The organism is Neorhizobium huautlense, assembly GCF_030811685.1.
GTDB lineage: Bacteria > Pseudomonadota > Alphaproteobacteria > Rhizobiales > Rhizobiaceae > Neorhizobium > Neorhizobium huautlense_A.
Window position 1 is genome coordinate 343,615 of the sequence record NZ_JAUSRF010000005.1, and the last position, 41,571, is coordinate 385,185.

Sequence of the window (41,571 nt, forward strand, 5' to 3'; positions counted from 1 at the left end):
TCACCGGACATTGGCGGAAAACATCGCTTATGGCCGTCCGGGTGCATCGCGGCGTGAGATCGAGCAGGCTGCCAAGCAGGCGAGCGCGCATGATTTCATCATGGCCCTGCCCAAGGGTTATGAAACCATGGTGGGCGAACGCGGTGTCAAACTGTCTGGCGGGGAACGCCAGCGTGTCGCCATCGCGCGCGCCTTTCTGGCCGATGCGCCGGTGCTGATCCTCGACGAGGCGACATCGAGCCTCGACAGCGAAAGCGAGGTTCAGATCCAGAAGGCGATGGAGCGGCTGATGGTGGGGCGCACGACGCTGATCATCGCGCACCGGCTTTCCACCGTTCGCGCTCTGGACCGCCTGCTGGTCTTCGACAAGGGCAAGATTGCCGAGGAGGGGGATCATCAGGCGTTGATCCGGCTTCATGACGGCATCTATCGCCGGCTGTTCGAAAGGCAGGCGCTGGAACTGACAAAGGGGCTCGTTGCCTGAAGCTGACGCCGGGGTGGATCGCCCCGGCGTTTGTGTGCCGCTGGTATTTGCCCGGCTGTCTCTGTAAGCAGGGCTTCAGTTGCGGTCGTTTGTCCGCGCGGCATTTTTGGTGATGGATACGAGGCTATGCGGAAAATTCGCGTCATCGGCATTGGTGCCGGCAACCCGGAACATGTCACGATCCAGGCGGTCAATGCACTGAAAACCTGTGACGTGCTGCTCGTGCCGACCAAGGGCGCGGAAAAGGAATTTCTCGCTAACCTGCGCCGCGAGATTTGCGATCGTTTCATCACCGAACGCCAGCCACGGTATGTGCATTTCGCCGTGCCGCCGCGCAAATCCGATGGGGAATATCAGCGCTCGGTGGCGGAATGGCACGCCGCCATCGCAAAGATTTATGAAGACCTGCTCCTGCAGCAAGTCGGAGAGGACGAGACGGTCGGCTTGCTGGTCTGGGGCGATCCCATGCTGTTCGACAGCACGTTGCGGATATTGGAGCATGTGCAGGCAAATGCCCGTGTCGCATTCGATTATGATGTCATTGCCGGCATAACCAGCCTGCAGGCGCTCTGCGCCAGCCATCGCATTCCGTTGAACCGCATCGGCAAGCCGGTTGAGATCACGACGGGGAGGCGCCTTTCGGAAGGCTGGCCGGCGCAGGTCGATGATATCGCCGTCATGCTGGACGGCATTCGTGCTTATGAGACCGTCGATACCACGGACGTGACCATCCATTGGGGCGCCTATCTGGGCACGCCGATGGAAATCGGCCTGTCCGGGCGGCTTGCGGACATAGGGCCGGAGATCAGCAAGGTCCGGGCCGAAGCCCGGGCCAAACATGGCTGGATCATGGATACCTATATCCTGCGTCGCCCGATCGATGAGGTGGATGAGGATCAGTGACGGCCTGAAACGACCGGCCGGCACTCCTGCAGCTTATGGTTTTTTGCTCCAAAACGGCCAAGGTCCTCGGTCAGTTCGGCAAGTGCCGTGGCATCAAACAGGTCCGGTGAGACGGTCGTGCGCAATTCGTAATCGACGTGGCTGGCAAGCAGCAGTTCGAGGCTTTGGCGTGCTTTCGATCCGCTTCCGGAAACACGGGTGATTCGCTCGTAGTCGGCGAAGGCGGACTTGATGTCCAGTCCCACCCAGTCGACCATCGGCAAAACCTCGGCCAGACGACGCGGATAGGCGCCGCCCGTATGCAGGCCGATCCGAAAACCCATGGCGCGGACTTGCGCCATCGCGTCAGCAAGACCGCGTTGCAGCGTCGGCTCACCGCCTGAAAACACCACGCCATCCAGAAGACCACGCCGTGTTTCGAGAAACGCCAAAATTTCCTGCCACGACAGTTCATGTTCACCCACCGCCGGCAACAGGCCGGGATTGTGGCAATAGGAACAATCCCATGGGCATCCTTGGCAGAATACCGTTGCCACGATTTCGCCGGGCCAATCGCAAAGCGACAGGCCCTCGAAACCTCCGACGCGAATGGTATTGTCCACCTCAGTCAACGTTGGTTCGCCGCTCCGTGAAATAGACGCGTTCTTTGAACTCGCTTTTCTTGCCGAGATTGAAGGAGGAGGTCGGGCGGTGATAACCCATCACCCGGGTCCAGACTTCGCAACGCTGGCGATCCTCATCCTTCAGCATGACAGCGGGGGTGGCAATGGCTTTGGCATCGGTTTCGATATTGCGTGAATGCAGCATTGGACTTCCTTTCAGTGTGCGGTTTTGTTGAGCGTCTGGCGGGCGATCAGGTCGGCGTCGCATTTCGGGCAGAACTCGTGTTCGCCTGCGAGATAACCGTGTTTGGGGCAGATCGAGAATGTCGGGGTGACGGTGATATAGGGGAGGCGGAAGTTTTCGAGTGACCGGCGCACCAGCTTGCGGCAGGCGTCGGCCGAGGACAGTTTCGTGCCCATATAGAGATGCAGCACGGTGCCGCCGGTATATTTGCGCTGCAGATCGTCCTGTCGCGTCAGCGCTTCGAAGGCATCCGAGGTGAAGCCGGCGGGAAGCTGGCTGGAATTGGTGTAATAGGGCGCATCCGCCGTGCCCGCCTGCAGGATGTCGTCGTAGCGTTTGGCATCCTCGCGGGCAAAACGATAGGTCGTGCCCTCCGCCGGTGTGGCTTCGAGATTGTAGAGGTGGCAGGTTTCTTCCTGAAATTGGACAATGCGCGCCCGGATATGATCGAGCAGCCGCAGGGCAAAGGCATGGCCCCATTCGCTGGTAATGTCATGCGCATCCGAGGTGAAATTGCGGATCATCTCGTTGATGCCGTTGACCCCGAGCGTGGAAAAATGGTTGTCGAGCGTGCCGAGATAACGCTTCGTATAGGGCAGGAGACCGTCGTCGATCAGTTTCTGCACGACAATGCGCTTGATCTCGAGGCTGTCGCGGCCGAGATCGAGAAGCCGGTCGAGCCGGTTCAGCAGCGCCGGCTCATCACCCTTGAAGAGATAACCGAGCCGGGCGCAGTTGATGGTGACCACACCGAGCGAGCCGGTCTGTTCGGCGCTGCCGAAAAGCCCGTTGCCGCGCTTCAGCAATTCGCTGAGATCGAGTTGCAGACGGCAGCACATGGAGCGCACCATGTTGGGCTGCAGTTCGGAATTGAGAAAGTTCTGGAAATAGGGAAGGCCGTATTTCGCCGTCAGTGCAAACAGGCGCTCGGCATTCTCGCTTTCCCATGGGAAATCCGGCGTGATGTTGTAGGTCGGGATCGGGAAGGTGAAAACCCGCCCCTTGCCGTCACCGGCCGCCATCACTTCCATATAGGCGCGGTTGATCATGTCCATTTCCACCTGCAAGTCGCCATAGGTGAAATCCATCGCCTTGTCGGCGATGACGGGCACCTGATCACGCAGGTCATCCGGGCAGACCCAGTCGAACGTCAGGTTGGTGAATGGCGTCTGCGTGCCCCAGCGGGAGGGAACGTTGAGATTGTAGATAAGCTCCTGCATGCATTGCAGCACCTGCGGATAGGTAAGCCGGTCCGCGCGCACATAGGGCGCCATATAGGTATCGAAGGAACTGAAGGCCTGCGCGCCGGCCCATTCATTCTGCAGAGTGCCGAGGAAATTGACGATCTGGCCGATCGCGCTCGACATATGCCGCGGCGGACCCGCCTCCACCTTGCCGGCAACGCCGTTCAAGCCTTCGGACAACAGCATGCGCAGCGACCAGCCGGCGCAATATCCGGCCAGCATGTCGAGATCGTGGATATGAAAATCACCATCGCGATGCGTCTGCCCGACCGCATCCGGATAGACATGCGACAGCCAGTAATTGGCGACGACCTTACCCGACACATTGAGAATCAGGCCGCCCAGAGAATAACCCTGATTGGCATTGGCGTTCACGCGCCAGTCGGCCCGCCCGAGATATTCGTCGATTGTCGAAATCGGATCGATGGAAATGCCGGGGGTATCTTCGGTCCGCGCGGGTCTGTAGTCCAGCGGCGCGGCAACCCGCGTTAAACGATCGTCATTGTTGTTTTCCGGCTCCACCGCTCGCCCTCTCGTGAATCAACATATAGTGTATGAATTCACCCAAAAGCGCGATTTATGGTGGTTTCGTCTTTGAGGCAGATCAAACCGCGCAGGGCGCAATCGTCGCACCCATGGACGGGTGAGGGCGGCAGGACGTCATCAAAAAACACCGCACACGTTTTGCTGCCCGCTAAGAGCTGCAGCCCCTGGAATGAAGAGAATGGATGGTGACGTGTGATGATTATCGGCGGTGATGTCGACCGCCTTGAACACTCCAATGCACCAGATGCGCCTCTCGGTTAAGCGGGGTGCAGAGTGTGATGTTTCAGGGCTCCACAATCCTTGTGGAGCCCTGAAATAGACGATCAGAGAACGGTTACGTTCTCAGCCTTCGACTTGCCGGTCTTGCGATCCTGGCCAACGTCGTAGCTGACCTTCTGGCCATCCTGCAGCGCGCCGCCGAAGCCGACAGCGGAAATGTGGACGAAAACGTCCGGGCCACCGTTGTCCGGAGTGATGAAGCCGAAGCCCTTGTCCTGAGCGAAGAATTTAACCGTACCTGTTGCCATAATGTCCTCGTTGAATGAATACGACTCCGCCGTGATAGCGTCCTACACCGATACTCACAAGTATCTTTGACCATGTCTGCATGTTCGCAGGCGAAAACTGGCCACAAAAAGCTACTCGCTGGAGCTTTCGCGATGAAACGGGCGCATCAGGTGGCCGGAGGAAACAGGCCTGCTGCTTCCGCGCGCCTTGATATCGACCGGATGATCTCCTGGATTTTCGGCTTAGTGCGTCCGTCGGGCAGAACGTAGAACCCCATCACCGCTTGGCGCCGCGGGCTCGGCGGATCGATCTTCACCTCTCGCAGGCCCTGCTTGATGAAATAGTCCCGCAGCACGTCGCTATGTATCAGCACGGCATCGGTGTTGAGCGCGAAGCTGATGCAGGCATCCATGGAATTGCAGGCAAAGGCATGACCGATGCCATCGAGATTTTGCGCTCCGGCGCCCGACGTCAGGCGTTTTTGCCGGGCATCCGTCGGATTGGCCATCGTTGTCGGAAAGACCCGCACCTCGTCGATCGAATGGGCGCGTTCGAGCAGCGGATGCCCCTCTCGAACGAAATAGCCGTCGGTTGCCAGTCCCAGCGGAATGAAATCCACGGCAAGCCCTGGCTTGAGATGGTCGATCCGGTGCCCCATGAAAAGGGCAATGTCACCAGCGATCAGCTGGTCCATGCAGCGCATCATGTTGCCGATGCTGACATTGATAGGTGCTGCCGGATGCGCCTTGAAATGCTCGATCACAAAGTCCTTGAGCAGCAGGATCCAGGTCGAATAACCGGTGCCGATGCTGATGCCTTCTTCGAGCTCGGCCTTCTGCCGGGCAATCGTGGCCAGTGCGTTGGAATGCAGCCGGCTCATGAACAGCGCGCTGTTGTAAAGCGTCTCGCCATAGGGTGTCAGCTGAACCCCGCGGACCGACCGGATGAACAGATCGACCCCCAGCGATTGTTCCAGCCGTTTGATGTTGTAGCTCAGCGCAGGCTGCGAAATATGCAGTATTTCGGCTGCCGCCATGAACGATCCCGCGTCTGCCACAGCCGCGAACTGTTCCAGTGCCTTGTCCATTCAGGTCCTCCCAAACCATAAAGGATCTTTATGATTGGGCTGAAATTTTATATTTGTCCATATGTCTCGTGATGGCTAGTCTTTCCCGTGCAAGCGCACTCGAGGAGGAGTCGGGCTGGCATAAACCGGCTCGTTTGCAAGGCGAACGGGGCTGATATCGTCTCGGGAGGATGACATGAATAAGATCCAGATTGGTCGGCGTCGGTTCCTCGGCGCCGGTTTGGCGGCCGCGAGCCTGCCATTGTTTTCCAGTGGCCGCGCTGCTGCTCAGGATGCCGCCAATGTGCGCATGATCTGGTGGGGTGGCGATGAACGGGCGCGGCGCACCAATGCTGCCATCGAGCTGTTCAAAAAGGCCAACCCGCAGACCGCGATCCAGGCCGAATTCATGGGCTGGGATGATTACTGGGCGCGCCTCGCCACGCAGGTTGCCGGTGGCAATGCGCCGGATTTCATCCAGATGGATTATCGTTACATGTTCGAATACGCCCGTCGTGGCGCGATCCGGCCGCTGGACGAATATCTCGGCAATCAGCTGAAGCTCGAGGATTTCGGCAAGGTCAATCTCGACAGCTGCTCCGTCGATGGCAAGCTTTACGGCGGCAATGTCGGCGTCAACGCTTTCGCGCTGGTTTTCGACGCCAAGGCATGGGGTGAAGCGGGCGCTACGCCGCCGGATCTGAAGACCACTTGGGAAGGTTTCGCCGAAAAATGCGCGGCCTTCGGCAAGGGCAACAAGAACAAGCGCCTCAGCGCCACGGCGGATGGCAGCGGTCAGGAAACGCTGTTCGAAATCTGGCTGCGCACGCAGGGCAAAGCGCTCTATAACCCCGACGGCACGCTCGCCTATGACGCTGCCGATGCCGGCCGCTGGTTCACCTATTGGGCAGAGATGCGCAGCGCCGGCAGTTGCGTCGCCGCAGACGTGCAGGCGCTCTATAAGCAGTCGCCGGAGACCTCGCCGATCGTCAATGGCCGCTCGGCCACCGATTTCGTGCATTCCAACCAGTTCGAAGGCTGCCAGAAGCTTGTGCCCTTCGAACTGACAGCCACCGGTAGCCCTGTTCAGGACGGCGGAAAGCCCGGCCAGTATCTGAAGCCATCGCAGTTGTTTGCGATTTCCTCAAGCTCCAAGAACGCTGAGGCAACGGCAAAACTGATCAACTTCCTGATTGCCGAACCGGAAGGTGCCAAGATCCTCGGTCTCGACCGCGGCGTTCCGGCGTCTCCCGCCATTCGTGATGCGATCATGGCGGATCTCAACCCGAATGCTCGCAAGGTTGTCGAACTCGTGTCGGCGATCACGCCCCTGGTTGGCCCCCTGCCGCCGGCACCGCCGCGCGGTGCGGGTGAAATCAACGACGTGCTCATCCGTATCAGTCAGGAAGCCTCGTTCGACGCCGTGACGCCCGAACAGGCCGGCGCCAATCTGGTCGATGAAGCATCCGCCATCCTGAAGCGTGGCTGATGATGGCTGTTGCTCATACACATGAAACGCAGAGCTTGAGGCGACCGGAAGGCCGCTTCATGACGGCGATCCGGCGCAACGGTGCGGGGTATCTGTTTCTCTCGCCCTGGCTGATCGGTTTCTTCTGCCTGACGCTGGGGCCGGCGCTCGCATCGCTCTATCTGTCCTTCACACGGTTCGACCTGCTGAATGCACCGGAATTTATCGGCGCCCAGAACTATGTGCGCATGGTGACCGCCGATCCGAAATTCGCGGCCTCGATGAAGGTGACGCTGATCTATGTCGTCTTCTCCGTGCCGCTGAAGCTGGCTTTTGCGCTGGCCGTGGCCATGGTGCTGAACCGCGGCATGCGTGGCCTGCCGGTCTACCGGGCGATCTTCTATCTGCCTTCGCTGCTCGGCACGTCGGTTGCTATAGCCGTCCTGTGGCGCCAGCTTTTTGCCGCCGATGGCATGGTCAACGGCATTCTGGCGCAGTTCGGCATCATCGGCCCGAGCTGGATCTCCAACCCGAATTACTCGATCTATACGCTGGTCGTCCTGTCCGTCTGGCAGTTCGGTTCGCCGATGATCATCTTTCTGGCTGGCCTGCGGCAGATCCCTACCGACATGTACGAGGCTGCAAGTCTCGACGGCGCATCGCCCGCACGGCAGTTCTGGCGCATTACGCTGCCACTTCTGTCGCCGGTGATCTTCTTCAATCTGGTGATCCAGGTGATCGAGGCCTTCAAGGCCTTCACGCCGGCCTTCGTCATCTCCGGCGGCTCGGGCGGACCGATCAATTCGACGCTGTTTTATACGCTTTATCTCTATCAGGAAGGTTTCAGCTATTTCCGCATGGGCTACGCCTCGGCGCTGGCCTGGGTGCTGGTGGCGATCATCGCCGTGTTCACTGCCTTTTCCTTCCTGACGACAAAATACTGGGTGCATTACGATGACTGATGCTGTGCAGCAAATGCCGGGGCACGGCTCCAGCCATCCGCGACTGACGGGCACCGTTCGACACGTCGTCCTGATCGCGATTTGCTTCGTGATGATCTATCCCATCCTGTGGATGTTGTCCGGTTCGCTACGTCCGGCCTCGGAACTGTTCGGCGGTGATGCGGGTCTCATACCCTCGCAGGTCACGGTCGAGGCCTATTCCAACGGCTGGTTCGGGCTGCAGATCAACTTTGGCCAGTTTTTCCTGAACTCGCTGATCATTGCCGTGCTGGCGACGATCGGCAACGTGCTCGCCGCGTCGCTTGTCGCCTATGCCTTTGCACGGCTTGAGTTCTGGGGGCGCGGTTTCTGGTTCGCGTTGATGCTCGGCACGTTGATGCTGCCCTATCACGTCACTCTCATCCCGCAATATGTGCTGTTTCGCAGTCTCGACTGGGTCAACACGTGGTGGCCTCTGATCCTGCCGAAATACTTTGCCGTGGATGCCTTCTTTATCTTCCTGATGGTGCAGTTTTTCCGGGGCATCCCGAAGGAACTGGATGAGGCGGCACGCATGGACGGCTGCAGCGCATGGCGCATCTACTGGAAAATCATCCTGCCGCTTTCCATGCCGGTTCTGGCAACGGCTGCGATCTTCTCGTTCATCTGGACCTGGGAGGATTTCTTCGGGCCGCTGATCTATATCAGCGAGATGCGCAACTACACGGTCCAGCTCGGCCTGCGCTCGTTCATCGACTCCAGCGGCACGTCCAGCTGGAACGAGCTGTTTGCCATGTCGGTCCTGTCGCTGGTGCCGATCTTCCTGATCTTCCTGTTTTTCCAGCGTCTGCTGATCGAAGGCATCGCCACGACCGGCATGAAACGCTGAAACCTTTTTGGTCAGCCCTTTGGCGGCTGAAGTTTGGATACGCGAATGGTAACGACAATCACACTCAACAAGGTCGAAAAACGTTTCGGCGCACTGGATGTCATCAGGGGCATCGATCTCGAGATCAAGCCGGGGGCATTCACGGTCTTCGTCGGCCCCTCCGGCTGCGGCAAATCCACGCTTTTGCGTATGATCGCCGGGCTGGAAACGATCTCGGGCGGCGATCTTCTGATCGATGGCGACCGCATGAACGATGTGGCGGCTTCGAAGCGCGGCATCGCCATGGTGTTCCAGTCCTATGCGCTTTATCCGCATATGAGCGTCTACAAGAACCTCGCCTTCGGGCTGGAAACAGCAGGCTACAAACGCGAGGAAATCGATCGGCGCGTGCGCGAGGCTGCCGCGACCCTGCAGATCACCGATTACCTCCAGCGCAAGCCGAAGGCCCTGTCCGGCGGCCAGCGGCAGCGTGTGGCGATCGGTCGCTCCATCGTCCGCGACCCAAAGATCTTCCTGTTCGATGAGCCGCTCTCCAATCTCGACGCCGAGCTTCGCGTGCAGATGCGTGTCGAAATCACCAAGCTGCACGAGCGGCTCGGCAACACGATGATCTATGTCACCCATGATCAGGTCGAGGCGATGACCATGGCGGACCAGATCGTCGTGCTGAAGGCCGGCAAGGTCATGCAGGCGGGTTCGCCGCTGGAACTCTATAATAACCCGGCCAACCAGTTCGTCGCCGGTTTCATCGGCTCACCCAAGATGAACTTTGTCGCGGTCGAGGCGGCAGACGGCACGGCCGTCACGCTGAATGGCGTGCGGATCGAAACCGGCCGGCAGCATGCAAGCGGCAAGCTGACGCTTGGCATCCGGCCGGAACATATCGATATCGGCGATGGTCCGGGGCAGGTTATCGGTGAGGCAAGGGTGGAACTGGTCGAACATCTTGGCGGCAGCACCGTGCTCCATGTTCTGCCACCCTTTCAGGAGGAAACGATGACGGTCATGCTGTCCGGCCAGCAGCCGTGCCGCTCGGGCGATCGTGTCGCATTGCGGATCGAGCGTAAGAATTGTCACCTGTTCGATACCGAGGGCCGCGCCTTGCTCCGCTGAGGTGCTGCGCCCTTCTCGTGAACTGATCAGAAACGTGTGGTTCCGCCGGATCGGCATCGTCGATCGGAACGGTTTGGCGTGAACGGAAGAGGAGATATTCGATGACCAAAAAGAAATACGTCCTTGTCGGGACCGGTGCGCGCGCCCGCATGTTCTACGAGGCCATTGCCCGCGATTACCGCGAGCATGGCGAACTGGTGGCGCTGTGCGATACCAACCAGACCCGTATGGATTACACCAACAAGGTGCTGGTCGACGAGTTCGGCCTCAAGCCGTTGCCGACCTACAAGGCCGAAGATTTTGGCCGCATGCTCGACGAGACCGGCGCCGATGTGGTGATCGTCACCTCGATCGACCGGACGCATCATATCTACATCATCGCAGCACTCGAAGCCGGGCGCGACGTCATCACCGAAAAGCCGATGACGACGGATGTCGTCAAATGCCAGCAGATCATCGATACCGCCAAGCGCACCGGCCGTTCGGTACGGGTGACCTTCAACTACCGTTACGCACCGCACAACGCCGCGGTTCACGACATCATCGCCTCGGGCGGTATCGGCGAGGTGTTTTCCGTGCATTTCGAGTGGCTGCTCGATACCAAGCATGGTGCCGATTATTTCCGGCGCTGGCATCGCGACAAGCGCAACAGCGGCGGCCTGATGGTGCACAAGTCCACCCACCATTTCGACCTCGTGAATTTCTGGCTGCAGAGCCAGCCGCAGACCGTGTTCGGCATGGGCGACCTGCGTTTCTACGGCCGCGCCAATGCCGAGGAACGTGGCCTGTTCACGCCTTATACCCGCACGACCGAAGTTCAGGCTGCCAAGGCCGATCCATTTGCCATCGATCTCACCGAAAGCCCGGTGCAGAAGGCGCTCTATTGGGATGCCGAGCATGAAGACGGTTACCAGCGCGACCAGAACGTTTTTGGCGACGGCATCAGCATCGAGGATACGATGCAGGTCATGGTGCGCTACAGGAACCGCGCGGTCATGACCTATTCGCTCAACACCTACGCGCCATGGGAAGGTTTCAACGTCGCCTTCAACGGCTCGAAGGGCCGTATCGAGCTGATGGTGCGCGAGACTTCCTACATCAATGCCGGCGGTTCCTCCGAAGAAGAGGGTGCTGCGAAGGGCATCCAGCTCTATCATTTCCCGCTGCATGGCGAGCCACGCGTCGTGCCGGTGGTGATGGGCGAGGGCGGTCATGGCGGCGGTGACAATCGCATGCTGGCGGATATCTTTGGCGGTGCGAATTCAGGCGCTGCCTTTGCTGCGGATTTCCGCGATGGCGCCATGTCGATCCTCACCGGCCTTGCCGCCAACCGCTCTTTCCAGACCGGCCTGCCGGTCGAAGTCGCTGATATGGTTGACCTCTGACCGGTGTTGACGAAACATTCGCCGCAAATCCAGGGAGAGAGTGGCCATGAAACTGCTTGATGAAGACCGTCTGTTGCCGACAGAGGAGCGTCCGCGACGGCTGGCGCGCGCGCTTTACGAACAGGTGCGCGACCTGCCGATCATCAGCCCGCACGGGCATACCGATCCGCGCTGGTATGCGGAGGATGCGGCGTTTCCGGATCCGGCGCAGCTGATCGTCACGCCGGACCATTACGTGTTCCGCATGCTGGTGTCGCAGGGGATCAGCATGACTGATCTCGGCGTGCCGCGCGCCGATGGCGGGCCTGTCGAAACAGACGGGCGAAAGATCTGGAAACTGTTCGCACAAAACTACCATCTCTTTCGCGGCACGCCATCGCGGCTCTGGCTGGACCACTCCTTCCAGGAGGTCTTTGGCATAGACCGGCGATTGAATGCGGAGACGGCCGACTGGTATTACGATCATATCGCCGATTGCCTGTCTAAGCCGGAATACCGCCCGCGCGCTCTGTTCAAGCGCTTCAACATCGAGGCGATCGCCACGACCGAAGCGGCAACCGACGATCTGCGCTGGCACAAAATGATCCGTGACAGCGGCTGGGACGGACGGGTCGTGACGGCCTACCGCCCGGACAATGTCGTCGATCCGGAAATGGCCGGTTTTGCTGAAAATATTATGCTTATGGGCGAGCAGACCGGCTTCGATACAGCGACATGGGGCGGATATCTCGACGCGCACCGTGCGCGTCGCGCCTTCTTCAAGGAATATGGCGCGACGTCTTCAGATCACGGCCACGCCTCCGCACGCACAGAAAATCTGCCGCAGGACGAGGCGGCCGCGCTGTTCCAGAAGGCGTTGCGCGGAGCCTGCACGCCCGCCGAAGCGGATGCTTTTCGCGGGCAGATGCTGACCGAGATGGCGCGGATGAGCATCGAGGACGGGCTTGTCCTGCAGATCCATCCGGGTTCGCGGCGCAACCATTCGGGCGAGGTGATGGCGAAGTTCGGGCGCGACAAGGGGTTCGATATTCCCGGCCGTACCGATTATGTCACCGCCCTCAAGCCGATGCTGGACGCGGTCGGCATGCGGCCAGACCTGACGGTCATCCTGTTCACGCTCGACGAGACCTCCTATTCGCGGGAACTCGCACCGCTGGCCGGCGCCTATCCGAGCCTGCGCATCGGACCGGCATGGTGGTTCTACGACAGTCCGGAGGGCATGCGGCGTTATCGCGAAGCGGTCACCGAAACGGCCGGTTTCTACAACACTGTCGGGTTCAACGACGATACCCGCGCCTTCTGCTCGATCCCGGCCCGGCATGATGTCGCAAGGCGTGTGGATTGCGCTTATCTCGCCAACCTTGTGGCCTCGGGCAGCCTTGCCGAAGATGAAGCCGGCGAGCTTGCCCATGATCTTGCCTATGGACTGGCGAAAAGTGCCTACAGGTTGTAGGGGCGCGGTTAAAGCCGGATTTCCATGATGGTTGTGTAATGAGTGTCGGCGGCGATGTGTCAGGTGCGTTCCAGAGCGATCGCAATACCCTGGCCGACGCCGATGCACATCGTGGACAATGAATATCGCCCGCCGGACAACTGCAATTCGAGTGCCGCGGTGCCGGTGATGCGAGCACCCGACATGCCTAGGGGATGTCCAAGTGCGATGGCGCCGCCATTGCGGTTCACGCGTTCATCGTTATCCGCAATGCCGAGGTCGCGCAGGCTTGCCAAGCCCTGGCTGGCAAAGGCTTCGTTCAACTCGATGATATCGAAATCGCTCTGTGTCATGCCCAGCCGGGCCAGCAGTTTTTTTGAGGCGGGGGCCGGCCCGAAACCCATGATCCGCGGCGGCACCCCGGCCGTTGCGCCACCGAGAATGCGCGCAATCGGGGTGAGGCCATGTTTCCTTGCTGCAGCTTCTGATGCGATGATCAGTGCGGCGGCGCCATCATTGACGCCAGAGGCATTGCCGGCCGTCACCGTGCCGCCCTCGATCTTGTTGACGGGCTTTAGCTTGGCAAGCGCTTCCATGCTTGTCGCGCGCGGATGCTCGTCGCGGGAGACGAGCACCGGATCGCCCTTGCGTTGCGGCACCACGACGGGCGTGATTTCGCGGGCAAGCCGGCCATTTTCCTGAGCCGCGGCTGCTTTTGCCTGAGAACGCATGGCAAAGGCGTCCTGATCTTCTCGCGAGATGTGATAGTCCAGCGCGACATTGTCGCCCGTTTCCGGCATGGAATCGATGCCGTATTGCTTCTTCATCAGCGGATTGACGAAACGCCAGCCGATCGTGGTGTCGTAAATCTCGGCACTGCGTGAAAACGCCGTCTCGGCCTTCGGCATGACGAAGGGCGCGCGGCTCATGCTTTCGACGCCGCCCGCGATCATGAGATCGGCTTCACCTGCCTTTATGGCCCGCGCGGCCGCGATCACGGCGTCCATGCCCGAGCCGCAAAGGCGGTTGATCGTCGTCCCCGTCACCGAAACCGGCAGGCCGGCGAGCAGAAGCGACATGCGGGCGACATTGCGGTTATCCTCACCCGCCTGATTGGCGCAGCCGAAGATGACGTCATCGACCGCTTGCCAGTCAACAGCGGCATTGCGTTCCATCAGGGCCTTGAGCGGAATGGCGCCGAGATCATCGGCGCGCACGGAAGACAGCGAGCCGCCGAAACGGCCGATCGGGGTGCGAATATAATCGCAAATAAAGGCTTCCGTCATATCGTGCCTCCTCAAAGCGTTGGAACAACGAGATCGGTGATCGTGCCGTTCACATGCAGTGGAGCTCCGGTCATCGCCTGCAATTCCTCGAGGCTCATCGCAGCGAGTTTTTCGCGCACGACAAAACGGCCATCGGCAATGTCGATCACGGCATGACTGGTATAAACCCGGGTGATGCAGCCGACACCGGTCAGCGGAAAAGTGCATGTGTCGACCAGTTTCGGTTTGCCGTCCTTCGTCACGTGCTCGGTGATGACAAACACCTGCTTTGCGCCATGAACCAGATCCATGGCGCCTCCAACGGCCGGCACGCCCTTTGAGCCGACCCGCCAATTGGCAAGGTCGCCATTCTCAGCCACTTGATAAGCGCCAAGGATCGCGACATCGAGATGACCGCCACGCACCATGGCAAAACTGTCGGCATGGTGGAAGAAGGCTGCGCCCGGCTTCAGCGTTACGGCTTTCTTGCCGGCGTTGATCAGGTCCCAATCTTCCTCACCGGCGGCCGGTGGCTCGCCGAAATCGAGAACGCCGTTCTCGGTGTGGAAAACAGCCTGACGGCCCGGCGGCTGATACCGGGCAACCATTTCCGGAAAGCCGATGCCGAGATTGACATAGGCGCCGTCGGCAATGTCCTGAGCTGCACGCCAGGCGATCTGCGCGTTGGAGAGCTTGATGTCATCGCGCGTGTTCAAGGCAAGCGTATCGGTGGTCATGCGTTTGCTCCCTCGGCGTAGATGCCGCCTTCATAGAACCTGCCTGCGCGGATCAATTCCTCCTCCTGGGCAGGGGCGGTGACTTCAACAACCCCGTTCACGAAGATGCCGGGCGTGATCACCTGTTCCGGATCGATCATGCCGGGCTCAACGATCCTCGAAACCTGGGCGAAGGTGCGGCGAGCGGCCATGCACATCAGCGGATTGAAGTTGCGGCCGGCCTTGCGATAGGTGAGATTGCCGTGGCTATCCCCGAGTTCAGCCTTCACCAGAGCGAAATCCGCCTTCAGCCAGCGTTCCTGAACATAATGACGGCCGTCGAATTCGGCGATCGGCTTGCCCTCGGCCAGTTCGGTGCCATAGGCGGTCGGCGTGTAGAAAGCCGGAATTCCGGCGCCGCCGGCGCGAATACGTTCGGCAAGCGTGCCCTGCGGAACAAGCTCCAGCTCGATCTTTCCGGCGAGATACCGATCGGTGAATGCGCGGGGATCGGAAGAGCGCGGAAATGAGCAGATCATCTTGGCAACCATGCCGGCGTCGATCATGGCAGCAATGCCGATCCTGCCATTGCCTGCATTGTTGTTGATGACGGTCAGCCCGGTCGGACGTTTGTCGATCAAGGCGTGGATCAGTTCGATCGGAGCACCGGATCCGCCGAAGCCGCCGATCATCACCACCGCGCCGTCATCGATCTCGCAGACGGCATCTGCCAAGCTCCTGACTGTCTTGTCCATGACTTCCTCCACCAAGGCCCTGCATTCCCGACCCACAGATAGAGCGCGACAAATTGGACAGCAATGAATATGTGCGATATTTATAATTTGTTCGAATATCGCACAAAGGATGAGGCGATGGATATCAAGGCTCGTGATACGATGGGGGGCTTAGCCAAAGGTTTACGCGTGATCGAGGCTTTCACCGCCGATCATCCACGTCTGAGCATTTCCGAAGCGGCGGATATCGCCGGGCTTGATCGAGCGACAACGAGGCGATGCCTGCTGACCTTGGCGGATCTCGGTTATTGCGCTTATGATGGAAAGTTCTTCACCGTCACTCCGAGGGTGTTGAGACTTGGTACAGCCTGCCTTGCGACCATGCCGTTGCCGCGGATCGTGCAGCCATGGCTTGACCGGCTTTCGGAGGAGATCTCACAGAGTTCTTCCGTATCCATTCTCGATGGCACTGAGATCGTTTATGTGGCGCGCGCCGCCCAGCGAAGGGTCATGTCGATTACACTGATGCCGGGGTCTCGTCTGCCCGCCTACTGCACATCCATGGGGCGCGTGATGCTGGCGGCACTGCCATCCGAAGATGCAAGACGTTTCCTCATGATGGACCGGTTGGTGCCTCGGACGAGCAAGACCATTACCGATGTCGAAGCGATTGAGAATGAGCTCAGCCGGGTTCGCGCTCTTGGTTATGCCGTGATTGATCAGGAGGTCGAATTGGGGCTTCGTTCGCTTGCCGTACCGCTGTTCGGAATGCGGGGACAAGTTGTTGCCGCCGTGAATGTCGGTTTGGCTGTCGCCGATGAAACGATCGACGCGGTCGTCGATCGTTATCTTCCGGCATTGCTCAACGTGCAGCGCGAGTTGAGCGGTCTTCCCGGGTAGGACCTGATGAAGGTATTATCGGCGGTCGGAGCATGCAAACGACGCAGGACGACCGCTGAAATGCCGGGTGGTTGCAAACCCGGATATCATGGCGTCACGCAGGTCATGATCTGGTGGCGGGACGCACTTTTGGCTTCAAGATCCAATGCGCGGCCAATGACGATACCGGCATCAACCGAGGGGGCTAGCCCCGCGCCCGGGTGCCAAGATTTTTCGAAACCAAATGTCCCACATAGGCTGCAATAGCAGCTTTGGCGAGGTCGCCGGGTACGAAAATCATGTTGCCAATCACCGCATCCGCTAACGACAAGCCAACAAAGTTCGCCAACCATGTGATCCCCAGCGCATGGTTAATCAACACGCCCACTACACCACCAAAAAACAAGCCGGCGTATAGTTTCCAGCCTGTGACGTTTTTCGCGACGACCTTGTCGGCTATCCAGCCGGAGACAAAAGCCTGAGGGAGGAATCCAATCAGGTAACCGGCGGTCGGGCCGACGAAGACTGCCAGGCCGCCACGGCCGCCTGAGAGCACCGGCAACCCGATTGCCACCAGGGTTAGCAGGAGCAAAACGGAGAACGCGCCGCCCCGGGCACCGAGCACGATACCTGCCAGAATGACGCCGAGGCTTTGCACGAGTATGGGCACCGGGAAAAATCCCAGCATGATCGGCGGGACGAGGCCGAGGACGACAATGATCGCGGTGAACAGAGCGATGAGCACGAGTGAGCGGGTGGACAAGGTTTTCAATCTCTTTTGGCGTTTTGCGCGCGAATGCTTCGGGCGTCTATGGCGTTGGCGATCTCATCGGCACTGAGAATGGTGCCAATGATAACTGGAACTACGACTGTCGCGATACGCATCTTCAGGCCCCTTGCCCGGTGCGCATCTGCTATGGCGGCGTAACGAGATTGCACTTCGGGGATGAACCGGACCACAAGGCCTATTGCAAGGCCAATGTCCCGAGCGTTGGCAAGGCCAATGCGCTCGAGAGGTCGTGCCAAGGCAGTGATCGTGTCAATGAACTGGCCGATGGTCGTCGTGGCGGTTACGATTGTGGCGAAGAGGCTCAACGCGCTGAGCCGCAGCAAAACCACGATTGCCGCCTCAAGGCCGCTTGAAACCCAAGTCCACGTCACGACCACCGCAATGGTGAATAGCAGGGTCCAAGCCATCAGCCACTGTGCGAGTGCCGCCCGGCTGCAAATCAGAGCGACCGCCAGTATGCATCCAGCCAGTGCCAACAGGAACAGCGCAGACGTGGTCGCGAAAAGCAGGACACTAAGGATAAGCAGCGACAGGAGTTTCGCCGTGGTTGGCACGCGATGGAGAGGCCCGCTACTGTTGTCGGTGATATGTATCATGACGCCATCGCCAGATTGGCGGCGGTGATGGCTTCGTCCGTCCCGTCGGCACGATTTCGGTTCTCCAGGCTCTGCTGATTGGTCGGCTCACCGGGGATGACTATGCGTTGGACCTTCAAGGGCTTCAGAGCCGCGCAGCCTGCATAGGCCGATTCAGCATGGTCAAATTGAGTATGCATGTTCAGCCCCTGACCACGAAACAATCCTGCTTCGATCTGAGAGATTGGCTAGGTTAAGGCTCAAGGCTAACTCTGCTCTTGCCCGAAAGATGGCCGGTCTTTCGCCGCTCTATTCCAATAAAGGGCCGCCATGTCAACGTTGGCGAGATCGATGCATGTCTGCAGTTGCCCAGGCACTCAGACAAACAGCGTCTGCTCAGTATCTTCGGCAGAAGTCACTGCGCGCTCTGATGCGAGAGCGTGCAACACACGATGTCGGCTGCTGCAAATGACGCAATAAATCGCCATGGCACTGCCGAAAACCTGATCGGGCAGAGCGTTTCGATTTGAGCCGGAAATGCTCTGGGTTTTGGTGCGCGGATTTCATATGCCCGCTCCACCCTATTCCTATGGCGTGTTTATCTTTTCATGCCGGCCTCCCAATCGAAAACCTAGAGGCCGATCAGTACCTTCCCGACTGCACACCACGCGAGAGCGGAGATGGTTGTGCGACATGGAGCACAGGATGCACGATAGAATGGCAGCAGGCCATCCGGCCTCTCATCAGTATGGATATCATCACGCGCGACGCCGGCATGCGCCGGTGATGCGTGATGCGGCGGCTGTGGCAGCGCCTGAAGGCACAGCGTCCGGTGTCGGGCAAGCAGATTGGCAGGCATTTTTTCGCCTTGCAGTCGTTCTGGTCCTGACCGGAATTGCGGTTGCTGCCCTGCGTACGCTGGCGCAGTGAGCGCCAGCCAATCAAGCCATTTCAAAGGAAGGATATGTCGATGGGCAAAGCCCTGAAGCATGATATTGCCGGTGCCGTCTCAGGCGTGCGTTTCACGGTCGGCCGTGATGAAAATGGCCGCTGGATCGTTGATGATCGTGACGGTCTCGTGGGAGGCATTTTTCGCGATCGTGCCTCCGCCGTGCATTTCGCGATATTCGAAAGTGATCATCAGCCCGGAGCCGTCTGCTGTGTGCCGGATGGCGTGATCGTGTCCGACCCTCTTAAGGCCGATCGGTCTCGGGCGTGCCCGGCACCTGATCGTTCGGCCCTCCGCCTGGTATAGGTGCAGGCTTGCGCGCATTGCTTCTGCTTGGCGGTGTAACGCTGGCTGCCGCTCTCCTTGCGGGGCTTTCCAACCTCTGGTGAATTTTGCCGAAGGGCGCCAATACGGAGCCCTTCTTTCCTTGGTCTCTCTTGTTCTGCGTTTCCGTTCAGGATAGGGTACCCCCCTATACTAATGGAGTTGGCATGTCGCACACCATTCGGGAACAGGCAAAACTTCTGGCGCGGGTGCGCCGGATGAAAGGACAGATGGAAGCTGTCGAGCGCGCGCTCGAGGCTGAAGCGCCATGCGGGCAAATTCTGCAGCAACTGGCCTCGATCCGCGGCGCCCTGTCCGGCCTGACCGGTGAGGTCATGGAAGATCATCTTCGTGAACACGTGTTGCATGCCGAAAACGACAAGGAGCGCGCTGCCGCGGTGGACGAACTGGCGGAAGCGCTCAGGACATACATTCGCTGACACGTGCAATGCGAGGGTCGCGCAGGATCGGCGACCAAACAGGCAAGAGGAAATCCAATGTCCCTTTCTATGGACACACAGGAACACGACCATGTCTTTCTGGGGCAGGATCACGATCGTAACGAGCGGCGTGTCTGGCTGGTCATCGCGCTCACGACAGTGATGATGATCGGCGAGATCGTCGCCGGCACGGTATTTGGCTCGATGGCGCTTCTGGCAGACGGATGGCACATGTCGACCCATGCCGGCGCCATGCTGATTGCGGCCGTCGCCTATCTTGTCGCGCGCAAGCAGGCGCGCAATCGCCAGTTCACCTTCGGCACCGGAAAGCTGGGGGATCTCGCCGGTTTCGCCAGCGCCATCGTGCTCGGCCTGATCGCGCTTCTGATCGCTTGGGAAAGCGTGATGCGCCTGGCCAATCCGGTCGCCATCGATTTCAGCCAGGCGATTCTCGTGGCGGTGCTCGGACTGGCGGTCAATCTTCTCAGCGCATGGCTGCTGAAGGATGATCATTCGCATCATGGCGGTGCTCACGATCACGGACACCACCATGGCCACGAAGCGCACGATCATCACGGCCATGGCACCCATGCGCATGCAAAGGACAACAATCTGCACGCCGCCTATCTGCATGTGCTCGCCGATGCGCTGACCTCGGTTCTGGCCATCGTGGCGCTGGTGCTGGGCAATCTTTACGGCTGGAACTGGCTCGATCCGATCATGGGTGTCGTCGGTGGCCTGGTGATTGCGCGCTGGTCCTGGGGCCTCGTCCGCGTGACGTCAGGCGTGCTCCTCGATGCCTTGCCGCAGGCCAAAGCGATGTCGAAGGAAATTCGCGAGCGTGTGGAGATGGATGGCGACCGCATCACCGATCTGCACATCTGGCAGGTTGGTCCGGGTCATCATGCCGCGATCATTGCGATCACGACACCGCAGCCGCATTCGCCCGCGTTCTACAAAGCGAAATTGCAGGCCATGGCCGGGCTTTCACACGTGACCGTGGAAGTGTCTCCGCAGGCCTGATCCGGACAGACAAAAGTGTGCCGCGATCCGCCAATCGCGACACACTTTCACCCTCGTGAGTGCTGTGTTTCCACCGACAATCAATTGAAGTCGGTAAATTCCTGATAGGCGCCTTCCACCCATTCTATGGATGGCGCAGCCACCGAGAACTGCGGCCCGTTGCCACCATCATCATAATCGCTGCTGCCTTCGACGGCCCAGAGAGCACTGGCAAGCGATTGGGAGAGAAGTGTGCTGCTGCCCGTGAGCGCAAAGGCAGAGCGCTGGCGCGCTTCCGTTTCTCGTTGCGGCACTTCCTCGGTCGTGCGGTCTATATCGTATGACCGGTGGGAGTAGCCATATCCGCTCAGTCCGCTATCGATCTTCATGCGGTCTGTTCCGTTTCTGGTTCCGTTAACCAATCGTTAATGTGGGAACCTTGCGCGGAGCTTGCGTTTTAGCGGATGCGAAATTGAAAAGTGCGGATTTCCGGCGTTTTTCGCGTTTTGGATCGCGAAAAACGTGCAATGCACAATTCAGCACACGTGCATAGATGCGGTTGCGGAGACACGCGAGCTCGCGCGCAAACAGAATCAGGCGGCCACGGTCATCGATCCAAATATGCGGGCGCCAGACACGACGCCCGCATGGCTTGGTTACATCTTAGCCGCGACCTTGATGGCAAAGGCGTATTCGAAGGCGATCTCTTCCAGTCGCTGGAAACGCCCCGACTTGCCGCCATGTCCGGCCGCCATGTTGGTCTTCAAAAGAATGGGCGCAGTGCCTGTCGTGTGCTCGCGCAGCTTCGCCACCCATTTGGTCGGTTCCCAATAGGTGACGCGAGGGTCGGTGAGGCCGGAGATGGCGAGGATCGGCGGATAGGCGCGTCCCGTGACATTGTCATAGGGGGAGTAGGCGGCGATCCAGCGATATTCCTCTTCCGACTCGATCGGGTTGCCCCATTCGGGCCATTCCGGCGGGGTCAGCGGCAGCGTGTCGTCCAGCATCGTGGTCAGCACGTCGACAAAAGGCACGGCGGCGATGATGCCGGCAAATTTTTCCGGTGCCATGTTTGTGATCGCACCCATCAGCATGCCGCCCGCAGATCCGCCTTCGGCGATGATCCGGTCATAGGACGTGAAGCCGGTCGAGACGAGATGATCGGCGGCCGAGATGAAATCCTTGAACGTGTTCTGCTTGAATTCCATCTTGCCGTTTTCGTACCAGGCAAAACCCTTGTCCTTGCCGCCACGGATATGGGCGATGGCGTAAACAATGCCGCGATCGGCCAGCGACAGCGCATTGGTCGAGAAAGAGGCGGGGATCGTGATGCCGTAAGCGCCATAAGCGTAAAGCAGGCAAGGCGACGTACCGTCCAGCGGCGTCCCCTTCTTGTAGAGAAGCGAGACGGGCACCAGTTCGCCATCATGCGCCGGCGCCATCACACGGCGGGTGACATAGTCGTCCGGGTTGTGACCGGACGGCACTTCCTGCGTTTTCAGCAGCGTGCGCTCGCGCGTCACCATGTTGTAATCGAAAAGCTGTGTCGGCGTGGTCATGGACGAATAGGAGAAGCGGATCGTGTCCGTTTCGTATTCGGCCGCACCCGAGAGGCCGAGCGAATAGGCTTCTTCATCAAAGGCGATCGCATGTTCCTCGCCGGACTGGCGATCGCGGATGACGATCTGCGGCAGGCCGTCCTTCCGCTGCAACCAGATGAGGTGGCGGGCATAGGCCATGTGCGAAATGATCAGCCGGCCCGGCTGATGCGGCACGATTTCCTTCCAGTTTTCCTTGGTCGGAGCCGAAGCAGGCGCCTCGACGATCTTGAAATCCTTGGCGTCGCCATCGTTGGTGAGGATGTAAAAGACATCGCCGCCTTCGGTCATCGCATATTCGATGCCTTCCTCGCGCTCGGCCACGAGTTTCGGCTCGGCCAGCAGGTCGGAAGTCGGGATCAGGCGGTATTCCGAGGTCTCGTGGTCATGGATGTCGATATAGATGAAATCATCCAGCAGCGAGCCGCCGACGCCCATGAAGAAGCCCGGATCCGTCTCCTCGAATACCAGCCGATCTTCCGATTGTTTCTGGCCGACGATGTGGTGGAAAACCTTGGACGGGCGATGGTTCTCGTCCTGCAGTGTGTAGAAAAAGCTCTTGCCATCCGGCGCCCAGACGCCGCCGCCGGCGGTGTTTTCGAGAATGTCCTCGAGATCCTCGCCGGTCGTCAGGTTGCGGATGCGCAGCGTGAAATATTCCGACCCCTTGTCGTCATAACCCCAGATGCCGTGGCTATGGTCGGTCGTATGGTCGATGCCGGCGAGACGAAAATAGTCCTTGCCTTCGGCTTCCCTGTCGCCGTTCAGCAGCGTCTGTTTTTCGCCGCCATCGCGCGGTGTGCGGAAATAATGCGGCTGTTCGCCACCGGTCACAAAAAGCGAGCCGTAGGCGAACGGGCCATCCTTCATCGGAATGGAACTGTCATCTTCCTTGATGCGCCCGCGCATTTCGGCAAACAGGGCCTTCTGCAGGTCCGCCGTGTCGCCGAGAGCAGCTTCCATATAGGCGTTTTCGGCTTCCAGATGTTTGCGGATCTCCGGATCGAGCAGGCTCGGATCCTTGAACATCGCCTGCCAGTTATCGGCGCGCAGCCAGGCATAATCGTCAGTCCGGGTGATGCCGTGATGCGTATCGGACACCGGCTTCCTGGCGGCGATCGGGGCTGCGGGAAGATTGGCGAAAAGCGAATTCGGGGAGGCGGCCAAGGAAACACTCCGTGTATGAATAGGGAGTGCCAGAGATAGGCGGAGGCTTGCTGTGGCGCAAGCCGGTGAGCTTACTTCTTCTTGTGCGTCGCGCGGGCCTTGCGAAGCGCGGCATCGCGTTCGTTTTGCCAGAAGACAAAAGCGGCAACGCAGGATACGCCGACGATCGGCGTCAGGAGAAGGATCAGGTTTTCCATCATGTCCTCAACCTTTCGAGTATCTTCATTGCACCCAAATGTAGGATCAGACTGAGAATAAAGCAAGCAATGGGTGAGCCGACCAGCCAGAACAGGCCATTGGATGTGCCCGTACCCTCATAGGCAATGCGGGCGATCGGCGTGAAAACGCCGATGAGCATCACGCCGATGCCGATATTGTTGAGAAAGGTTGCGCGCAGTTTGGTCTGCTCTTTTTCCGCATCCGACAGCGTGAACGCTTCGGTCTGTTCCATATCGCCTCGCTGATCATCCGTTGCCACGTCAGTCTATTCGGCTCGGCACAAGGAGACAAATAAATAACAAATTCATCGTGTTCGGTTGGCACTCATTCGATGCTTGCCTCATCCATTGTTCACATTGTCTCGTTTCGCGTTCTGATAGGTGGTCAATTTTCGACCCATCTTCTAGTTTCGCGCCACCTCGAGTCAGATCCGCGGAGCGACATGAAACCCATAACGTCCCTGTTGGCCGGGCTGGTGATAGCCGGTTCAGCCTCCGTCTTGCCGGCCCATGCCATAGACAGCAGTATACAGCGGCAGTTGAATGCCCTCGACCCGCAGGAAAGGCGTGAGCAGCGCTGCGACATGGAAGCCATGGCGCGTATTGCCAAGGAATCCGGTGTCTACCGTCCGGACAAGGTGATCGCCTACACGCGGGCGGACCTGATCGAGAAGGGCGATGACCTGAAAGCGCCGGGTGCGGTGTTTCGCAGTGCCGGAGATTGGTACAAGCTGAAATTCCGCTGCCGCACAGGCGACAAGGGATTGAGCATCGTTTCCTTCGATTACAAGATCGGTGACAAGATCCCACGCAGCGAATGGGATCGCCTGTATCTTTACGACTGATCTCGTGGGAGGCTGATAACAAGTGATATCGGCCGCCCCATTCTATGGGGCGATCCGATGTTGCAGGCGCGTCGCGATCCGTTCCCTCACGTCAACGAACCGGCCTCGACGTGGTGGCCGTCACATCAAACACCTCATCGACAGGAACGCCCAGACCCGTTGCGAGTGCATTCGTCTGGCTGGCGAGCGCAATGACCTGCAAAAGCTCGGCATGCATGGCAGGCGTCATGCCTTTCGCGCGGGCAGATGCGGTGTGGGAATGCACGCAATATCCGCAATTATTGGCCGTCGATACGGCGATATAGATCAGCTCCTTGACCAGCGGATCGAGTGCACCGGGCGCCATGACGATCTGAATCCTGTCCCAGACCGCTCTCAGCTGCTCGGGATCATGCGCAAGCGCCCGCCAGAAATTGTTGACATAGTCGGTGCCGCGGCGCTCCCGGATTTCGTTAAAGACCGCGCGCGCTTCCGCGCTTGCGTCTTCATCCGTCTGCAATGGGACGACCGCCATCAGACAAGCGCCAGAACACGGGCCGGACCACCTGTGCCGCCACGATGCGTGGGCGCGCCGACGATGATCGTTGCACCCTTGACCGGCAGCGCCTCGAGATTGTTCAGGCCCTCGATGCCGTAACGGCCAGCCGGCAGCCATGAATTGTGTACGGCAAAATCCGCCGAATTGCCGGGATCGAGCGACAGTGTGTCGACGCCTATGGCAACGGTGTCGAGCGTTTGCAGAAGATCGGTTGCCGATTTGCCGAAACCGGGAAAGGCGAATTTGCCCGCATCGTCATTACGGAAAGCTGGTGTCGTCACCTTTGCCGCCCAGCCGGAACGCAGTGCCACGAGGGCGCTTGCCGGGATCTCGCCATTGGTGCTGATCCAGCGTTCGATATCGGCGGCCTCAAGCGCAGTGTTTGCATCCTCTTTTGCACGGTCGGTGATGTCGATGATGACGAGGGGAGCAACAAGTTTTTGCGGCTCCAGCTGATCGACACTGGCGCCGTCGGCGCTGAAATGCAGGGGCGCATCGATATGTGTGCCGGTATGTTCGAAAATCGTCAGCTTGTGCAGCTGGTAGCCATCCTTGGCGATCTCAGCCGCCCATTCGAATTCGATGCCCGGCTTTCCGTCGAATGTCGGAAAATGCTGATCATAGGCATGGGTCAGGTCGACCACCTTTCTGGCCGTTTGTGCCAGAACCGGCGTCGATAATGTGCCGGCGGCGATTGCGGCACCCGCCAGTGCCGCGCCCTTGAACAGCAGGCGCCGCGACAGCATATTTTTCTTCACGTCCTCAATCACGCAATGATTGCACATTCCGTTCGACCCTCCGTTGAAAAATGCCTAACCGGCACGGTACTCCAAACCGGCAATCGAGCAAGGACAGATCGTTCCCGCATGGCGCCGTGGTGAGAAGAGACACCTGCCGATGTCCGGATATGTGAAATGAATTCCGGCGCTTCGATCGCGCGCCGGCATTGCTCATGTGTCCGCAGCCAGCGGCACGACCCTCTCGGCCCTCCACGGGCCGTCGAGATATCGCCAGAGTTCAAGCCCGGTGATTCGGATAGGGTGCGGAACGAAATTTTCTCTCAAGCGGCGATAAAGACTGTCCGCCTCGGTCTTGGAAACCCTGTTCTGAATGGTGATGTGGGGTTGCCACTTCTGGCGGTCCTGTGGTCCGAGCCATTGGCCGAAGCCGGTTTGCAGGTCTCCGCGCAAATGCTCCAGCGCGGGGCTGGTGATGGAGAAAGCAACGCCGGCACCCAGATGGCGGAGGCCGCTGACATCGGCGAAAAATGCACCTTGGCCTGCAGCCGTTGCGGTGAGGATCTGAACGACACGCTCGATATATTCGCCCGGCAGGCGATGAAACATCGTCAGATGCGCGCGCAGGAAATTTCGCTCACGAGGAAAATGTGCCTGCCGCAGATGGTCGAAGGGTTCGAGGTCTTCCTCTGGAATTCGGGCCGTGACAATCAGTGGCGAACGGGTTTTCAAGCGTTTTTCCTGTCTGGCGCATTCGTTTCCATTCGAAGTTAGGCCTGCGAATGTGAAGGGAAAGACTGGCGGATAAACGTCGACCGGGCATGACGCCCGATCCATCCTGTGTTAAGTCGCCGCCCATGATGCGACAGAATATGCCCAGCATGCATGCCCAGTTCGACATGTTCTCCGAGGATGATGCGGACGATCCAAAGCCGTCGGGCGGGCTTTCTCCCAAACGTCCTGCCGGACGCGGTCTGGATGAAGCGCAGATGGTGGCGCATCTCGTGGACACTGGCCGTTACCGCATTCTGCAGAAACTGGAGCCGCGCAGGATCGCCTCCGTCATTCGCCCGGAATTTCCGTTGAAGGGTGTGATCCTCGATACCGAAACCACCGGTCTCAGCCACCGCAAGGATGAGATCATCGAGATCGGCATGATCGCCTTCACCTTCGATGCGGATGGAAATATCGGCGATGTCACCGGCATCTATGGCGGCCTGCGGCAGCCGGGCGTGGCCATTCCGGCAGAAATCACCAGGCTCACCGGCATTACCGATGAAATGGTGGCGGGGCAGGACATCGACATGCGGGCCGTTGCGGCCCTGATCGAGCCGGCCGATCTGATCATTGCCCATAATGCCGGTTTCGATCGGCCGTTCTGCGAAGCGTTTTCGCCGATTTTTTCCAACAAGGCCTGGGCCTGCTCCAATGCCGAAGTCGATTGGTCGTCGCGCGGTTTCGAGGGCACTAAACTCGGCTATCTGATCGGTCAGGCCGGTTTCTTCCACGATGGCCATCGTGCGGTGGATGACTGTTTCGCTCTGCTGGAAGTGCTGGATCGCAAGACCGGACAGGATAGTTCACCGGCGTTTGCCGAACTTTACCGGTCGAGCCAGCGCGCTCGCGTGAGAATATTTGCCGAGCACAGCCCTTTCGACATGAAGGATCACCTGAAGGCGCGCGGTTACCGCTGGTCGGATGGCAGCGAAGGCCGCCCTAAATCCTGGTGGGTGGAAGTCGATGAGCCGGATCTGGAAAACGAGCTCACCTATCTGCGCTCAGAAATCTATCGTTACGACGCCGATCCGCCGACCAGGCACCTGACGGCTTTCGATCGTTTTCGGGCTTGAGCCTGTTTTTTCGGCAGCATAGCTTGACCTATGCGCTTGGTGCATGGGTGGGCTGCGGCGGACCATCTAACCGGTCGCGAAGAATCCTGTATAAGTCATCTCAACGAAGCGATGCACCTCCTCCCGCAGAGCTTCGGGTTTCAGGCGACCTACTCCTCCTCCCAAGGAAGCCTGAGTGAACAGCGGCACTCCTCCTCCCAGTCGCTGTTCGGTTCTTTTCGAAAAGCCTGCCGCACCTCCTCCCGCGGCAGGCTTTTTCGTTTTCAGCGACCATCAATCCTGCATATTTCTCAACCGCTACCACCTTCGATCAGGCTCATCGGCCATACTCGGTGATGCGGCGATGCATAGACATCCTGATAAGCGGGCATGGTCGACAAAAGTCCCTCCGCCAGTCCGACGCCGAGATCATGCAGCGAAAGGCTGAAGCCGGTCAGTGTCGGTGAAAGGAATTGCGTATGCGGGCTGTGTCGGCCGACAATGGCGATGTCTTTGCCGGGGCGGATGCCTGACTCTTCTAGCCCCTTGTAGAGCCCGGTCACCAATGTCTCGTTGACAAGAGCGATGGCAGACGGGCGCGAGGGCCGTGCCGCGATCTCCTTGGCAACCGCATAACCGCCGGATTCGCTGGGCTTTGCGCGAAAAATGTTCTCTTCGCGCAGTAGGATCCCATGCGCATCAAGAACGCTGCGGCAGCGTTCGACAAAAAGATATCCCAGATTGAGATCGCCATGCGGCCAGATCACGCTGATTTCCCTGTGTCCCGCGTGCGCAAGCCGTTCCATGGCCGCGTCCGCCATGCCCTCGAAATCGAGGTCGATCCACGGTTGGCCGACATCGGTCAGGCTGCGACCCAGCGAAATGAAGGGGATCTTATGCCGGTCCAGCAGTTCGAAGCGGGCATCATTGCGACGGGTGGCGGACAAGATGATCGCATCGGCAAAACCGCGCGCCACGGTGCGCTGCAGATAGGCGTCCGGGTCTTCGGATGAGGAGCAGAGCAGGGCGACCAGATCGAGATCGTGGCGGGCGAGCACCGTCTGGACGCCATCGAACACGCTCATGAAAAACGTGTCGCCCTGAGCCGTGATCTCCGGTCCGGTCTGCATCATGAAACCGATCACGCCGGTCGAACCCTTGCGCAGGGAGCGGCCCGACTGGTTTGCCACATAACCCAGCTTTTCAGCTGCTTCGAGAACGCGCTGTCGCGTCTGCGGATTGACGTCCGCCTTGCCGTTCAAAGCGCGTGACACGGTGCCGATCGATATGTCGAGATGGTCGGCGAGCTGCCGTATGCCCTTCATGCGAATATCCGTCTTTCATCATCCTCTTGAGAACCAGTATTGACAAAATATCAGACATGTCCATAGTTTCCGTAAACGTTTACGGTCGTCGCAGGAGGTGCAGCCCGCAAGCGTCTTTGGGAGGTTTATCGTGACATACAGCGTCGTTTTGTGTGGGTGCGGAGCTATGGCCAAGGGCTGGCTCCGGGCGGTCCAATCCACACCGGATTTGAGAGATGCGCTCCGCATCGTCGGCCTGGTCGACCTGAATGAAGATGTCGCGCAGGCGCTGGCAGCGGAGTTCGGCCTTGCCGATGTCGTCATCGGCACGGACCTGCAAACGGTGCTTGAGGCGACGAAGGCCGAGATCGTTTTCGATGTCGTCATTCCGGCAGCGCGCCACGTGGTTGTGACAACCGCCCTGGCACATGGCTGCCACGTGCTCAGCGAAAAACCCATGGCCAATTCGATGGAGGAAGCTGCGGATCTCCTGAAAGCCGCCGCGAAGGCCGGAAAAATCCATTCCGTCGTTCAGAACCGGCGTTTCATTTCCGGTGTTCGCCGTATGCATCGACTGGTCGAAAGCGGCGCGATTGGTGACATCACGGCGATCCATTGCGATTTCTTCATTGGCCCGCATTTCGGCGGGTTTCGCGAGAAGATGGACAATGTCCTCTTGCTTGACATGGCGATCCATACATTCGATGCCGCCCGTTATGTCTCGGGCAAAACACCGCTGTCCGTCTATTGCCTCGAAACCAATCCATCCGGCTCGTGGTATGCGCATGGCGCTTCCGCCAATGCCGTCTTCCGCTTTTCCGATGATGTCGTCTTCACCTATCGCGGCTCATGGTGCGCGGAAGGCGAGCGCACCAGCTGGGAAAGCGCGTGGCGCATCGTTGGCACGAAAGGCATGCTGACCTGGGATGGTGAGGATGGCTTCAAGGCTTCTGTCGCCGGCAGCGAAGATGGCCTGTTGCGAGGCTTCGCGCCGGTCGAGGTGCCGCCGCCATCTCGGGACGAAGAAACCCACGGCCACGCCAGCGTCATCGCCGATTTCCTCGATGCCATCCGCACGGGACGGGCACCGGAAACGGCCGGGGAGGACAATATCCGAAGCCTCGCCATGGTTTTTGGTGCCATCGAAAGCGCCCGGCTTGGGCGCAGTGTCGAGCTTGCAGCATAGGGAAGAGAGTGATGAGCGTAGATTTGAAAAATTCCATTCGCGTCGGCACCATGGTCAGCGCCACGAAGGGGCAGGCGGCCGAGCGTATCGCGCAGATCGCCGACATGGGCTTTGAGAGTTTCGAGCCGTTTTTCTGGCAGACGACCAATGGTCAGGATATCGCCGAACTCGGCAAACGCTGCGTCGAGGCGATCGGAGACAGGGATATCACCATCTCCACCATCGGCATGTTCGGCAATCCGCTGGAAGGCACCGATATCGATCTTCAGACCCTGCAGGGCTGGAAGGATTGCATCGACAATGCCCACCATTTCGGTGCGACCTGCGTGGCCGGTTTTACCGGCCGCATCCGCAACCGGCCGCTGCCGGAAAGCCTGCCGCGCTACAAGGAAATCTTTGGCGAGCTTGCCAAGCGCGCCGCCGACAAGGGGGTGAAGATCGCCTTCGAGAACTGCGCCATGGACGGCAACTGGCAGACCGGCGACTGGAATATCGCCCATAACCCGGATGCCTGGGAGCTGATCTTCAACGAGACGCCGGATGACAATATCGGGCTGGAATGGGAACCCTGCCACCAGATGGTCTATCTGATCGATCCGCTGCCGCAGATCCGCAAATGGGCGCACAAGATCTTTCACGTGCACGGCAAGGATGCCACCATCCGATGGGATGTGATCCGCGAACATGGCATCTTTGGCAAACACCCGTTCGTTTTCATGCGCACGCCCGGTTTCGGCGACAGCAACTGGACCGATATCATTTCGGAACTGCGGCTCGCCGGCTGGTCCGGCTCCATCGATATCGAAGGCTGGCATGACCCGGTCTATCGCGATGCGCTGGAAATGACCGGTCAGGTGCATGCGCTCAATCACCTGAAACAGGCGCGCGGCGGCAATTTCGTCGTTGATCCGTCCTGAAAGGAATGCACGCCGATCACATGAGGAGGTGTGACCGGCAACATGTCGTCAAGGATAACCTTAAAGGAGGAGAACCATGGGTATCCGCAAGCATTCGATTGCCATCGCATTGGCTCTGACATGTGCCTCGCTGGTCAGTTTTCAGGCGAAAGCCGAGGACGTGAAACTGACACTCTGGTCGCTGGACCGCGATATCCAGCCGGCGCCCAACCTGATCAAGGAATTCAACGCGCAGAAAAACGGTATCCAGATCGAATACCGGCAGATTCAGTTCGATGATGTGGTGAGCGAGGCAATGCGCGCCTATTCCACCGGCAAAGCGCCCGACATCATTGCCATCGACAACCCGAACCATGCAATGTTCGCGTCGCGTGATGCCTTCCTCGACCTCACCGACATGATCAAGACGTCGACGGTCATCAAGCCGGAAAACTATTTTCCGGGGCCGCTGAAATCGGCCACGTGGGATGAAAAATATTACGGCGTGCCGAAGGCAACCAACACGATCGCGCTTTATTACAACAAGGACCTGTTCAAGGCCGCTGGTCTTGATCCGAACAAGCCGCCGCAGACCTGGGACGAACTGGTCGAAACGGCGCGAAAACTCAACGATCCGTCGGAAAACGTCTATGGCATCGCATTCTGTGCCAAGGCCAATGAGGAGGGCACCTTTCAGTTCCTTCCATGGGCGCAGATGGGCGGCTCCACCTACAAGACCATCAATGGCGAAGGTGCGGTGCGCGCGCTCTCCATCTGGAAACAGCTGATGGACGAGAAACTGACCTCGCCGGATACGCTCACCCGCAGCCAGTGGGATTCGACCGCGACCTTCAACGCCGGCAATGCCGCCATGGTGATTTCCGGTCCATGGGAAATCGACCGCATGCTGACGGACGCCAAGTTCGAATGGGGCACGGCGCTTCTGCCGGTTCCGCAGGAAGGTGCGCAGCGTTCATCGGCCATGGGTGATTACAACTGGGCGATTTTCTCCAACTCGAAACATCCGGAAGAAGCGTTCAAGGCGCTTGAATTCTTCGCCTCCAAGGATGCGACGATGTACAAGGATTTTGGCCAGCTTCCGGCACGCGCCGATCTGCCTGTTCCGCCCACCGGCAATGCCATGAAGGATGCGGCTCTCGCAACCTTCCTCGAGCAGATGAAATATGCGCAGCCGCGCGGTCCGTCGCCCGAATGGCCAAAGATTTCCAAGGCCATTCAGGATGCCATCCAGGCGGCACTGACCGGCCAGATGGAACCGAAGGCAGCGCTCGATCAGGCGGCTGAAAAGATCAAGTCGATCGAAGGCTAAGGTACCCTTGGCCCGCGCCATCATGGTCGCGGGTCAAAACTCCCGTTTCCTCCCGGACGGTTCTGCCCGGCACGCCAATGTGCCGGGTGGTTCCGAGCGATGACATGAGGTTTTGATGAGACGGATTCTTTCGACCGTCAGGGATGGCCGTGGTTTCGACATCGTGCTTGTCGGCGTGCCCTTCGCGTTCCTGTTCGCGCTGGCCGGCCTGCCGTTGATCTACAATATCCTGATGAGCTTTCAGGAGGTGGACATGTTCAGCCTCGGCAGCTTCATCCGGCCTTTTGTCGGCATCGACAATTACGTGGCGCTGTTCAGGCAGCCGGAAACCTGGCCGATCCTGACCAACACGCTGATCTTCGTTGTCGGCTCCATCGCCGGGCAATTCGTCATCGGTTTTGGCCTCGCGCTGTTCTTCTGGACGAATTTTCCGGGTGCAAGCTGGTTGCGCGGGCTGTTTCTGGTCTCGTGGGTCATGCCCGGTCTCGTCGTCGGCGCGATCTGGAACTGGATACTCTCCGGCGATTTCGGTGTCCTGAACTTTTTCCTGCGTGAAAGCGGCTTGATTGAGGGCAACATCTTCTGGCGTTCGGACCCGATTTTTTCGCTCTGGGCGGTGGTCATCGCCAATATCTGGCTCGGCACATCCTTCAACATGATCCTGCTGTCGGTCGGTCTTTCCGCCATTCCCGGCGATCTTTACGAGGCCGCCGAAATGGACGGCGCCAATGGCTGGCAGCGCTTCTGGACGATCACGCTGCCGATGATGCGCTCGACCATCGGCGCGATCATCGCGCTCGGGCTGATTTTTACGCTGCAGCAATTCGATCTGTTCGCGGCCATCACCGATGGCGGGCCGAACAATTCCTCCAATGTCGCGCAATACTGGGCGTGGGATCTGTCCTTCCGCCAGTATGATTTCGGCCGGGGTGCCACGATCTCCGTCATCATGACCGTCTTCGTAATGTTTGCCGCCGCCGTTTATGTGCGCTCCACACGTCATGAGGTGCGCGGATGAGCGAGACCGCACGCAATCGCCTGATGCTCGCGATCGCGCTCATCATGGCAGCCATATACCTGTTTCCGCTCTACTGGATGTATGTCACGTCCCTGAAAAGCGGTTCGGAAATGTTCGCCAATCCCCCAAGCTTCTGGCCGTCATCGGCACAGTGGCAAACCTTTGCCTTTGTCTGGGAAAGCCGGAACATGGGTCGCTATCTGTGGAACTCGACGGTCATAGCCTTCGGTTCGGTGGCCCTGATCGCCGTGCTCGGCACCGGTTGCGCCTATGTTCTGGCGCGCTACAGGAATGTCTGGGTCGATGTCGGGCTTTTCCTTATCCTCATGCTGCAGGTCCTGCCGGCATCCTTGATGGTGACTCCGATCTTCGTCGGTTTCACCCAGGTCGGCCTGCTCGATTATCCGCGCCTCGCGGTCATTCTGGCGATCGCCGCCAAAAGCATGCCGTTCTTTGTGGTTCTGGTCCGTGCCACATTCATGGCCGTGCCGATGGAACTGGAAGAGGCAGCGCTGGTCGACGGCAATTCGCGTGTCGGCGCGTTTTTCAACATCGTCCTGCCGCTTGCCCGCAACGGCATTCTCGTCAGCGCCATCCTCATCTTCATGCAGGCTTTTGGCGAGTTCGTTTATTCGAAGTCGATGATCCAGGATGTCAGCCTGCAGCCGGCAAGCGTCGGCCTCAATTCCTTTATGGGGCCGAACACCAGCGAATGGAACAACATCATGGCCTACGCCACGATGTACGTGACACCCATCCTTGCGATCTTCGTGCTTCTGCAGCGGCGCATCGTCTCCGGCCTCACATCGGGAGCCCTCAAATGACCCAGCAAATCGAACTTTCCGGCGTCAACAAATATTACGGCGCCTATCACGCGCTGCGGGACATCAACCTCTCCATTCCGAAAGGGGCCTTCGTCGCGCTGGTCGGGCCGTCCGGCTGCGGAAAATCGACACTTCTGCGCTCGCTCGCAGGGCTCGAAACCATTTCGAGCGGTGATCTGGTGATTGCAGGCGAGCGCATGAACGACATGCCGCCACGCAAGCGGGATCTGGCGATGGTCTTCCAGTCCTATGCGCTTTATCCGCACATGACGGTGGAGCAGAACCTGACCTACAGCCTTCGCATCAAGGGCGTGAAAAAGGCGGAAGCGAAAAAGGCGGCGGAAGAAGTAGCGGCGATTACCGGCCTGTCGGACCTGCTCCACCGTTATCCGCGCGAGCTTTCCGGCGGGCAGCGCCAGCGCGTCGCCATGAGCCGGGCGATCATCCGCCATCCGAAAGCGTTTCTGTTCGACGAACCGCTCTCCAATCTCGATGCGGCCTTGCGTGTCCACATGCGCAAGGAAATCCGGGCGCTGCATGACCGGTTGGGCGCGACCTCCGTTTATGTCACCCACGATCAGGTTGAGGCCATGACGATGGCTGACCATGTCGTGATCATGCGCGCAGGCGTGATCGAACAGCAGGGACGTCCGCTCGATCTCTACGATCGCCCGGCCAATCGTTTTGTTGCCGGTTTCATCGGTTCGCCGGCCATGAATTTCATTCCGGCCCGCACATCTGACGACGGCACGTCGCTCATCCTCGATCTGCCGGGGGCGCCCGTTCTGGCGATGGATCTCGATCTGCCGCCGGGCCATGCCGTATCGGTCGGCATCCGCCCGGAACATCTGTCGCTGGCGACGGCGGATATGCCGGGTTTCAATGTTCCGGTTGCGGCAATCGAATCAACCGGTGCCGCAACGTTCGTGACGACGGAAACCACCCCGGAAATCGTTCTGGTCCTCAACGGAAGGTCCACGGTTTCTGCCGGCGAGACGATACACCTGACATTCGAGCCGAAAAACATCCACGTTTTCGACGCCGGCTCCGATCAGCGTATCGAGGTCGGAACGGTTTTGACGCAGGCAAAGACAGCGTCCTGATCAGCCTTAAGTGACGGTTTTAAGTCGATGAATATGCGAAGAAAACCGGCTCCTCTCAGGAGCCGGTTTGTTTTCGTGTGCCCGTCAGATCGGCAATATCTGCCGCCCACCAGCGATCTCCAATCGACCGATTGACAAGCGCACGCGCCGGTGCTTTGCTAAGATGTCAGACCAATTTAGACGCCGTTCAAGGCGCGGTCGGCAGGGGATCTGGAGGTGGCATGAAGCCAAAACTGTCCGATACGCTTCGGCCGTTGCCGACCATGGACCGCGCAAGGCAGGTCACTTCGGCACTTGCCCAATTCGTGGCCGATGCCAGGCTGAAGACGGGTGATCGGCTGCCTGCCGAGCGTGAGCTGATGGCGGCGCTTGCCGTTGGCCGTTCGACGATCCGCGAGGCGATCCGGCATTTTCAAGCGCTCGGAGTCATCGAAACCCGCAAGGGCAGCGGCACCTATCTGCTGCGCCCGATTTCTCCCGATACCGTGCATATGCCTCTGTCGCTCGACGCGACGCAGCTGCGCGATGTGCTTTTGCAGACCCTGCAGGTTCGCCGTGGCATCGAATGCGAAGCGGGCATGGTGGCGGCACAGATGCGCACCGCCGACGATCTCGTGAACATCGAAGACAAGCTGGTGAAGATGGAGACAGTGCATCTGGAGCAAGGCTCGTCCGGCCCGGAGGATCTGGCCTTCCATCTCGCCGTCTACGACGCCACCCACAATCCGCTGTTCCGGCAGATCCTTGAACAGATGCGTGAAAGTTTCGAGCACTTTTGGGCCGCGCCCTTTGATCGCAAGGATTTTGCCCGCCGTTCCTTTCCGTTTCATCGCACGCTTTTCGACGCCATCGCCGCCCAGAACCCGGAGCGGGCGCGGCGCGAGACACTGAAAATCCTCGCAGTTGTCGAGGAAGACATCAAGGAAATGTCCAAATGAATGAAATGCTCGATCCGTCGGCGTTTGCATCGCTGATCACCGCCCATGACGACGGCAATTTTGCCGATGCGGTTGTGCCGCCGATCTTTCAGACCTCGCTGTTCACCTTCTCCGAATATGACGAGATGATCGCTTCCTATCGCGGCGAGAAGGTGCGGCCGATCTATACGCGCGGCCTCAACCCGACGGTGCGCATGTTCGAGGAAATGCTGGCCAAGCTGGAGGGTGCGGAAGATGCGCTCGGTTTTGCCAGTGGCATGTCGGCAATCTCGGCTTCCGTGCTGAGCTTTGTCGAGCCGGGTGATCGTATCGTGGCGGTCAACCATGTCTATCCCGACGCTTTTCGCCTGTTCGGCACGCTTTTGAAGCGCATGAAGGTCGAGGTGACCTATGTCGATGGCCGCGACGAGGAAGCTGTTGCAAAGGCGCTGCCGGGTGCAAAAATTCTCTATCTGGAAAGCCCGACGAGCTGGGTGATGGAAGCCCATGATGTCGGCGCGCTGGCAGCACTGGCGAAAAAACATGGCGCAATCTCGATGATCGACAACAGCTGGGCAAGCCCTGTCTTCCAGCGGCCGATCACGCTCGGTGTCGATCTGGTCATCCATTCAGCCTCGAAATATCTCGGCGGCCATAGCGATGTCGTTGCAGGTGTCGTTGCCGGTTCGAAGGAAATGATCGCCCGGTTGAAGTCGGAAGCCTATCCCTATCTCGGCGGCAAGCTCTCGCCCTTCGATGCCTGGCTTTTGATCCGCGGCATGCGCACACTGCCCTTGCGCATGAAGGCGCATCAGGATTCGGCGCTCACAATCGCGCGGCGCCTGCAGGAACTCGATGTGGTGGAAACGGTCTGCCATCCAGGGCTGGCGAACCGCCTGCCGGCGGGCCTCACCGGCACGTCCGGCCTGTTCTCCTTCATCTTCAAGGAAGGCGTCGATATTCGTGCCTTTGCCGATCATCTGAAACTCTTCAAGCTCGGCGTCAGCTGGGGCGGCCACGAAAGCCTGATTGTACCGGGCGAAGTGGTGCTGCAGCAGAAGGCCCAGCCGAATTCCGCGCATACATTCGGCATCCATGCGCGGTCCGTACGCCTCCATGTCGGCCTCGAGGGAACAGAGGCTCTGTGGAGCGATCTTCAGGAGGCGATCGCCGTCGCCACCTAGCGCATCAACCAAAACAACTGGGAGCAGGACAATGAAAACAATCATAACGGCTGCATTCATCGCGACCATGATGGCGGGGACCGCCATGGCCGATACAACGCTCAAGCTGGTGGAAGTGATCACCAGCCCGGAGCGCACGCAGACGCTGAAATCGCTGGTCGGCAAATTCGAAGCCGCCAATCCGGGCACCAAGGTCGAGATCATCTCGCTGCCCTGGAATGAAGCGTTCCAGAAATTCGCCACCATGGTCTCGGCCGGCGATACGCCCGACGTGATGGAAATGCCGGACACCTGGCTTTCGCTCTACGGCAACAATGGCATGCTCGAAAGCCTCGAGCCCTATCTCGAAAAGTGGGAGCATACGAAGGAGCTGACGCCGCGCGCGCTGGAACTCGGCCGAGATGTCAAGGACACCGCCTATATGTTGCCCTACGGCTTCTATCTGCGCGCCATGTTCTACAACAAGAAGCTGTTGAGTGAAGCCGGCGTTACCGAGCCGCCGAAGACCATGGACGAGTTCGTCAAGGCATCGGAAGCCGTTGCCAAACTGCCCGGCAAATACGGCTATTGCATGCGCGGCGGACCGGGTGGACTCAACGGCTGGATGATCTTTGCCGCCTCGATGGCCGGCGACAACAAGTATTTCACCGAGGACGGCACCTCGACGATGAACAGCGAAGGCTGGGCAAAGGGCATCGAGTGGATGGTCGATCTCTACAGACAAGGCCTTGCTCCGAAGGACAGCGTCAACTGGGGCTTCAATGAAGTCGTTGCCGGCTTTTATTCCGGCACCTGCGCTTTCCTCGATCAGGACCCGGATGCGCTGATCGCCGTGGCTGAGCGCATGAAGCCTGAGGATTTTGGCGTTGCGCCGCTGCCCAAGGGCCCGGCCGGCAAGTCCTATCCGACCATCGGTTATGCCGGCTGGTCGATGTTCGCCAAGAGCGAAAACAAGGACCTCTCCTGGAAGCTGATCGAAACGCTGCAGAGCCCGGAAAGCAATATCGAGTGGAACAAGAAGATCGGTGCACTGCCGGCCTATACGGCGGCTGAAAAGGATCCGTTCTACGCCGGTGACCAGTTCAAGGGCTGGTTCGAGGAACTGGCCGACAAGGACACCGTGCCGACGGTGATGCCGACCTTCCTCGAAGAGTTCGCCTTCTTCAAGGATTCTCTGGCGATCAAGACCTCGCAGCAGGCTTTGCTCGGTGACATCTCGGCCAAGGAATTGGCCGATGAATGGGCGGCTTACCTCACCAAGGCACAGCAGAAGAACCTCTCCAAGAAGTAATCGAGTTCATGGCGGCGCGTGAAAGACCGCGCCGCCACCCCGCCTTTCTTCATGCAATACGGCGCAAATCTTGCGCCGCAAACGGGAAACTGTCTGATGTCCATGACCGCCGACGTCTATGATCGTCGCCAGGATCGCAGGCCGTGGTTGAAGCGCCTTGCGGATGCCTCCGAGCCTTATCTTTACAGCGCGCCGGCGCTGATCCTCATCATCGTTGTCATGCTGGTGCCGCTTGTTGTCGGCATTTCCTATGCGTTTCGCGATATCCAGCTGCTCAACCCGTTTTCCGGCGGTTTCATCGGGCTCGAACACTTTGAGACCTTGTCGAAGGACAGGGCGTTTTACACCGCGCTGAAAAACACGCTTTGGTGGACCGGCGCATCCGTCTTCCTGCAATTCGGCTTCGGCCTCATTCTGGCGCTCTTGCTCGACAAGCCGTTCATGGGCCGTGGTCTGGTGCAGGCGCTGGTGTTCCTGCCTTGGGCGGTGCCGTCGTTCCTCGCCGGTCTCAATTGGTCGTGGCTGTTCAACCCAGTGATCGGGCCGATCCCGCACTGGCTGTTCGATCTTGGCCTGATGAGCCAGCCCGGTAATATCCTGTCGGATCCGCAATATGCGATGTGGGGTCCGATCATCGCCAATGTCTGGTGGGGCATTCCGTTTTTCGCCATCACATTGCTCGCCGCGCTTCAATCGATCCCGCGTGATCTTTATGAGGCGGCCTCCATCGATGGCGCCTCATGGTTCCAGCGCTTCTGGTCGATCACGCTGCCATTCCTGGCGCCAACCATCGCCATTACCGTTCTGCTGCGCACCGTCTGGATTTCCAACTTCGCCGATCTGATCGTCGTCATGACCGGCGGCGGACCTGCCGATCGTACCCAGATTGTCGCCAGCTACATCTTCACGCAGGCCTTCAAGGCGCTCGATTTCGGTTATGCCTCGGCCATCGCGCTGGTGCTGCTCGTGCTGTTGCTGGCCTATTCCATGCTGATCATCCTGCTGCGGCAGACATTGCTGAACAAAGGGTGAGGGTCATGAAAACATCGCTTCTTCCGACCATCGCGCACCGACTGGCCATTCTGGCCTACGTCATCTTTGCGCTTTTTCCGCTCTATTGGCTGTTCAAGGTGTCGCTGACGCCGAACGATCTGCTCTATTCCGAAGGCGTGCGCATGTGGCCGTCGCGAACCACGTGGGAACACTATTCCTTCGTGCTGCAACACAGCGCCTTTCCGACCTTCTTCAAGAACAGCCTGATCGTTTCCGGCTCGACTGCCATCATCGTCACCATCTGCGCTTCGTTGTCCGGTTATGCGCTCTCCCGCTTTAGTTTCCGGTTCAAGTACTGGATCGTCGGGCTGATGCTTTTGACGCAGATGTTCCCGCTGGTCATGCTGGTGGCACCGATCTTCAAGATCCTGACGCCGCTCGGTCTCACCAACAGCCTGACCGGACTGATCGTCGTCTACACCGCCTTCAACGTGCCCTTCGCGACCTTTCTGATGCAGTCGTTTTTCGACGGCATTCCAAAAGATCTGGAAGAGGCGGCGATGATCGACGGTGCCACGAAATTCACGGCGTTCCGGGAAATCATCCTGCCGCTGACGCTTCCCGGCATTGCTGCAACGCTCGGTTTCGTTTTCACAGCGGCATGGAGCGAGCTTCTGTTCGCGCTGATGCTGATCAACGGCAACAATGCCGCGACCTTCCCGGTCGGGCTGTTGACCTTCGTTTCCAAATTCTCGGTGGACTTTGGACAGATGATGGCGGCGGGCGTGCTCGCGCTCATCCCGGCCGCTCTCTTTTTCCTGCTCATCCAGCGCTACCTCGTCCAGGGCCTGACGGCCGGCGCGGTCAAGGGGTAATCTTATGGCTTCGATCGATATCCAGAACGTCAAGAAGGCCTATGGCCATGTGCAGGTGCTGCACGACATCGATTTGCAGATCAAGGACGGCGAGTTCGTCGTACTGGTTGGCCCGTCCGGCTGTGGCAAGTCCACTTTGTTGCGCATGATTGCGGGCCTGGAAGGTGTCACAGGCGGTGAGATGTGCATCGACGGCAAACGCGTCAACGAACTGCACCCAAAAGATCGTGACATCGCCATGGTGTTCCAGTCCTATGCGCTTTATCCGCATATGAATGTCGCCGGCAATATGAGCTACAGCCTGAAGCTTCGAAAAACGGCGAAGGAAAAGATTGCCACAGCCGTCGCCAGTGCCGCATCGAAACTCGGCCTCGATCCGCTGCTGGATCGTCGCCCGAAGGCGCTTTCCGGTGGCCAGCGCCAGCGTGTCGCCATGGGCCGCGCCATCGTGCGGCAGCCGAAAGCGTTTCTGTTCGATGAGCCTCTGTCGAACCTCGATGCCCGCCTGCGCGAGCAGATGCGCGCCGAAATCAAGAAAATGCATAGCGACCTCAAGGCCACCTCGATCTACGTCACCCACGACCAGATCGAGGCGATGACCTTGGCGGATCGGATCGTCGCCATGCATGGCGGGGTGGTCCAGCAGGTGGGGGCTCCGCTGGAGCTATACGACCGTCCCGCCAACCTCTTTGTCGCCGGGTTCATCGGCTCGCCGGGCATGAACTTTCTCGACGCAACCTATTCGGGCGGCAGCGTGACGCTGAAGGATGGAACCGTGGTTGCCCTGCCGGCCCCACTTGCTGTTGAAAATGGCGCCAAGGTGACGGTCGGCATTCGCCCGGAACATGTGGTGATGGGTGGGGAAGGGACCGGCATGGAGGCGAGTGTCGATCTGGTCGAGCCGACCGGTTTCGGCATCATCCTGCATCTCTCTCTGCATGGACTGGCCTTCAAGGTGTTCACACTCGACCGCGCGGCGCTCTCGGCCGGGCCAAAAGTGCATGTCAGCTTTCCATCGCAACACATTCATGTGTTCGACGAAGCCGGCAACCGCTGCATTTCCGGCTAAATCGATTTAGGCGCCGTTCCGGCTTGAAAGGCATGGCTGCAGGAGCAGCCATGCCTCAGACTGCTGACAAACCCCTGGCTGGTCCAGGGGTTTTGTGATTCACTGGGTCATGTTGAAGAAACCTGCTCCCGAACAGACGGCTCTCGAGATG

46 protein-coding genes (1 of these 46 only partly in view) are annotated in these 41,571 nt (G+C 59.2%); 26 read left to right on the top strand and 20 right to left on the bottom strand.

Annotation, left to right across the window (positions count from 1 at the left end):
* Positions 1–484, top strand: the 3' portion of a protein-coding gene (locus J2T09_RS09945) for an ABC transporter ATP-binding protein (protein ID WP_306833796.1). The gene continues 1,307 nt to the left of window position 1, outside the view; the window shows 484 of its 1,791 coding nt (coding positions 1,308–1,791); its start codon lies off the left edge, out of view; it ends in the stop codon at positions 482–484.
* Positions 485–610: 126 nt separating this feature from the next.
* Positions 611–1,387, top strand: a complete 777-nt coding sequence (gene cobF, locus J2T09_RS09950; protein ID WP_306833798.1) for a precorrin-6A synthase (deacetylating) — start codon at positions 611–613, stop codon at positions 1,385–1,387.
* On the opposite strand, the gene J2T09_RS09955 is transcribed toward cobF, so the two are convergent.
* From J2T09_RS09955 to J2T09_RS09975, 5 genes are all read right to left on the bottom strand, one after another.
* Positions 1,381–1,989: an anaerobic ribonucleoside-triphosphate reductase activating protein gene (locus tag J2T09_RS09955; RefSeq protein ID WP_306833908.1), complete on the bottom strand. Its 609-nt coding sequence runs from the start codon at positions 1,987–1,989 to the stop codon at positions 1,381–1,383. The two genes, cobF and J2T09_RS09955, sit on opposite strands and share 7 nt — an antisense overlap.
* Before the next feature lies 1 nt (position 1,990).
* Entirely contained in the window at positions 1,991–2,194 is a 204-nt protein-coding gene (gene nrdD, locus J2T09_RS09960) for an anaerobic ribonucleoside-triphosphate reductase (protein ID WP_306833799.1), read from the bottom strand.
* Between the two features lie 11 nt (positions 2,195–2,205).
* A complete protein-coding gene (locus J2T09_RS09965; RefSeq protein WP_306833801.1) occupies positions 2,206–3,999 on the bottom strand; it encodes a ribonucleoside triphosphate reductase in 1,794 nt (597 codons plus the stop codon).
* A gap of 347 nt (positions 4,000–4,346) precedes the next feature.
* Positions 4,347–4,550, bottom strand: a complete 204-nt coding sequence (locus J2T09_RS09970) for a cold-shock protein (protein ID WP_142831178.1) — start codon at positions 4,548–4,550, stop codon at positions 4,347–4,349.
* Positions 4,551–4,696: 146 nt separating this feature from the next.
* Positions 4,697–5,617: a LysR family transcriptional regulator gene (locus tag J2T09_RS09975; protein WP_306833806.1), complete on the bottom strand. Its 921-nt coding sequence runs from the start codon at positions 5,615–5,617 to the stop codon at positions 4,697–4,699.
* Positions 5,618–5,792: 175 nt separating this feature from the next.
* On the opposite strand from J2T09_RS09975, the gene J2T09_RS09980 reads away from it, so the two are divergent.
* The 6 genes from J2T09_RS09980 to uxaC all read left to right on the top strand — a co-directional run bounded on the left by J2T09_RS09980 (position 5,793) and on the right by uxaC (position 12,845).
* A complete protein-coding gene (locus tag J2T09_RS09980) occupies positions 5,793–7,085 on the top strand; it encodes an ABC transporter substrate-binding protein (RefSeq protein ID WP_306833808.1) in 1,293 nt (430 codons plus the stop codon).
* Positions 7,085–8,026 (top strand): carbohydrate ABC transporter permease, encoded by a 942-nt coding sequence (locus J2T09_RS09985; RefSeq protein ID WP_373458411.1) that lies wholly within the window; start codon positions 7,085–7,087, stop codon positions 8,024–8,026. Before J2T09_RS09980 ends, J2T09_RS09985 begins: the two co-directional genes overlap by 1 nt.
* Before the next feature lie 13 nt (positions 8,027–8,039).
* Positions 8,040–8,894 carry a carbohydrate ABC transporter permease gene (locus tag J2T09_RS09990; RefSeq protein ID WP_373458418.1) on the top strand — a complete coding sequence of 285 codons (855 nt, stop codon included), beginning with the start codon at positions 8,040–8,042 and terminating at the stop codon, positions 8,892–8,894.
* 45 nt (positions 8,895–8,939) lie between these two features.
* Positions 8,940–10,007 (top strand): ABC transporter ATP-binding protein, encoded by a 1,068-nt coding sequence (locus J2T09_RS09995; RefSeq protein ID WP_306833810.1) that lies wholly within the window; start codon positions 8,940–8,942, stop codon positions 10,005–10,007.
* Between the two features lie 101 nt (positions 10,008–10,108).
* Positions 10,109–11,392, top strand: a complete 1,284-nt coding sequence (locus tag J2T09_RS10000; protein WP_306833812.1) for a Gfo/Idh/MocA family oxidoreductase — start codon at positions 10,109–10,111, stop codon at positions 11,390–11,392.
* A 46-nt stretch (positions 11,393–11,438) separates the two neighbouring features.
* Positions 11,439–12,845: a glucuronate isomerase gene (gene uxaC, locus J2T09_RS10005; protein WP_306833814.1), complete on the top strand. Its 1,407-nt coding sequence runs from the start codon at positions 11,439–11,441 to the stop codon at positions 12,843–12,845.
* 59 nt (positions 12,846–12,904) lie between these two features.
* On the opposite strand, the gene pcaF is transcribed toward uxaC, so the two are convergent.
* From pcaF to J2T09_RS10020, 3 genes are read right to left on the bottom strand one after another with little or no spacing between them, the layout of a single operon-like run.
* A complete protein-coding gene (gene pcaF / locus J2T09_RS10010; protein WP_306833816.1) occupies positions 12,905–14,110 on the bottom strand; it encodes a 3-oxoadipyl-CoA thiolase in 1,206 nt (401 codons plus the stop codon).
* An 11-nt stretch (positions 14,111–14,121) separates the two neighbouring features.
* Positions 14,122–14,826: a CoA transferase subunit B gene (locus tag J2T09_RS10015; protein ID WP_306833818.1), complete on the bottom strand. Its 705-nt coding sequence runs from the start codon at positions 14,824–14,826 to the stop codon at positions 14,122–14,124.
* Entirely contained in the window at positions 14,823–15,560 is a 738-nt protein-coding gene (locus J2T09_RS10020) for a 3-oxoacid CoA-transferase subunit A (protein ID WP_306833821.1), read from the bottom strand. Before J2T09_RS10020 ends, J2T09_RS10015 begins: the two co-directional genes overlap by 4 nt.
* A gap of 117 nt (positions 15,561–15,677) precedes the next feature.
* On the opposite strand from J2T09_RS10020, the gene J2T09_RS10025 reads away from it, so the two are divergent.
* Positions 15,678–16,439, top strand: a complete 762-nt coding sequence (locus tag J2T09_RS10025) for an IclR family transcriptional regulator domain-containing protein (protein ID WP_306833913.1) — start codon at positions 15,678–15,680, stop codon at positions 16,437–16,439.
* 184 nt (positions 16,440–16,623) lie between these two features.
* Here the strand turns inward: J2T09_RS10025 and J2T09_RS10030 are convergent, their stop codons facing one another.
* Genes J2T09_RS10030 through J2T09_RS10040 form a run of 3 tightly spaced genes read right to left on the bottom strand, consistent with a single transcriptional unit; the run spans position 16,624 to position 17,983 of the window.
* Positions 16,624–17,181 (bottom strand): biotin transporter BioY, encoded by a 558-nt coding sequence (locus J2T09_RS10030; RefSeq protein WP_306833824.1) that lies wholly within the window; start codon positions 17,179–17,181, stop codon positions 16,624–16,626.
* 5 nt (positions 17,182–17,186) lie between these two features.
* A complete protein-coding gene (locus J2T09_RS10035) occupies positions 17,187–17,804 on the bottom strand; it encodes an energy-coupling factor transporter transmembrane component T (protein WP_306833826.1) in 618 nt (205 codons plus the stop codon).
* Positions 17,801–17,983, bottom strand: a complete 183-nt coding sequence (locus tag J2T09_RS10040; RefSeq protein WP_306833828.1) for a hypothetical protein — start codon at positions 17,981–17,983, stop codon at positions 17,801–17,803. The genes J2T09_RS10035 and J2T09_RS10040 overlap by 4 nt, the downstream gene beginning before the upstream one ends.
* 517 nt (positions 17,984–18,500) lie before the next feature.
* Between J2T09_RS10040 and J2T09_RS10045 the strand changes: the two genes are divergently transcribed.
* Positions 18,501–18,713, top strand: a complete 213-nt coding sequence (locus J2T09_RS10045; protein WP_306833830.1) for a hypothetical protein — start codon at positions 18,501–18,503, stop codon at positions 18,711–18,713.
* Between the two features lie 79 nt (positions 18,714–18,792).
* Here the strand turns inward: J2T09_RS10045 and J2T09_RS10050 are convergent, their stop codons facing one another.
* Positions 18,793–18,924 carry a hypothetical protein gene (locus tag J2T09_RS10050; protein ID WP_306833832.1) on the bottom strand — a complete coding sequence of 44 codons (132 nt, stop codon included), beginning with the start codon at positions 18,922–18,924 and terminating at the stop codon, positions 18,793–18,795.
* A gap of 299 nt (positions 18,925–19,223) precedes the next feature.
* On the opposite strand from J2T09_RS10050, the gene dmeR reads away from it, so the two are divergent.
* Complete coding sequence (dmeR, locus tag J2T09_RS10055; RefSeq protein ID WP_306833834.1) at positions 19,224–19,496, top strand: Ni(II)/Co(II)-sensing transcriptional repressor DmeR; 273 nt, start codon at positions 19,224–19,226, stop codon at positions 19,494–19,496.
* A gap of 57 nt (positions 19,497–19,553) precedes the next feature.
* Entirely contained in the window at positions 19,554–20,519 is a 966-nt protein-coding gene (dmeF, locus tag J2T09_RS10060) for a CDF family Co(II)/Ni(II) efflux transporter DmeF (RefSeq protein WP_306833836.1), read from the top strand.
* Between the two features lie 80 nt (positions 20,520–20,599).
* Here the strand turns inward: dmeF and J2T09_RS10065 are convergent, their stop codons facing one another.
* From J2T09_RS10065 to J2T09_RS10080, 4 genes are all read right to left on the bottom strand, one after another.
* Positions 20,600–20,887 carry a hypothetical protein gene (locus J2T09_RS10065; protein ID WP_306833838.1) on the bottom strand — a complete coding sequence of 96 codons (288 nt, stop codon included), beginning with the start codon at positions 20,885–20,887 and terminating at the stop codon, positions 20,600–20,602.
* A gap of 267 nt (positions 20,888–21,154) precedes the next feature.
* Positions 21,155–23,263 (bottom strand): S9 family peptidase, encoded by a 2,109-nt coding sequence (locus J2T09_RS10070; RefSeq protein ID WP_306833840.1) that lies wholly within the window; start codon positions 23,261–23,263, stop codon positions 21,155–21,157.
* 71 nt (positions 23,264–23,334) lie between these two features.
* On the bottom strand, positions 23,335–23,463 hold the full coding sequence (locus tag J2T09_RS10075; RefSeq protein WP_306833842.1) for a hypothetical protein: 129 nt from the start codon (positions 23,461–23,463) through the stop codon (positions 23,335–23,337).
* Complete coding sequence (locus J2T09_RS10080; protein WP_306833844.1) at positions 23,460–23,714, bottom strand: hypothetical protein; 255 nt, start codon at positions 23,712–23,714, stop codon at positions 23,460–23,462. The genes J2T09_RS10075 and J2T09_RS10080 overlap by 4 nt, the downstream gene beginning before the upstream one ends.
* Before the next feature lie 210 nt (positions 23,715–23,924).
* Here J2T09_RS10080 and J2T09_RS10085 point away from each other — a divergent pair, with 210 nt between their 5' ends.
* Positions 23,925–24,326 (top strand): DUF930 domain-containing protein, encoded by a 402-nt coding sequence (locus J2T09_RS10085; protein WP_306833846.1) that lies wholly within the window; start codon positions 23,925–23,927, stop codon positions 24,324–24,326.
* A 91-nt stretch (positions 24,327–24,417) separates the two neighbouring features.
* Here the strand turns inward: J2T09_RS10085 and J2T09_RS10090 are convergent, their stop codons facing one another.
* The 3 genes from J2T09_RS10090 to J2T09_RS10100 form a co-directional block, all read right to left on the bottom strand.
* The gene (locus tag J2T09_RS10090) at positions 24,418–24,840 is read right to left on the bottom strand and encodes a carboxymuconolactone decarboxylase family protein (RefSeq protein ID WP_306833849.1); all 423 of its coding nucleotides are present in this window, start codon (positions 24,838–24,840) and stop codon (positions 24,418–24,420) included.
* Positions 24,840–25,649, bottom strand: a complete 810-nt coding sequence (locus J2T09_RS10095; RefSeq protein WP_306833851.1) for a cyclase family protein — start codon at positions 25,647–25,649, stop codon at positions 24,840–24,842. Before J2T09_RS10095 ends, J2T09_RS10090 begins: the two co-directional genes overlap by 1 nt.
* 165 nt (positions 25,650–25,814) lie before the next feature.
* On the bottom strand, positions 25,815–26,333 hold the full coding sequence (locus J2T09_RS10100; RefSeq protein ID WP_306833853.1) for a 2'-5' RNA ligase family protein: 519 nt from the start codon (positions 26,331–26,333) through the stop codon (positions 25,815–25,817).
* 149 nt (positions 26,334–26,482) lie between these two features.
* On the opposite strand from J2T09_RS10100, the gene J2T09_RS10105 reads away from it, so the two are divergent.
* Entirely contained in the window at positions 26,483–27,451 is a 969-nt protein-coding gene (locus J2T09_RS10105) for a 3'-5' exonuclease (RefSeq protein WP_306833915.1), read from the top strand.
* 290 nt (positions 27,452–27,741) lie between these two features.
* Here the strand turns inward: J2T09_RS10105 and J2T09_RS10110 are convergent, their stop codons facing one another.
* Complete coding sequence (locus J2T09_RS10110) at positions 27,742–28,755, bottom strand: LacI family DNA-binding transcriptional regulator (RefSeq protein ID WP_306833855.1); 1,014 nt, start codon at positions 28,753–28,755, stop codon at positions 27,742–27,744.
* 130 nt (positions 28,756–28,885) lie between these two features.
* Between J2T09_RS10110 and J2T09_RS10115 the strand changes: the two genes are divergently transcribed.
* The 12 genes from J2T09_RS10115 to J2T09_RS10170 all read left to right on the top strand — a co-directional run bounded on the left by J2T09_RS10115 (position 28,886) and on the right by J2T09_RS10170 (position 41,420).
* Positions 28,886–29,920: a Gfo/Idh/MocA family protein gene (locus J2T09_RS10115; RefSeq protein WP_306833858.1), complete on the top strand. Its 1,035-nt coding sequence runs from the start codon at positions 28,886–28,888 to the stop codon at positions 29,918–29,920.
* Positions 29,921–29,931: 11 nt separating this feature from the next.
* The gene (locus tag J2T09_RS10120; protein WP_306833860.1) at positions 29,932–30,837 is read left to right on the top strand and encodes a sugar phosphate isomerase/epimerase family protein; all 906 of its coding nucleotides are present in this window, start codon (positions 29,932–29,934) and stop codon (positions 30,835–30,837) included.
* A gap of 76 nt (positions 30,838–30,913) precedes the next feature.
* Positions 30,914–32,146 (top strand): ABC transporter substrate-binding protein, encoded by a 1,233-nt coding sequence (locus tag J2T09_RS10125; RefSeq protein ID WP_306833862.1) that lies wholly within the window; start codon positions 30,914–30,916, stop codon positions 32,144–32,146.
* A gap of 115 nt (positions 32,147–32,261) precedes the next feature.
* A complete protein-coding gene (locus J2T09_RS10130; RefSeq protein WP_306833864.1) occupies positions 32,262–33,164 on the top strand; it encodes a carbohydrate ABC transporter permease in 903 nt (300 codons plus the stop codon).
* A complete protein-coding gene (locus J2T09_RS10135; RefSeq protein ID WP_306833866.1) occupies positions 33,161–33,988 on the top strand; it encodes a carbohydrate ABC transporter permease in 828 nt (275 codons plus the stop codon). The genes J2T09_RS10130 and J2T09_RS10135 overlap by 4 nt, the downstream gene beginning before the upstream one ends.
* A complete protein-coding gene (locus tag J2T09_RS10140) occupies positions 33,985–35,091 on the top strand; it encodes an ABC transporter ATP-binding protein (protein WP_306833868.1) in 1,107 nt (368 codons plus the stop codon). Before J2T09_RS10135 ends, J2T09_RS10140 begins: the two co-directional genes overlap by 4 nt.
* A gap of 221 nt (positions 35,092–35,312) precedes the next feature.
* On the top strand, positions 35,313–36,029 hold the full coding sequence (locus J2T09_RS10145; RefSeq protein ID WP_306833870.1) for a FadR/GntR family transcriptional regulator: 717 nt from the start codon (positions 35,313–35,315) through the stop codon (positions 36,027–36,029).
* Entirely contained in the window at positions 36,026–37,192 is a 1,167-nt protein-coding gene (locus tag J2T09_RS10150) for a PLP-dependent transferase (protein ID WP_306833872.1), read from the top strand. Before J2T09_RS10145 ends, J2T09_RS10150 begins: the two co-directional genes overlap by 4 nt.
* Before the next feature lie 31 nt (positions 37,193–37,223).
* Complete coding sequence (locus tag J2T09_RS10155; RefSeq protein ID WP_306833874.1) at positions 37,224–38,483, top strand: ABC transporter substrate-binding protein; 1,260 nt, start codon at positions 37,224–37,226, stop codon at positions 38,481–38,483.
* Positions 38,484–38,579: 96 nt separating this feature from the next.
* On the top strand, positions 38,580–39,515 hold the full coding sequence (locus tag J2T09_RS10160) for a carbohydrate ABC transporter permease (protein WP_306833876.1): 936 nt from the start codon (positions 38,580–38,582) through the stop codon (positions 39,513–39,515).
* A 5-nt stretch (positions 39,516–39,520) separates the two neighbouring features.
* Positions 39,521–40,351, top strand: coding sequence for a carbohydrate ABC transporter permease (locus J2T09_RS10165; RefSeq protein WP_306833878.1), 831 nt, complete (start codon positions 39,521–39,523; stop codon positions 40,349–40,351).
* A gap of 4 nt (positions 40,352–40,355) precedes the next feature.
* On the top strand, positions 40,356–41,420 hold the full coding sequence (locus J2T09_RS10170) for an ABC transporter ATP-binding protein (protein ID WP_306833880.1): 1,065 nt from the start codon (positions 40,356–40,358) through the stop codon (positions 41,418–41,420).
* Positions 41,421–41,571: the final 151 nt, after the last annotated feature.

Coding starts and splice junctions, on each gene's coding strand:
- J2T09_RS10140 (WP_306833868.1), top strand. CDS start 33,985: ATGACCCAGCAAATCGAACTTTCCGGCGTCAACAAATATTACGGCGCC.
- J2T09_RS10000 (WP_306833812.1), top strand. CDS start 10,109: ATGACCAAAAAGAAATACGTCCTTGTCGGGACCGGTGCGCGCGCCCGC.
- J2T09_RS10110 (WP_306833855.1), bottom strand. CDS start 28,755: ATGAAGGGCATACGGCAGCTCGCCGACCATCTCGACATATCGATCGGC.
- J2T09_RS09990 (WP_373458418.1), top strand. CDS start 8,040: ATGCCGGGGCACGGCTCCAGCCATCCGCGACTGACGGGCACCGTTCGA.
- J2T09_RS09980 (WP_306833808.1), top strand. CDS start 5,793: ATGAATAAGATCCAGATTGGTCGGCGTCGGTTCCTCGGCGCCGGTTTG.
- J2T09_RS09995 (WP_306833810.1), top strand. CDS start 8,940: ATGGTAACGACAATCACACTCAACAAGGTCGAAAAACGTTTCGGCGCA.
- J2T09_RS09975 (WP_306833806.1), bottom strand. CDS start 5,617: ATGGACAAGGCACTGGAACAGTTCGCGGCTGTGGCAGACGCGGGATCG.
- J2T09_RS10170 (WP_306833880.1), top strand. CDS start 40,356: ATGGCTTCGATCGATATCCAGAACGTCAAGAAGGCCTATGGCCATGTG.
- dmeF (WP_306833836.1), top strand. CDS start 19,554: ATGTCCCTTTCTATGGACACACAGGAACACGACCATGTCTTTCTGGGG.
- J2T09_RS10155 (WP_306833874.1), top strand. CDS start 37,224: ATGAAAACAATCATAACGGCTGCATTCATCGCGACCATGATGGCGGGG.
- J2T09_RS10050 (WP_306833832.1), bottom strand. CDS start 18,924: ATGATCACTTTCGAATATCGCGAAATGCACGGCGGAGGCACGATCGCG.
- J2T09_RS10135 (WP_306833866.1), top strand. CDS start 33,161: ATGAGCGAGACCGCACGCAATCGCCTGATGCTCGCGATCGCGCTCATC.
- J2T09_RS10095 (WP_306833851.1), bottom strand. CDS start 25,649: ATGTGCAATCATTGCGTGATTGAGGACGTGAAGAAAAATATGCTGTCG.
- J2T09_RS10160 (WP_306833876.1), top strand. CDS start 38,580: ATGTCCATGACCGCCGACGTCTATGATCGTCGCCAGGATCGCAGGCCG.
- J2T09_RS10125 (WP_306833862.1), top strand. CDS start 30,914: ATGGGTATCCGCAAGCATTCGATTGCCATCGCATTGGCTCTGACATGT.
- cobF (WP_306833798.1), top strand. CDS start 611: ATGCGGAAAATTCGCGTCATCGGCATTGGTGCCGGCAACCCGGAACAT.
- J2T09_RS10015 (WP_306833818.1), bottom strand. CDS start 14,826: ATGACCACCGATACGCTTGCCTTGAACACGCGCGATGACATCAAGCTC.
- J2T09_RS10165 (WP_306833878.1), top strand. CDS start 39,521: ATGAAAACATCGCTTCTTCCGACCATCGCGCACCGACTGGCCATTCTG.
- J2T09_RS10090 (WP_306833849.1), bottom strand. CDS start 24,840: ATGGCGGTCGTCCCATTGCAGACGGATGAAGACGCAAGCGCGGAAGCG.
- J2T09_RS10040 (WP_306833828.1), bottom strand. CDS start 17,983: ATGCATACTCAATTTGACCATGCTGAATCGGCCTATGCAGGCTGCGCG.
- J2T09_RS10105 (WP_306833915.1), top strand. CDS start 26,483: ATGCATGCCCAGTTCGACATGTTCTCCGAGGATGATGCGGACGATCCA.
- pcaF (WP_306833816.1), bottom strand. CDS start 14,110: ATGACGGAAGCCTTTATTTGCGATTATATTCGCACCCCGATCGGCCGT.
- J2T09_RS10020 (WP_306833821.1), bottom strand. CDS start 15,560: ATGGACAAGACAGTCAGGAGCTTGGCAGATGCCGTCTGCGAGATCGAT.
- dmeR (WP_306833834.1), top strand. CDS start 19,224: ATGTCGCACACCATTCGGGAACAGGCAAAACTTCTGGCGCGGGTGCGC.
- J2T09_RS10045 (WP_306833830.1), top strand. CDS start 18,501: ATGGCAGCAGGCCATCCGGCCTCTCATCAGTATGGATATCATCACGCG.
- J2T09_RS10130 (WP_306833864.1), top strand. CDS start 32,262: ATGAGACGGATTCTTTCGACCGTCAGGGATGGCCGTGGTTTCGACATC.
- J2T09_RS10075 (WP_306833842.1), bottom strand. CDS start 23,463: ATGATGGAAAACCTGATCCTTCTCCTGACGCCGATCGTCGGCGTATCC.
- J2T09_RS10025 (WP_306833913.1), top strand. CDS start 15,678: ATGGATATCAAGGCTCGTGATACGATGGGGGGCTTAGCCAAAGGTTTA.
- J2T09_RS10035 (WP_306833826.1), bottom strand. CDS start 17,804: ATGATACATATCACCGACAACAGTAGCGGGCCTCTCCATCGCGTGCCA.
- J2T09_RS10145 (WP_306833870.1), top strand. CDS start 35,313: ATGAAGCCAAAACTGTCCGATACGCTTCGGCCGTTGCCGACCATGGAC.
- J2T09_RS10085 (WP_306833846.1), top strand. CDS start 23,925: ATGAAACCCATAACGTCCCTGTTGGCCGGGCTGGTGATAGCCGGTTCA.
- uxaC (WP_306833814.1), top strand. CDS start 11,439: ATGAAACTGCTTGATGAAGACCGTCTGTTGCCGACAGAGGAGCGTCCG.
- J2T09_RS10150 (WP_306833872.1), top strand. CDS start 36,026: ATGAATGAAATGCTCGATCCGTCGGCGTTTGCATCGCTGATCACCGCC.
- J2T09_RS09970 (WP_142831178.1), bottom strand. CDS start 4,550: ATGGCAACAGGTACGGTTAAATTCTTCGCTCAGGACAAGGGCTTCGGC.
- nrdD (WP_306833799.1), bottom strand. CDS start 2,194: ATGCTGCATTCACGCAATATCGAAACCGATGCCAAAGCCATTGCCACC.
- J2T09_RS10120 (WP_306833860.1), top strand. CDS start 29,932: ATGAGCGTAGATTTGAAAAATTCCATTCGCGTCGGCACCATGGTCAGC.
- J2T09_RS10080 (WP_306833844.1), bottom strand. CDS start 23,714: ATGGAACAGACCGAAGCGTTCACGCTGTCGGATGCGGAAAAAGAGCAG.
- J2T09_RS10065 (WP_306833838.1), bottom strand. CDS start 20,887: ATGAAGATCGATAGCGGACTGAGCGGATATGGCTACTCCCACCGGTCA.
- J2T09_RS09985 (WP_373458411.1), top strand. CDS start 7,085: ATGATGGCTGTTGCTCATACACATGAAACGCAGAGCTTGAGGCGACCG.